Below are 57,671 nucleotides of genomic sequence, written 5' to 3'. Positions count from 1 at the left end.
CTGACAGGCGAGATCATGGGCAGCAGCGAATTCAGTCTCGGTGAACTTTTCCCCGGGGCATTCGCCGAAGGTGCGTCCCGCCGTGTCGGCGGGGTCGCGATGGACAGCCGCAAGGTCAAGCCGGGGGACGTCTTCGTCGCCTATGCCGGCGCCAGGACAGACGGCGCACGCTTCGTTGCAGATGCCGTTGCGCGCGGTGCTGCCGCCATCGTCACGGATCATGCGCGTCCAGCAGAGCTCGACCCCTCGGTGGCCTTCGCGCGTGTCGACGACCCGCGCCGGGCTCTGGCGCTTGCGGCTGCGCGGGTGCATCCGCGCCAGCCCGGTACGATCGTGGCGGTAACCGGGACCAGCGGCAAATCCTCGGTTGCCGACTTCACCCGACAGATCTTCTCGGCATTGGGCCATGAAGCAGCCAGCCTCGGCACGATCGGCGTCGTGACGTCGCGGGGCGCTGATTACGGCTCTCTGACCACGCCGGACCCGATTTCGCTGCACGCCTCGCTCGACAAGCTCGCAGGGGAAGGCATCAGTCATCTCGCGATGGAAGCGTCCTCTCACGGGCTCGACCAGCGCCGCCTGGACGGAGTGAGATTGAAGGCTGGCGCCTTCCTCAATCTCGGGCACGACCATCTCGATTATCATCCGAGCGTGGCGGACTATCTCGCAGCCAAGCTCAGGCTCTGGGAGCTTCTGCCCGAGGGAGCGCCGGTCGTGATCAACCGCGACGAGCCTTACGCCGGCGAGGCAGCCCAGGCCGCGCTCGCCAAGGGGCATCCGATCATCGGCATCGGCAAGGCGGGTGAAACGCTGACCCTGCTCGGCGCAGCGCGCGAAGGCTTTTTGCAACGGCTCAGGATTCGGGTGAAGCAGCGCGAGCTCGAGGTCGTGCTGCCCCTGGTCGGCGACTTCATGGCCGGCAATGCGCTGGTCGCCGCAGGCCTGGCCATCGCAACGGGGGAAAACGAAGACGCTTCACTCCAGGCGATCGCGGGGCTGCGTGGCGTGGCCGGACGGCTCGAGCGTGTCGGAGAGATCAATGGTGGTCTCGTCGTCGTCGATTACGCCCATAAGCCGGATGCGCTGGCGGCGGTGCTCGCGACCTTGCGGCCCTATGCGCCCGGCCGGCTGATCTGCGTTTTCGGCTGCGGCGGCGATCGTGATCGCGGCAAGCGTCCGATCATGGGTCGTATCGCGGCCGAGTGCTCCGATATCGCGATCGTCACCGACGACAACCCACGCAGCGAGAGCCCCGCTGCAATCCGCGCCGAGATCCTCGCGGCTGCTCCGGGGCTGCGCGAGATCGGCGACAGGGCCGAGGCCATTCGCACCGCCGTCGGCCTGATCGCTCCCGGGGATCTCCTCGTGGTGGCGGGAAAAGGCCATGAAACCGGCCAGATCATAGGCGATCGGACCCTGCCTTTTTCCGATCACGACGTGGTGCGGACGGCCATCGCGGAGATCGAAGCATGAGCGGCATGCCTTTGTGGTCGGGAGAGCGCCTGATCGGCGCCATGGGAGCCAGGCTGCGCGGCGAGATGCCGGCCGCTGTGACCGGCGCTTCGATCGATACCCGGACGCTGCAGCCCGGCGACGTCTTCTTCGCGATCAAGGGCGGGGAACGCGACGGACATGAGTTCGTCGAGGCCGCCCTGGCAAAGGGGGCGGCGCTTGCCGTCATCGATGAAGCTCATGCCGCGAGCTTTATCGGGGCAGGGCCCTGCGCCGTTGTCTCCGACGTGCTGCACGCGATGGAATTGGCCGGCATGGCTCGCCGGGCCGAACTCACGGCCGCGGTCATCGCGGTGACCGGCTCGGTCGGCAAGACCGGCACCAAGGAGGCGTTGCGACTTGTCCTGTCCCGTCAGGGCGAGACCCATGCTCCGGTCGCCTCCTACAACAATCACTGGGGTGTGCCGCTGACGCTGACCCGCACGCCGGCTTCCGTGCGCTATGGCGTCTATGAGATCGGCATGAGCAATCCGGGCGAGATCCTGCCACTCGCCAGGATGGTTTCGCCGGACGTCGCGATCGTCACGACGGTCCAGCCCGTCCATCTCGCCGCCTTCGAGTCGGTCGAGGGGATTGCGGAGGAGAAGGCTGCGATCTTCACAGGGCTGAAGCCGGGCGGCACTGCTATCGTCAATGCCGACATCGCTCAGGCCGCGCTGCTGAGGCGCCTGGCCGAAGAGAGCCCTGCCGGGCGGATCATCAGCTTCGGCGAGAGTGCCGATGCCGATGTCAGGCTCCTGTCCTGCTCGCTCAAGCCGGATGTCTCGACGGTGGATGCAGTGGTGCTCGGCAAGCCTGTGACCTACCGGCTCGGCAGCCCGGGCAAGCATATCGTGCTGAATTCGCTCGCGGTTCTCGCTGCGGTCGAGGCTGTCGGCGCTGATCTGGCACTGGCGGTGCTCGCACTCGGCGACCTTACGCCGCCTGCCGGTCGTGGCGCACGCCAGATGCTGAGCACGCCATCGGGCCCGTTCACGCTGATCGACGAGAGCTATAACGGCAACCCGGCTTCGGTCCGGGCCGCAATCGAGAACCTGGGTCGCATTCCCGTGACGGGACGAGGCCGCCGCGTCGCGGTGCTGGGCGACATGCGGGAACTCGGCCCGAGCGCTCCGCAGCTGCACGCGGGGCTCGCGGACCCCATCACCGGAAACGCGATCGACCGGGTTTTTGCCTGTGGGCCGCTGATGCGCGGACTTTACGACATCTTGCCATCGGGCATGCGCGGTGCTTATGCGGCGCAGTCGAGCGAGCTTGCGCCGCTTGTCCTGGACGCCATCCGGGCCGGGGACGTCGTCACCGTCAAGGGGTCGCTCGGCTCCCATATGGGCTTGGTCGTCAAGGCCATCGCCGCCCGGTTTCCTGCCGTGCCTGCCGACGACTGAGACAAGAGGAACATAGCCGATGCTCGTCTGGCTTGCCGACTTCGCCGGGGCCTTCCCGATTCTGAACGTGTTCCGCTACATCACGTTCCGCGCCGGTGGCGCCACCGCGACGGCGCTGCTTTTCGTCTTTTTCTTCGGGCCTGCTGCGATTTCCTGGCTGCGGATCAAGCAGGGCAAGGGCCAGCCGATCCGGACCGACGGTCCGGAGACGCATCTTGCCAAGCGCGGGACGCCGACCATGGGCGGCCTGATGATCCTGTCGGGACTGTTCGCCGCGGTCCTGCTCTGGGGCAATCTGCGCAACTCCTATGTCTGGATCGTGCTTGCGGTGACCGCTGCCTATGGCGCCATCGGCTTCTATGACGACTATCTCAAGGTCACGAAGCAGTCCCATAAGGGCTTCTCCGGCAAGGCGCGGCTTTCGATCGAGGTCGTGATCGCACTCATCGCCTGCTACTTCATCATGCGGCTTGGCCCGCCGGCGATTTCATCCGGCTTCGCGATGCCGTTCCTTAAGGAACTGGTCATTCCGCTCGGCCTGCTCTTCCCCTTCGTGACCGCCTTCGTCGTGGTCGGAGCCGGCAATGCGGTGAATCTCACCGACGGCCTCGACGGGCTCGCGATCGTGCCCGTGATGATCGCCGCCGCGACATTCGGCTTCATCTCCTATCTCGCCGGCAACGCGATCTTCGCCAATTACCTGCAGATCCACCATGTGCCGGGCGCCGGCGAACTTGCCGTGATCTGCGGCGCCGTGATCGGCGCCGGCTTGGGCTTCCTCTGGTTCAACGCGCCGCCGGCCCAGATCTTCATGGGGGATACCGGCTCGCTCGGCCTCGGCGGCCTGCTTGGCGTGATCGCGGTTGCGACCAAGCATGAGATCGTGCTGGCGATCGTCGGCGGCCTCTTCGTGGTCGAGGCGCTCTCGGTCATCATCCAGGTCTTCGTCTTCAAGCGCACGGGCAAGCGGGTCTTCCTGATGGCGCCGATCCATCACCATTTCGAGAAACTGGGCTGGACCGAGCCGCAGGTCGTGATCCGCTTCTGGATCATTTCCGTCGTGTTGGCTCTGGTCGGTCTCGCCACGCTGAAGCTGCGCTGATCATGACGCCGGTGACCGTATTTGCTGGCCGCAAGGTCGCGTTGTTCGGCCTTGGCGGCTCGGGGCTGGCGACGGCGCGCGCCTTGATCGCGGGCGGTGCCGAGGTCGCGGCCTGGGACGACAAGACCGAAAGCCGTGACAAGGCGGCGGGCGAGGGCATCGGCATCGTCGATCTCGCAACGGCCGACTGGGCGGATTTCGCGAGCTTCATCCTCTCGCCGGGCGTGCCTCTGACCCATCCGCAGCCGCATTGGACGGTCGGAAAGGCGCAAGGCGCCGGCGTCGAGATCATCGGCGATATCGAACTCTTCTTCCGTGAGCGGGCGACGATCGCCCCCGATGCGCCTGTGATCTGCATCACCGGCACCAACGGCAAGTCGACCACGACCGCACTGATCAGCCATGTGCTGCACCAGGCCGGCCGGGACGTGCAGATGGGCGGCAATATCGGCACTGCGGTTCTCGCCCTCGAGCCGCCCGCCGCGCGGCGTGTCCATGTCATCGAGTGCTCGACCTTCCAGATCGACCTGACTCCGTCGCTGGCGCCAAGCGTCGGAATCCAGATGAACCTGACGCCGGATCATCTCGACCGGCATGGCACGCTGGAGGCCTACGCCGCGATCAAGGAACGCATGGTCGAAGCCGCCGACATTGCCATCGTCGGCGTCGATGACGAGGCCTCCAAGCAGATGGCGCGCCGGCGCGCCGCTTCCGGGCGCCCGCTGGTCAAGATCAGCGGAGAGCAGCCGCTCGACGAGGGCGTCTTCGCCGGCGTCACCGCCAATGCCGGCAAGCTCGATACCCGCATCGTCGAAGTCCGCGACGGCAAGCCGCGCGTGGTCGCCAATCTCGCCGGCATCGGCTCGTTGCGAGGCTCGCACAATGCGCAGAACGCGGCGGCTGCCTTTGCCGCCTGCGTGGCGGTCGGCCTCTCCGCCGAGGAGGTCGCTGCCGGCTTCAAGACCTATCCCGGGCTCGCACACCGCATGGAGGAGATCGGCCGTGTCGGCCGCGTCGTCTTCATCAACGATTCCAAGGCGACCAATGCGGATTCCACCGAGAAGGCGCTGACCTCGTTCCGCGACATCTTCTGGATCCTCGGCGGCAAGGCCAAGGAGGGCGGTATCGAGAGCCTGAGGCGCTACTTCCCGAACATCGCGAGGGCCTATCTGATCGGCGCGGCAACGGATGCCTTCGCCGCGACCTTCGATGACGATGGCCGAGTGGATTATCTCCGCAGCGGCACGCTCGATGATGCGGTCGCCGCGGCCGCCAGCGACGCGGCGACGCATCCGGGGGAGGCCGAGCTTGCCGTTCTGCTCTCGCCGGCCTGCGCGTCCTACGATCAGTACCCGAATTTCGAGGTGCGGGGCGATGCGTTCCGCGCACTCGTGAAGGCACTGCCGGGCTTCAAGGCAGGTTGAAAACGGGCGTTCGCATCAAGTCGGAATCAATCGGTTAACCAATCGTTGCCAATGTGATTCGCTGAAACGGGCGGCTGAATTTCGCCCGTCTGGTTGATGGAGCCAGAGCATGGTCTCACGCGCGGAACCCAGTCTCAGCGGTCGCTGGTGGTGGTCGATCGACCGCATCATCCTGTCGACCCTGGTGACGCTGATGGTCTCCGGTGTCGTGCTGCTGATGGCGGGCGGGCCGCCGGTGGCCGAGCGGCTCGGTCTTTCGACCTTCCACTTCGTCAACCGACAGGTGTTCTACCTGCTGGCTGCCTTTGCCATCTTCCTCGCGGCCTCGTTCCTGACGCCCCGGCAGGTCCGGCGCGCGGCGCTTTTGATTTATGTGGTCGCGCTCGCGATGGTGGTGGCGACGCTGTATTTCGGCGTGGAGGTGAAGGGCGCGCGTCGCTGGCTGACGCTCGGCCCGCTCGGCTCCGTCCAGCCGTCTGAATTCCTGAAGCCTGCATTCGTCGTGCTCGCTGCCTGGGCCTTTTCGGAGGGCATGCGCCGGCCGGACCTGCCGGGTACGCTGATGGCGTTCGCGCTGTTGCCGCTGACGATCACGCCTCTGGTCCTGCAGCCGGATTTCGGCCAGACGGTGCTGGTCAGCCTCGTCTGGGGCGGGCTGTTCTTCGTTGCCGGCCTGCACTGGTTCTGGGTGGCGGGTCTCGGTGGCGCCGGCATGTTCGGCCTGCTCATCGCCTATCAGCTCGTTCCACATGTGCGCGCCCGCATCGAGCGCTTCATGGACAAAGGCTCTGGCGACACCTTCCAGGTCGATACCGCGCTCGAGAGCTTTGCTCAGGGCGGCTGGCTCGGCAAAGGGCCGGGCGAGGGCACCGTGAAGCGCATCCTGCCCGACGCGCATACCGATTTCATCTTCGCCGTGACGGCGGAGGAGTTCGGCATCGTCGTCTGTATCCTGCTGGTGGCACTCTTCGCCTTGATCGTGCTGCGCGCACTCTTCGTGGCCCAGAAGGCAGAGGATCCCTTCATCCGTCTCGCGGTGACGGGGCTGGCGCTGCTGTTCGGCATCCAGGCTGCGATCAACATGATGGTCAACCTGCACATGATGCCGGCCAAGGGCATGACCTTGCCGTTCATTTCCTATGGTGGCTCCTCGCTGCTCTCGCTCGCGCTGGGTACAGGCTTCCTGCTGGCCCTGACCCGCAAACGCCCGCGTGCCGAGGGCTTTGGTGAATTCGGGCGTTGACGGACATGGCACAGCGTCCGCTCGTCGTTCTCGCCGCAGGTGGCACCGGCGGCCACCTCTTTCCCGCCGAGGCGCTGAGCCACGCGCTGCACCGCCATGACGTGCGCGTCGCGCTCGTCACCGACGCGCGCGCGGTCGAGTATGCCGGTGGCTTCCCGGCCGAGTCCGTTCACCCGGTCCCGGCGGCGACGCCGTCCGGTCGCTCGCCGCTCAAGATGGCGGGCGCGGCGCTCGAGCTGATGAAGGGCGTCCTCGTCGCGCGTCGCGTCATCAAGACGCTGCACCCTGCGGTCGTTGTCGGCTTCGGCGGTTATCCGACAGTTCCGCCGGTGCTCGCCGCCTCATTCGCCGGCGTTAAAACGATGGTGCATGAGCAGAACGCCGTCATCGGCCGCGCCAATCGCTTCCTGTGTGGTCGGGTCGACATCATTGCGACGGGCTTTGCCGAGGTCGGTGGCCTCGATGCCGCTCGCGCCGCAAAATGCAGGCAGGTCGGCAATCCCGTTCGCCCCGCGGTCATTGCCGCCGTCTCTCCCTATGCCGATCCGTCGACAGGGCCGCTGAGGCTGCTCGTTTTCGGGGGCAGCCAGGGCGCCCGGATCATGGCCGATATCGTGCCGCCGGCGATTCAACTGCTGACGCCTGCGGAACGAGGCCGTCTCCACATCGTGCAGCAGGCCCGCGCGGAGGATGGCGAGCGCGTCAGGCGGATCTATTCCGAACTCGGCGTCGCAGCCGAGATCGCGCCCTTCTTCAAGGACCTGCCGACGCGCATGGGTGCAGCGCATCTCGTGATCGGCCGGGCGGGCGCCTCGACCGTCGCCGAGCTCACCGTGATCGGGCGGCCGTCGCTGCTGGTGCCCTTGCCGGGCTCGCTCGATCAGGACCAGGCCGCCAATGCCGCGGTGCTCGAGCGGGCGGGCGGCACCATCCGCATCCTGCAGCCGGAATTCACGCCGCGCCGGCTGGCGGGCGAGCTCTCGGCCCTGATCGCAGACCCGTCGCGCTTGACTGCCATGGCCGACAGCGCCAAGAGCGCGGGAATTCCCGATGCGGCCGACCGGCTTGCCCGCCTGGTTCTGCAGGTCGCAGGGATCACGTTCTGAGGCATGTCTTGACGGAAAGCTCGTTCCCACCTTTTCGCGACATGCCGTAATCCGCAGGAGACACCTGACCCATGAAGCTGCCGCCCAAGCTCGGCTCCATTCATTTCGTCGGCATCGGCGGCATCGGCATGTCCGGTATCGCCGAGGTGCTGCATAATCTCGGCTACAAGGTCCAGGGTTCGGACGCGTCCGACAATGCCAATGTCCGTCGGCTCGCGGACAAGGGCATCAAGACCTTCGTTGGCCATGCCGCCGAGAACATCGAGGGGGCGGAGGTCGTCGTCGTCTCCACGGCGATCAGACGCGACAATCCCGAACTCACGGCCGCGCGCGAGCAGCGCCTGCCCGTGGTGCGCCGCGCCGAAATGCTGGCCGAACTGATGCGGTTGAAATCCTGCGTCGCCGTAGCCGGCACGCATGGCAAGACGACCACGACCTCGCTGGTTGCGACCCTGCTCGAGAAGGGTGGGCTCGACCCGACGGTGATCAATGGCGGCATCATCAACGCCTATGGCACCAATGCGCGCATGGGCGAGAGCGACTGGATGGTGGTCGAGGCCGACGAGTCGGACGGCACCTTCCTGAAGCTCCCTGCCGACGTGGCGATCGTCACCAATATCGATCCCGAGCATCTCGACCACTTCAAGACCTTCGATGCGATCAAGGAGGCCTTCCGCTCCTTCGTCGAGAACCTGCCCTTCTACGGCTTCGCGGTGATGTGCATCGATCATCCCACGGTGCAGGGCCTCGTCGGGCAGATCGAAGACCGGCGCGTCGTGACCTATGGCGAGAACCCGCAGGCGGATTTCCGGTTGATCGACATCGATCTCTCCGGCGGACAGGCCCGGTTCACGCTGCTGATCCGCGACCGCAAGCGTGGGCGCGACGAGGTCGTGCGCGATCTCGTGATGCCGATGCCCGGTCACCACAATGCGCTCAATGCCACCGCCGCGATCGCGGTCGCCTATGACCTTGGCATTCCGGTCGAGAAGATCCGCGAGGCCCTTGCCGGTTTCGGCGGCGTCAAGCGCCGCTTCACCAAGACCGGCGAGTGGAACGGCGCACTGATCTTCGACGATTACGGCCACCATCCCGTGGAGATCGCCGCCGTGCTCAAGGCGGCGCGCGCCTCGACCAGGAGCAAGGTCATCGCCGTGGTGCAGCCGCATCGCTATACGCGGCTTTCCAGCCTGTTCGACGATTTTGCGGCCTGCTTCAACGATGCCGATACGGTGATCGTCGCCGACACCTACGCCGCCGGCGAGGCTCCGATTCCCGGTGCCGACCGGGATAGCCTCGTCTCAGGTATCAAGGCGCGCGGCCACCGCCATGCGCTGGCCCTGGAGGCTCCCGAGAAACTCGCGGGCATGGTGGCGGAGTTCGCGGGGCCGGGCGACTATGTCGTGCTGCTGGGCGCCGGCAACATCACGCAATGGGCCTATGCGTTGCCGGGCGAACTCGCCGGGCTGGGTGGCAAGCAGTGAGCTTCCCCGACATCACCCCCGACCTTCGCGCGGCCGCGCCCGAATTGCGCGGTAGGCTCCTGGCCAACCAGGAGATGGCAGGGCTCACCTGGTTCCGCGTCGGTGGCCCGGCGCAGGTGCTGTTCACGCCGGCTGACGAGCAGGACCTGGCCTATTTGTTGTCCAGGCTTCCGGCCGAGATTCCTGTCACGGTCGTCGGGCTCGGCTCGAACCTGATCGTGCGCGATGGTGGCATTCCCGGCGTCGTCATTCGACTCGGCGGCAAGGCGTTCGGCGAGATCTCGCTCGAAGACGGCAACCGGTTGCGCAGTGGCACGGCGGTGCCGGACGTCAAGGTGGCGCGGGCAGCCGCCGATGCCTCGCTCGACGGCCTCGCCTTCTATCGCGGCATCCCCGGTTGCATCGGCGGCGCGCTGCGAATGAATGCCGGTGCTCACGGCGGCGAGACCACCGATGTGCTCGTCTCGGCGCGTGGCGTGACCCGCAAGGGCGAGATCGTCACGCTCTCCCATGCGGAGATGGGCTTCACCTACCGCAATAGCGCGGCAGCGACGATGGACATAGTCTTCACGTCGGCCCTGTTCCAGGGGCGGCCAGGCGATCAGGCTGCGATCTTTGCGGAGATGGACCGGGTAACGGCGGCTCGCGAGGCCGCTCAACCGATCAAGGAGCGCACCGGTGGCTCGACCTTCAAGAACCCGCCCGGCGGCAAGGCCTGGCAACTGATCGACGCTGCCGGCTGCCGCGGATTGCGGGTCGGCGGTGCCCAGGTCTCCGAGATGCATTGCAACTTCCTGATCAATGCCGGCGGCGCGACGGCCGCCGATATCGAAGGTCTGGGCGAGGAGGTTCGCCGCCGGGTCAAGCAGACCTCGGGCTTCGAGCTGCACTGGGAGATCAAGCGGCTCGGCGTCGCGGTATAGGCCGCTGGGAAACGAATGGTCGCCAGCACCCGGCGTGGTCGCGCGATCAAGACGTCGCCATGGGGCGGCCCCGCGAAACCACTGACCGGTCAGCCATGTGTCGGCCTGCCCGAGTGCGATCGGGGGAGTGTGTAACGCAGTCCGCGCCTTCGCCCGGACTGCGCCTCGCCGCAGGATGTGTCGTGGGAGGCGATGTTTCGATCGCCTCGCCGCCGCTGCGTTAACGCGTCGTTAACCATGCTCCCCCGAGGGTCTCGGGGAAGCGGAGTAGCGATTCAATGACCAAACACGTCGCAGTCTTGATGGGCGGATGGTCCGTCGAGCGGGAGGTCAGCCTCAATACCGGCGACGGCTGCGCGAGGGCCTTGGAGAGCGTCGGCTACCGCGTGACGCGAATCGATGTGCAGCGCGATATTGCCGATGTGCTGGATCGGCTGCGCCCGGACGTCGCCTTCAACGCGCTTCATGGCCGCTTTGGCGAGGACGGCACCATCCAGGGCCTGCTCGAGATTCTGCGCATTCCCTACACCCATTCCGGGGTGCTCGCCTCGGCGCTCGCACTGCGCAAGGACAGGGCGAAGACGGTCGTTGCGGCTGCCGGGGTTCCGGTCGCGCGCGGCGTTACCCTGTCGCGCTTCGAGGCCGCCAAGACGCACCCTCTGCCGCCGCCCTATGTGCTGAAACCCGTCAATGAGGGGTCCTCGGTCGGGGTCATCATCGTGAAAAAGGGGCGCGAACATCCTCCGCAGGAAGTGGCGCGGGAGGACTGGCCGTGCGGGGACATGTTGCTGGCCGAGAGCTTCGTCGCCGGGCGGGAGCTGACCTGCGCGATCATGGGCGACAAATCCCTTGGTGTGACCGAGATCCGGGCCGCGACGGGCGAGTTCTACGACTACGATGCGAAATACACGAAAGGTGGTTCGATCCACATCTGCCCGGCTCAAATTTTACCAAAAATTTACCAGCAGATCGAAGAGTGTGCGTTAACGGCGCATCAAGCAATCGGGTGCCGGGGCGTCAGCCGTTCTGACTTCCGCTACGACGACGAGACCGACACTCTCGTCTGGCTGGAGGTCAATACGCAGCCCGGGATGACCGAAACCAGCCTGGTGCCCGAGTTGGCTGCCCACGCGGGCCTGAACTTCGGTGAGCTCGTCAAATGGATGGTGGAGGACGCCTCCCTCGATCGATGAAAGCGGCGGCGGTGCCCGCCCGACGTTCATCGATGCCGGCCGCAGGGCCGCAACTTCTGGTCGGCGAGCGTTCGCGTCGCTGGTTCCGGTCGTCGCGGCGCAGTGCGGTGGCCCTCCCGCTGTGGCAGCGCCTGCCGCAGCGGATCGGGACCTGGCTGGCTCTTGGGTTTCTTGGATTGAGTATCGGGACAGGCTTCGTGCAGGGCGGACATGTCGAAACGATGCAGGAGAACTACGGCGAGCCGCGCCATATGCTGGCGCGCCTGGTCGGGCTCGGCGTCGACAGGGTGACGATCTCTGGAATCTCGGAGCTGTCCGAGATCGAGGTCCTGATCGCTGCAGGAATCGATTCGAAGACCTCGGTCGCCTTCTTCGATGCCGACGAGGCGCGCCGTCGCCTCGAGGCGACGCCGCTGATTCGCCAGGCAACGGTTCGCAAGCTCTATCCCAGCGAGATCGCGATCACACTGACGGAGCGTGAACCCTTCGCCCTCTGGCAGGTGAAGGGCGACCTTTTTCTGATCGCAGCCGATGGCACGGTCATCGACAAGATGGATGATGGCCGCTTCGCCCATCTGCCGCTCGTCGTCGGCCCCGACGCCAATACCCGCGCCCGCGAGTATGTCGCGCTGCTCGCCGACGCTGGACCATTGGCGCCGCGCATCCGTGCGGCCAGCCTGATTGCCGGCCGGCGCTGGAACCTCAAGCTCGACAACGGCATGGATATTCGCCTGCCGGAGATCGCGCCGGGGGAGGCCGTCAAGCGTCTCGCCGGCCTCGAAACGGATTTCAGGCTGCTGGACAAGGACCTGCTCGCCATCGACCTGCGCCAGCCCGACCGGGTGGTGATGCGGTTGACGGAAGAGGGGGCGGCGACCCGCGCCGAGCAGCTCAAGAGCAAGACCAAGAAGAAGGGAGGCGAGGCGTGAACTTCACCTCTCAGGGCCTGACACCACGGATGCGTCCGCTTTCGTCGCGCAAGAGCGCGACCTTGTCGATTCTGGACGTCGGAACGAGCAAGGTGGTCTGCCTGATCGCCGAGCTGAACCCGGCCGAGGCGAACGAGCGGTTGCGCGGGCGCACCCATGTCGCGCGCATCATCGGCATCGGCCATCAGCGTTCGCTCGGCGTGAAGGGCGGCGCCATCATCGATCTCGAAAACGCCGAACGCGCGATCCGGGCCGCTGTCGATGCGGCCGAGCGCATGGCCAAGGTCGAGGTCCAGTCCGTCATCGTCAACCTGACCGGTGGGCGCATCGGCTCGCAGCATTATGCCGCCAGCGTCGACCTGCGTAGCGGCTCGGTCAGCGATTCCGATGTGAAGCGGGTTCTCGCGGTCGCCGCGACGCATGCGATCAAGCCCGGCAAGGCGGTGATGCACGCATTGCCGACCGGATATGCGCTCGACGGCGTGCCGGGCGTGCTTGATCCGCGCGGCCTCGTCGGCGGCAAGCTCTCCGTCGACATGCATGTCGTCGCCAGCGAGGCGGCTGCTGCCCGCAACGTCATGCTGGCGGTCGAGCGTTGCCATCTCGAGGTCGAGGCGGTCGTCGCGTCTCCCTATGCTTCCGGTCTCTCGGTTCTCGTCGACGACGAGGCCGAAATGGGCGTCGTCGTCGTCGACCTGGGCGGCGGCACCACCAGCCTCGGTGTTTTCTCGGGCGGCCATCTGGTCCATGCCGACGCCATTGCGGTCGGTGGCAATCACATCACCATGGACGTGGCGCGTGGGTTGTCGACCCGTGTCTCGGCCGCCGAGCGGCTGAAGACGCTGCACGGATCGGCGATCTCCAGCGCTTCGGACGAACGCGACATGATCTCGGTGCCGCAGGTCGACGATGACGAGCGCGACACCCCGAACCATCTGGCGAAATCGCATCTGATCCGCATCATCAAGCCGCGGGTCGAGGAAATCCTCGAGCTCGTGCGTGACCGGCTCAACGCTGCCGGCTTTTCGGCCCAGGCCGGCCGCCGCGTCGTGCTGACGGGCGGTGCCTGCCAGTTGACCGGTTTGCCGGAGACGGCGCGCCGGCTGCTCGGCGGCCAGGTCCGCACCGGCCGGCCGCTCGGGATCAAGGGCTTGCCGGAGGCTGGCAAGGGACCAGCTTTTGCGACCGCGGTCGGCCTGCTGGTCTACCCGCAGGTCGCTCATGTCGAACATTTCGAGCCTCGCGCGAGCGGCGCTTACTTCGCGACGGGGACGGACGGGTATTTCTCGCGTGTCGGGCGTTGGCTGAAAGACAGTTTCTAAGGGTATCGGGCCGGGCGGCGCGGCGCCGTTCCGACCCAAGAGTAAAATCGTAGCAATCGGGACGGCTCCCGCCAGGCGCCGGACAAGAAATCGAAAGAGGCAACCATGGCGATGAATCTGCAAGCCCCTGACATCCGGGAGCTAAAGCCCCGGATCACCGTGTTCGGTGTCGGCGGAGCCGGCGGCAACGCGGTCAACAACATGATCGAAGCCGGCCTCGATGGGGTCGATTTCGTCGTTGCAAATACCGATGCGCAGGCTCTGGCGCTCTCGCGTGCTTCGCGCATCGTGCAGATGGGCCTGCAGGTCACCGAAGGCCTCGGCGCCGGCTCGCAGCCGGAAGTCGGGCGTGCGGCGGCGGAAGAGGTGATCGACGAGATCCGTGATCACCTTGCCGGCGCGCACATGGTCTTCATCACCGCCGGCATGGGCGGCGGCACCGGCACCGGTGCGGCCCCTGCGATCGCCCGCGTCGCCCGCGACATGGGTATACTGACTGTCGGCGTCGTCACGAAGCCGTTCCAGTTCGAGGGCCATCGCCGCATGCGCATGGCGGAGGCTGGCATCTCGGAGCTGAACGAGGCGGTCGATACGCTGATCGTCATCCCGAACCAGAACCTGTTCCGCGTCGCCAATGAGACCACCGGCTTCGCCGATGCCTTCGGCATGGCCGACCAGGTGCTCTATTCCGGCGTCGCCTGCATCACCGACCTGATGGTCCGCCCCGGCCTGATCAATCTCGACTTCGCCGACGTTCGCGCCGTGATGCGCGGCATGGGCAAGGCGATGATGGGCACCGGCGAGGCGCAGGGCGAGAAGCGTGCGCTGACCGCGGCCCAGGCTGCGATCAACAATCCGCTGCTCGACGATGTCTCGATGAAGGGCGCGCGTGGCCTGCTGATCTCGATCACCGGCGGGCGCGACATGAAGCTCTATGAGGTCGACGAAGCTGCCACCCGCATCCGCGAAGAGGTTGATTCCGAGGCCAATATCATCGTCGGCGCGACATTCGACGAATCGCTCGAGGGCGTCGTGCGCGTCTCCGTCGTGGCCACCGGCATCGACAAGCCGATCAGCACCCAGGCTGAAATGGATGATACCGAAGCCCGTATCGCCCAGGTTGCCGAGCGTCTGAAGGCCGAAGCGCGTCTGCGCAACACCGCAGCCGCACCGCGCGCCGCGGCTCCGGTTCATGCCGAGCCGATGCTGGAGATGCGCGCGCCTGTGAATGTCGAGACCGTGCGCCAGGCGGCTCTGGTGCAGCCGAGCGTTGCGGAAGACATCCGCATCGAACCGGTGCAGCCGCGTCCGGTGATCGCGGCCGCTCCGGTGAGCCAGCCGATGATGCATGAAGAGCCGATGATGCGTCACGAGGACAGCTTCATCGCCCCGGCCCCGGAGCGTGCGGTCGTCCGCCCGACGCGGATGCCGCGGATCGAGGACCTGCCGATGCCGGCGCAGAACCAGATCGCGGCGAGCCGCGGTGCGCAGTCCGTTCCGCAGCCTCCGGCCCAGGCCGACCAGAAGCGCATGTCGCTGATGCAGCGTCTCGCCTCGGTTGGTTTCGGTCGCAAGGATGAGGACGAGGCCCAGCCGCAGGCGCCGGTGCGCCACGCGCCGCCGCCGATGCAGCCTGCCGCTCCGGCGCCGAGCGCTGCCCATGCCGAATACATGCGCCGGCCGGCTGTGCCGGCCTCGCGCCCGGCGCAAGGCCAGCTCGACCAGCTGGGCCGTGCTGCGCCGAATCGCAGCAGCGAAGAGGATCAGCTGGAGATTCCCGCGTTCCTGCGCCGCCAGGCGAACTGAGCGCTACAGCGCCTGCGACAGTTGTAACAGAGCCCGGAGCGAACCCTCGCTCCGGGCTCTGTTTACGTTTGAAAAACCATATACTTCAATGGGATGGTTATTTTTCTCTGATTGAGTTCGCTTGTTACAGAGCGAAAGAAAGCGTGATTTTGTCGGCATCCACCTAAGGCGTATGTTGCGCTTGCCCCAAAGGGGGATGACGGCACCGGCAACCGCCAGGCGCCGCCCAACTGAAGGACCGCAGACGACCGTCAGGCAGCCCGTAGCGTTGTGCAGCCGAGATCGTTAGCGTTCGAGATTGGATACCGGAATGAATTTTGATCGGCAGACCACACTCCGCGCTCCCGTGTCCTTGAAGGGAATCGGTGTTCATTCCGGAGCCCCCGCCGGAATCTGCCTCAAGCCGTCCAACGCGAACTCCGGCATCGTCTTCCTCCGCAAGGAGTCCGAGGGCGGCCCCTCGCACCTGATCCATGCCCGCTACAACAAGGTGAGCGCCGCTGAGCTCTGCACCGTGATCGGCGATCGCGGTGCCGCCTCCGTCGCGACCATCGAGCACCTGATGTCGGCCTGCGCCGGCCTGGGGCTCGATAATGTCCTGATCGAGATCGACGGCCCCGAAATGCCGATCATGGACGGCAGCGCGGCGGAATTCGTCACGGCGATCGAAGATGTCGGCATCGTCACGCTCGGTGCGAACCGCCGTTATCTCAAGGTCCTGCAGCCGGTCCGCGTCGAGAAGGGGCGCGGCTTTGCCGAGCTCGCGCCGTTCGACAGCGGCTTCCGCCTTGATGTCGAGATCGATTTCGACACCCCGGCGATCGGCCGTCAGCGCAAGATCTTCGACCTCGAGCCGGTCGCCTATGCCCGCGAGATTTCGCGTGCCCGCACCTTCGGTTTCATGCGCGAAGTCGAACAGCTCTGGAAGGCGGGTTTCGCGCTTGGCGCCTCGCTCGACAACACTGTCGCGATCGGCGACGACAAGGTGGTCAACCCCGAAGGCCTGCGCTACGCCGACGAGTTCGTGCGCCACAAGGTGCTGGACGCAGTGGGCGATCTTGCGCTGGCCGGCTATCCGATTCTCGGCGAGTTTCGCTCCTATTGCGGCGGTCACCGCATGAATGTGACCGTTCTGGAAGCCTTGTTCGCGGATCGCGCGAATTACGCGATCGTCGAGGCCGAGCCGGTCTATGCGCACCGTGCCGTGCAGATGGCCGTTGCGGCCCCCGCGGCCTTCGCGCCCGATCTGCACTGAGCAGTCGAACAGTTTCGCGCGCGCCTTGCATTCGCCTGCTTTTTATCGAATGCAGCATGGGCCCCGCATGTTCGTAACCTGCCTTTCCCCGGTAGCGTGAGCGCTGCGTCTGAGGTAAAGGCATCCTTCGCCATCTTGCGGTGACGAGCGAAAGAGGACGGACGACGTGAGCGTCATGCGGCTGAATAACCCGACTTCCCAAAGCGCCCGACCGATGCGGATGGGCGTTGCCCTGACGCTCGGCGCCGCCTTGCTGCTCGGCGGCTGCGACACGATGTCGTCGCTCAATCCGTTCGACAAGCCTGAGGTCTACAAGCCGGAAATCATCGCGGATGTGCCGGCCGACAAGCTCTATAACGAGGGGCTGGCTCGCTCTCAGAATGGCGACAGCGAAGGCGCGGTCAAGAAGTTCGAAGAGATCGACAAGCAGGCGCCGTTCTCGCCCTACGCGAAAAAGGGCTTGATCATGGTTGCCTATACGAATTTCCAGGCGGCCAAGTACGAGGACGCGATCACGGCGTCCAAGCGCTTTCTGGCGCAGAACCCCGCCAGCCCTGATGCTGCCTATGCGCAGTACATCATGGCGATGTCCTATTATAACCAGATCCCGGACGCGACGCGTGACCAGGAGCGCACCGAGCGCGCGCTTGCCGCGATGCAGGAGCTGCTCGATCGCTATCCGAAGTCCGAATATGTGATCGACACCCGCGAGAAGATGCTGGTTGCGCGCGATCAGCTCGCGGGCAAGGAGATGAATGTCGGGCGCTACTATCTCGAGAAGCGCAACTATACCGGTGCCGTGAACCGCTTCCGCGACGTCATCACCAAGTACCAGACCACGCGCCATGTCGAGGAGGCGCTGATGCGCCTGACCGAGGCCTATATGGCGATGGGCATCACCAATGAGGCGCAGACTGCCGCTGCCGTGCTCGGGCATAACTTCCCCGACAGCCCCTGGTACAAGGACGCCTATACCCTGCTTCAGAGTGGCGGCCTCGAGCCCCGCGAGGATCGCGGCTCCTATATCAGCCGGTTGTTCAACGGCTTCACCCGTTCGGTCGTCGGCCTCGTCCGCTGAGGCCGGGCAGGTGCACGGCCGGGTGACGGACCGCATGCCACTCCCTTCAATCACGCGCTGAGCGTCATGCTGGCGCAGCTTTCGATCCGCGACATCGTCCTGATCGACCGGCTCGATCTGGCGTTTGGCGCCGGGCTGAGCGTGCTAACCGGTGAGACCGGTGCAGGCAAGTCGATCCTGCTCGACGGCTTTGCGCTGGCGCTCGGTGGTCGCGGCGACGGCGGGCTCGTGCGCCATGGCGAGGCGCAAGGCCAGGTCAGTGCCGTCTTCGACCTGCCGCTCGCCCATCCGGCTCGCAAGCTGGCGCAGGCCCAGGAGATCGACACAGACGGCGATCTGATCCTGCGACGCGTGCAATATGCGGATGGCCGGACACGCGCCTTCGTCAATGACCAGCCGGTCAGCGTCCAGATCCTGCGGCTGATCGGCAGCGCCATCGTCGAGATCCACGGTCAGCATGATGACCGGGCCCTGACCGATGCGGCCCAGCACCGCGCCATACTTGATGGTTTTGCCGGCCTCGAAGGACAGGCCGAGATCACGGCGACGGCCAGCGATGTGCTGAAGCGCGCGCGACAGGCGCTGCAGACGCAGCGCATCCGTGTCGAGGCTGCGCGCAAGGAGGCCGACTTCCTGCGCCACGCGGTGGCCGAACTTGGCAAGCTTGCGCCGGAGCCGGGCGAGGAAGATGCACTGGCCAGCCGGCGCCAGGGCATGATGCAGGCGGAAAAGGTGGCGCGGGATCTTTCCGATGCCTATGAGGCCGTCGGTGGCCAGGCTTCCCCTGTCCCCTCTCTTGCGGCGGTGCTCCGCCGGCTGGAGCGGCGGGCTGCGCAGGCACCAGAACTCGTCGATCCCTCGATGGCAGCGCTCAACACCGCGATCGTGGCGCTGGAAGAGGCGGGCGAAGCGCTCGCGGCGGCCATGCGTGCGGCGGAGTACGATCCGCGCGAGCAGGAGCGGGTCGAGGAACGGCTGTTCGCCTTGCGGGCAGCGGGCCGAAAGTTCGACGTTCCCGTCGAGGCGCTTGCCGATCTTGCGGCCAGGATGAGTGCCGACCTTGCCGATCTTGACGAGAGCGAGAGCTCCTTGGCCCGGCTCGAAGCGGAGCTCGCTCGGGCGGAAGCAGATTATCTCGCCAGGGCGCGGGAGCTCTCTGCTGCCCGCGGCGAGGCCGCGCTGCGTCTCGACACTGCGGTCAAGGCAGAACTGCCGCCGCTGAAGCTCGAGCGTGCGCGATTTATCACCCATATCGATCGCGACGAGGATGCGCGTGGTCCGGAAGGGTTCGACCGCGTCGAATTCTGGGTCGAAACCAATCCCGGCACGCGGCCCGGCCCGATGATGAAGGTTGCGTCCGGGGGCGAGCTCTCGCGCTTCATGCTTGCCCTGAAGGTCGTGCTTGCCGAGCGCGGGTCGGCGCCGACCCTTGTCTTCGACGAAATCGATAGCGGAGTCGGGGGCGCGGTCGCGGATGCGATCGGAGAGCGTCTGGCGCGTCTGGCGCGACAGGTGCAGGTCATCTCGGTGACGCACGCGCCGCAGGTCGCGGCCAAGGCTGGACGTCATTTCCTGATCGCCAAATCGGCGCTGGACGATGACGCGGCCTCTCGTACGGTGACGCGCGTGACGCCGCTCGAGGACCGGACACGGCGCGAGGAGATCGCTCGCATGCTTGCCGGTGCCAGCATCACCGAGGAGGCGAGGGCTGCCGCCGCCCGTCTGCTCGACGCTGCTGGCCTGCATGGCGCAGCGGCGCGCGCCTGACCGCAGCGATCTGCATTCCCTTTCTGCGAATTCTGCTCTAAGAGCGGCACAGACTGGCTTATGGTGTTATGGCTGCGTTTCACGCGCCGCGATGCCTGCCTCACGATCTCCCGCGCCGCATCACGCCGCGCGCATGAACTCAAGGCCGATTAACGATGGCATTCCTTCCCACGAGCCCGCCGCTCGCGCGTGCGCTCGCCGAACGCAACTACAATGATCCGACGCCCGTCCAGAACGCCGTTCTGGAAGAGGCGGCCGCCGGACGCGACCTTCTGGTCTCGTCACAGACGGGCTCCGGCAAGACCGTCGCCTATGGGCTCGCCATCGGCGAGACCCTGCTGGAGGGCGCCGAGGTCCTGGGCCGTGCCGGGCAGCCCCTGGCGCTGATCATCGCGCCGACCCGCGAACTGGCATTGCAGGTCCAGCGCGAACTCGCCTGGCTCTACAAGCATGCCGGCGCCCGGGTGATCTCCTGTGTCGGCGGCATGGATCCGCGTCGCGAGGCCGCCTTGCTGGACGAGGGCGCACATATCGTCGTCGGCACACCCGGCCGCCTGCGTGATCACATCGAGCGGCACAGGCTCGATGTCTCGGCGCTCCGAGCCGTCGTCCTCGACGAGGCCGACGAGATGCTCGATCTCGGTTTCCGCGACGATCTCGAATTCATTCTGAAGACGACCCCAGCGGAACGCCGCAGCCTGCTCTTCTCCGCGACCTTGCCCAAGGCGATCATCGCGCTGGCGAGGAGCTATCAACGTGATGCCCTGCGCATCGAGGTGGCCGGCTCGGCAACCGGGCATGCCGACATCGAGTATCGCGCGATCCGTGTTTTCCCGAAGGAAGCCGAACTCGCTGTCGTCAACCTGCTGCGCTTCCACGATTCGCCCTGCGCGCTGGTCTTCTGCAACACCCGCAATGCAGTCCGCCATCTCGAGGCGATCCTGCTGGAGCGCGGCTTTTCGGCCGTGGCGCTCTCAGGCGAGCTCAGCCAGAGCGAGCGCAACTCGGCGCTGCAGGCCCTGCGCGACGGGCGCGCCCGCGTCTGCGTCGCGACCGACGTGGCTGCGCGCGGCATCGACCTGCCGGGCCTGACACTGGTCATCCACGCCGAGCTGCCGAACGATCCAGAGGTCATGCAGCACCGCAGCGGCCGGACGGGCCGTGCGGGCAAGAAGGGAACCAGCGTCCTGCTGGTGCCGCCCTCTCGGCGCCGCAAGGCCGACATGCTGCTCTCCGAGGCCAAGGTCGAAGCGGTCTGGGCCGGTGCTCCGACGCAGGAGGAAATCCGCGCGCTCGATCAGGAGCGGCTGCTGCAGGATCCGCTGCTTACCGGCGAGGCCAGCGAGGATGATKCCGGCATGGTCGAAGCCCTGCTTGCCGGTCGCTCGGCGCAGGAGATCGCGGCCGCCCTGGTCAGGGTCTATCGTTCGCGCCTGCCGGCGGCGGAGGAGGTCGGAGATCCCGGTTTCGGGCGCGACGAGCGCAGGCCGGTGCGCAGCACCGAGGATTACGCCCGTCCGCGCGAGCGTGACCGCGAGCAGGGGGAGAGGCCGCACAAGGCCGGGCCGCGTGGCGATACGGTCTGGTTCCGGCTGAATATCGGCCGCCGTGACGGCGCCGATCCCAGGCAGTTGCTGCCGATGCTCTGCCGTCGCGGCAAGATCACCCGTGACGAGGTCGGCGCCATCCGCATCTTCGACACGGAAACCAAGGTCGAGATCGATGCCGATGTCGCGGAACGCTTCGCGTCGCTGGCGAGCGCGACCGACCGGGACAAGATCGTGATCGAGCCCGTGACCGGTGAAGCCGAGCGGCGCCCGGCCAAACCCTTCGCGGAGAAGGCATCCCATACGCGTGCGCCACGGGCCGATGATGAACGGGCGAGCGCGCCATTCCCTGGCAAGAAGAAGCCTTACGAAGGCAAGGGCAAGCCCTTCGGCGCCAAGGCGCATGGCGGCAAGCCTTATGATCCCGTCCGGCGCGATCGCGAGCCCGTCTATGACGAGAACGCGGTGTTGCGCCCCAGCGAGCGGCCCTTCGAAAAGAAGTCGGGCCCCTCGGACAAGCCCTTCGCCAAGGGCAAGCCCTTTGCCGGCGCCAAGCCCTTTTCCGCCAAGCCCAGCCATGGCGGGAAGAGCTTCGGCCATGGCAAGCCGGACGCCGGATTTGCAGGCGGTGAGCGCGGCAAGCCTGCCGGCAAGCCGTTCAAGAGCAAGAAGCCGCGTCGGGACGATCGCTGATCAGGGACGTCGTTCGCCAGCCCTGGCAACAGGGCTTGAGATCATTCAGAAACGCCCCCTCCCAGGCTGGGAGGGGGCGTTTMGCGTTTCGGTGACCCGTCCATCGTGAGCGGTGGGCAGGGAACTCTGTGTCATTCACGCGGCCGAGACCGTACGGGAGCAGCGCTCGCGAACGGAGATGCGACGCCATGGGATGCGGCTGACGCCAGGACGTGGTCGCGTCCCGGTACAAAGCAAGTCGGGATTGTGGTGAGCCGGCGGCGATCAAGCGCTGAGGGTGCTCCCCGGCGGCGAGCGTCGCTGACGTCCGTAATGTTCGCCAACTTGCCGCGATTGGCGCTCCTCGGGCCTGGGGTCAGCGCAAGCCCAGGAAGGACAGGATAGCGAGGACAACGACCACGAGGCCGACGATGTAAATGATGTTGTTCATGTGAAGCCCCCGGCTTTGATCGGGCTGCTGGCGCCCGCGTGATTCAGCGTCACTATTCTGTTGTGACGAGAACTGAACCGGTGCGGCGCGCAAAGGTTCCCAAACGGTGTTGGCGGCTGCAGGCGCGATGGAACCCCGAGGGGCGTGTGGGCTGGGCTGCGGAGCGATGTCGCCGCCGGGCAGCGTTGGGAGGGAGCCGGATCGCTCCGACACCCTCTTCAGGCGAATTCATCTGCGTTCAGCGGCAGATGGTGACCGGGCGAACCACCGGGCCGACGCCCGGAACGAAACCGCGACGGAACACCTTGTAGCAGCCGCCATAATAGGCGCTGGCGTAGACCGGGCGGTATCCCCAGCCTGGGCGGCCCCAGCCCCAGGGGCGGGGATGACGAAAACCGCGGCCGAAATGGCCATGATGGCCAGGGCCGTGCCAGCCAGGCGCGGCTTGCGCGGAGGTGGCGGTGGCCAGCGAGCCGCCGATGAGGGCGCCGGCGCCGAGAATGAAGGCGGTGGCAAGGCCGGTGAGGATCGTGCGGGCGGTCATGAAATCTCTCCCTTGGCTTTGTGCGAGGCCGCGGGATGCAGCCTCATGACCTTTGGTCGCGCGAGACGCGAGACAGGTTCAAAGCTGCGGGAGATTTTCTGAGGAGCCCGGCGCAACCGGGCCGAACCGGCCCGGTTGCGGAAGACGGGCTATTTCTCCACGACCTTGCGGTAGAGATGCCAGGTGGCGTGGCCGAGGATCGGCATGACCAGGACGAGACCGACCAGCACCGGCAGGCAGCCGAGGATAAGCAGGCCGGTGACCATGAGGCCCCAGATCATCATGACGCGCGGGTTGGCTTCGACCGCGGCAACCGAGGTGCGGATCGCCGTTGCCACATCGACATGCTTGTCGAGCACCAGCGGGAAGGAGATCACGGTCATTGAAAAGGCGGCAATCGCGAAGAGCGCGCCGAGCGCGTTACCGACGATGATCATGGTCCAGCCGTTCGGTGTCGTCAGTACGTCGCCGAGGAAGTCGCCGATCGAGGTCACCGGCATGCCGCCAAGAAGCCAGCGATAGATCAGCCAGGCGGAGAGCAGCCAGGTGATGAAGAGCCCGGTCAGTAAGGCTCCGAGTGCAAGGATCGTCCCGATCGAGCGGGATTTCAGGATCGCGAAGGCGTGCGCCCATGAGGAGTTCATGCCGCGTTCCCGGCGTCGGCTGATCTCGTAGAGGCCGATGGCCGCGAAGGGGCCGAGCAGGGCAAAGCCGGACAGCAGAGGGAACAGCAATGGGAAGATGTTGTAGCTCACGGTGAGCTGAGCGATGACGACGCCCGCGATCGGATAGATCAATGCGATGAAGACGAGATGGCTCGGCTGGGCCATGAAGTCCTCGTAACCGCGCCAGAGCGCGTCGCGCAGATCGGCCGTGGTGATGGTGCGCACGCGCGGCTCAATGACGGGCTTGGCAGGCGCATTCGTCTTGCGGTCAGCATTGGAGATCATGCTGTCGAGATTGGCCATTGGCAGTCCTCCCGGTTCTGGCCCGGTGCGCAATGGCGGTCCTGACGCGATCCTTGGGTCAAGTCGCCGAAGGCGTCGAGCATCCAATTCCAGCGCCACCATTATACGCCTGATGACGGAACTTGTCGCAAGCCCGTGCGAACACGATGGTGAGACGCGCGCAGGCGATGGTCTTTCTCGACTCCAGCAACTCGCCTAAGACAACGGTCATGAGCGAAGCCGAACCCGTACCCGTCGAAGACCTGACGCCCCGCCAGGCGCGCGCCGAGCATAAGCTGCTGGCCGCCGAGATCGCCGAGGCCGACCGCGCCTATTTCCAGGAGGATGCGCCCATCCTCGACGATTCCGCCTATGACGCGAAGCGTCGGCGGCTGGTTGCGCTGGAAGAGGTGTTCGCGGAACTGAAGGGCAATGAGGCGCTCAGCGACAAGGTTGGCGCCAGGCCGTCCTCGAAATTCGCCAAGATCCGCCACCGCGTGCCGATGCTCTCGCTCGCCAATGCGTTCTCGGATGAGGACGTCGCGGATTTCGCGATGCGTATCCGCAGCTTCCTCGGGCGCAAGGATGATGCCGGGCTCGCCATCACGGCCGAACCCAAGATCGACGGGCTGTCGCTGTCGCTGCGATACGAGAAGGGCGAACTCGTTTCCGCGGCCACGCGTGGCGACGGAGAGGAGGGTGAGGATGTCACGCTCAATGCCCGCACCATCTCGGAGATCCCGCACAAGCTCGTCGGGGACGATGTGCCGGAGGTCGCGGAAGTCCGCGGCGAGGTCTATCTCGGCCATGCCGATTTTGCGGCCATCAATGATCGCCAGCGCGAGAAGGGCGAGCGCGAATTCGCCAATCCGCGCAATGCTGCAGCCGGATCGCTGCGCCAGCTCGACGTCTCGATAACCGCCGCGCGGCCGCTTCGTTTCTTTGCCTATGCCTGGGGCGAGATGTCGGAACTGCCAGCCGCGACCCAGTTCGGCGTGGTCGAAGCCTTCCGACGCTGGGGCTTCAAGACCAACCCGCTGATGCGCCGCTGCGAGCGTGTCAGCGAGCTCCTGGCGCATTACCGCGCGATCGAGGCCCAGCGCGCGACGCTGGGTTACGATATCGACGGCGTGGTCTACAAGGTCGACGATCTCGCGCTCCAGACCCGGCTCGGCTTCGTCGCGCGTGCGCCGCGTTGGGCGATCGCGCATAAATTCCCGGCGGAACTGGCGACCACCCTTCTCGAGGCGATCGACATCCAGGTCGGGCGCACCGGCGCGCTCAGCCCGGTTGCGCGGCTGCGCCCGGTTACTGTCGGTGGTGTCGTCGTCACCAACGCGACCCTGCATAACGAGGATTACATCCGGGGCTTCGATTCCAAGGGCCAGCCGATCCGCGACGGCGCCGATATCCGAGTCGGCGACACGGTGACGGTGAAGCGGGCCGGCGACGTGATCCCGCGCGTCGAATCCGTTGATCTCGGCAAACGGCCGGGGGATTCGCAGCCCTATGTCTTCCCGACGCTGTGTCCGGTCTGCGGCAGCCATGCGACGCGCGAAATCAACCCGCGCACGGGCAAGGAAGATGCGGTGCGCCGCTGTACCGGGGGGCTCATCTGCTCGGCGCAAGCTGTCGAGCGGCTGAAGCATTTCGTCTCCCGCGACGCGCTCGACATCGACGGGCTCGGCGACAAGCAGATCGAGTTCTTCCATGCCGATCCCGACCTGTCGGTACGGGAACCCGCCGACATCTATACGCTGGCGGCCCGCGACGCTGCCAATCTCAAGAAGCTGAAGGACAAGGAAGGCTTCGGCGCGCAAAGCGTGAAGAAGCTCTTTGATGCGATCGAGGACCGGCGCGCGCCACCGCTCAACCGCTTCGTCTTCGGACTTGGCATCCGCCATGTCGGTGAAACCACGGCACGGTTGCTGGCGCGGCATTACGGATCGTTCGAGGCCCTGCGCGAAGCAGCGACCGCTGCTGACCCGCAATCCCCCGAGCGGCAGGCGCTCGATGCCATCGACGGCATCGGCCCGACCGTCGTCGAGGCACTGGTCGAGTTCTTCGCCGAGGCCCACAATCAGGAAACGCTCGACCGGCTGCTGGCGCAGGTGACGCCGCAGCCGCTGGAGGCGGTCGCTTCGACGAGTCCGGTCGCCGGCAAGATCGTCGTCTTTACCGGCGCGCTGGAGCAGATGACCCGTGACGAGGCCAAGGCCATGGCCGAGCGGCTGGGCGCCAAGGTCGCGGGTTCGGTCTCGTCGAAGACCGACCTGCTGGTCGCCGGACCCGGAGCTGGTTCGAAGCTCAAGGACGCCGCGAAGCACGGGGTCAAGGTGATCGACGAGGCCGGCTGGTTTACCCTCGTGCGCACCTGAAGCTGCTTGCCATCGGCTTGTTTCGTCGCGGCGCTCCCGCCGTGACGAGACTGTCTAAGCGGGACACGAGCTAAGGCGATCAGCGGCGATGTTGGTGGCGATGACTGTTTGGGGTACCGGTGTTCTGCGGAATGCCGACGACGCCCTTTACACCGCCAACCACGCCTCCGGCGACTCCGCCAACGACCGCTCCTGCAACGCCGCCGACCGCTCCGGCCGCTCTGTTGCCGATATCGGCGCCTTGGGCAGCACCACGCGGCACGCCCTGAGCGCTCGCTGTCAGAGGTAAGGCGAAGATCGTGAGAGCCATTGCGCCGGCGAAAGCGAGACATCTGGTTGTCATGATAATGGTGTCCATTCGGATCACAGCGCCGCCCAGCGGGCACTCGGCGGTCGAAGGGAAAACCGCTTCCTCGGCACATAGTTCCGGCCGTCTTGCCGATTCCGTACCCATTTCATCGGGGCGATCTAGAGTGACGGCGAGGCCCGGTGTGCGCCAGGCCCTAACCCAAACTCACAGAGGCTTGCGTTACGTGCCGCCGAACTGCTGCGGCGGCGCCGAGCCCGGCCGCGGACCGCCGTCGAAGGCCGCCAACCCGTCCGTTTCCGCCGCTCGGAAGTGGCTTGGCGGCGCACCGATGACGCGCTTGAAGGCGCGGCTGAAGGCGGCCTCCGATTCATAGCCGAGCCGGCGCGCGACAATGGCGATTTTCATCCGGTCGCGGACGAGCCATTGCCGGGCCTGATGCATCCTGACCTGCACGACATAACGGGCCGGCGTCTCGCCAACGACGCTGGCGAAGCGCTCGGCGAACGCGGAGCGCGACGCGTGCATGACTCCGGCAAGCGCCTCGACGGTCCAGTCCTCGCTGGGATGGAGATGGATCGCGGCCAGGACCCGCCCGATATCGGGATCGCGCGCCGCGGCGACCCAGCCGGTCGAATCACCGCAACCCCGTTCGACCCAGGAGCGGATCAGCGCAGCGGCGACGACGTCGGCCAGGCGGGTGAGGATGCTGCCGGCACCGACCCGGTCCAGCGCGAGCTCGCAGGCCATGGTCGTGAGCAGGGGCGGGATGCCCGGTTCGTTGGCCGCGAGCTCGTGCAGCCGCATCAGTTCCGGCATCATCCGCAACAGCGGGTGCTGGCCATCGACGTTGAAGCTCATGCTGCCGCTGAAGAACATGGTCTGTTCACCGTCGCCACCACCGCGCGCCTCGGCGATGTCGCCGCAGACGGTCTGGAGCTGGCATTGTCCGAGCGGCTTGGTGCAGGCGCCGGGCGCGCTCGCCAAGGCGTGCTCGGCACCGCGCGGCAGCAGTACTGCATCTCCCTGCTCGAGGCGGATCCATTCGTTCTCCGGCGTTCGTAGCCAGCAGCCGCGCTCGGCGGCGAAGTGGAAGCGCGCCGCCTGCTGCGCCGGAAAGAGCAGGCCCCAAGGGGCGGTCATCTGGAAACGAGCATAGTCGACGCCCTCCAGCCGCAGGCCACGGAGCATTTCTGTCAGCGGATCGGTCATGGATTCCTGGACGAATAGTCAAGCATTCCGGATTTCCTAACATGGAAGCTCCAGAGCGTCATCTCTACTTGTCTGGTCCGACGTCCTGGAGACCGCCATGTCCGATTCCCTTTCCGCTACCGCGGACCCGCAATTCATCCCTGCCGAGATCGAGGAACGCACCGAAGCGGCGTGGCCGGCGATCTTCTCGCTCACCATGGGCGTGTTCGGGCTGGTCACGGCCGAGTTCCTGCCGGCAAGCCTGCTGACGCCGATCGCTGCCGACCTGGGCATCAGCGACGGGGCAGCTGGGCAGGCCGTAACGGCGACCGCCGTCATCGGCGCGGTCGCCGGTGTCGCGACTGCGATCATGACGAGAAGTATCGACAGGCGCATCGTGATGTGGGCGCTGACGTCGCTGCTGGTGGTGTCGAGCCTGCTGGCTGCGGTCGCCACGGGGCTGACGACGCTTCTGTTCGCGCGCCTGCTGCTCGGCATCGGCCTCGGCGGCTTCTGGTCGATGGCGGCGGCGACCGCGATGCGGCTCGTCCCGGCAAGGCTGCTGCCGCGGGCGATGTCGATTATCTTCACCGGCGTCTCGGTCGCGACGGTCAGCGCCGCGCCGATCGGCGCCTATCTCGGCGAGGCGATCGGCTGGCGCGCCGTCTTTGTCATTTCGGCCGGCATCGGGGCGGTGACGCTGCTCGCCCAGGTGTTGACGTTGCCGAAGCTGCCGCCGCTGGCGGCGCCAAGCATCGGCACTCTCTTCGAGCTGCTGGGGCGGCCGAGCATCCGGCTCGTCCTGTTCGCGGTGCTGGTGATCATCTCCGGGCACTTCGCCGGATTCACCTATGTCCGTCCCTTCCTGGAGCAGGTACCGCTTCTGAAGGTCGAGGCGATCTCGCTGGTTCTGCTGGCCTATGGCGTCGGCGGTTTCTTCGGCAATTTCGCTGGCGGTGCCGTGGTCGCACGCAGCGTCAAGGCCGCCGTCGTGCTGGGCTCGCTCGCGATTGGCCTGGCGGCGCTCACGCTGCTCCTCTTCGGGGCTTCGACCCTCGTGTCGGGGTTCGCAATTGCGCTCTGGGGCTTCGCCTTCGGCTTCCTGCCGGTCGGCATCCAGACCTGGACGGTGCGCGTCGCTGCCGATCAGGCTGAAGCCGCGGGCGGCCTTCTCGTCGCTGCCTTCCAGGTCGCTATTGCGGGCGGGGCGATCTTCGGCGGATTGCTGGTCGACCATCTCGGCGCGTTGGGCGCCGTCGGCTATCTCGCCACCGCGACGCTGCTCGGTGCTGCCCTCGTCCTCGGTCTGGGCCGCGAGCCACCGGCTGCCAGCGGCGCGGCGTCGGCCATGGCCGGCTGAGATCGGATGGCGACGGTCCGCGTGATCGTCGCCATCACTTTTCTTCAAGACATCAGGGCCGGTATTCGCTGTATCCTGGCGGCATGGAATTGATCAGCCAAGGCGAAGCGCTGCTGGACACTCCGCTGCTGGCGGGGGAGCAAGCCCGCATCTTCACGGCCTCACGTTTCGCGGGGCTGGAATGCCTGTCGGCGAAGTTCCAGACGCATTCCTATGCCCCGCACGCGCACGAGACCTATGCGATCGGCACGATCGAAGCGGGCTGCGAGATCTGGCATGCACGGGGCCAGCGGCTTTATGCCCATGCCGGCGACATGGTTTTCAACCATCCGCTCGATGTCCATGACGGCCTGCCGCATGCCGGCGGCTATCGCTACCGGATGACCTATCCGACCGTCGAACTGATGCAGGAGGTTGCGGCCTCGCTGACCGGATTCGAGGTGCTTGGCACGCCGTTCTTCGCCGAACCCTGCGTTCACGACCCGGAGGCTGCGGCGCTGTTTTCTGCCGCGCACCGTCTGCTGGAGGAAAGCGGCGATGCCCTGGCGGGTGAAGAAGGGCTCTTGCGCGCCTACGCCTTTTGCCTGGCGCGCCATGCCGATCTTTCGGTGCGTCCGCTCGGGCGCGAGCGCGGGCCGATCGCCGAGGCCCGTGCGCTGCTCGAGCAGCGCTATGACGAAGACCTTTCACTGGCTGAAATGGCGCGGCGTTGCGGGTTGCCACGACATCATCTGATCCGTGCCTTCCGCCGCGAGACCGGCCTGACGCCGCATGCCTATCTCGTCGACATCCGTGTCCGCCGCGCGCGGGATCGCCTGCGTCGCGGCGAGATGCCTGGCGACGTTGCGGCGGCGACCGGCTTTTGCGACCAGGCGCATCTGACCCGCGCCTTCAAGGCGCGGCTCGGCGTCACTCCGGGCGCCTTCCGCGCTGCCCATCTGGCCTGAAGGGCTGTTTGCATGTCCATCCTCGACGATGCCCGTCTGGGCTTCAGCGATATCTGGCCGGCCGCCCTGGCTGCGGTCCCGATCGGCCTGCTCTTTGGCGCGCTCGCGGCCGGCAAGGGCCTCTCGCCGCTGGAGGTCTTCGTCATGGGGGCGCTGGTCTTTGCCGGCGGGGCCCAGTTCGCTGCGGTCGAACTCTGGGCGAGCCCGGCGCCTGTCTTCGCCATCATTTTCTCGACCCTGCTGATCAATGCCCGCCACGTGCTGATGAGCGCGTCGATTGCACCAAAGCTTGGGCGTTTCAGCACGGCCCAGAAGCTGACGGGCCTGTACTACATGGCTGACGAGAACTGGGCGCTGGCGGAGAAGCGAGCCCGGCTGCGGCAGCTCACGCCGGCCTACTGGTTCGGCATGATCGTGCCCTTCGTCTCATGCTGGCTGACGACGACGACTGTGGGCGCAACGGTCGGCGGGGCAATGGGCGACCCGCGCAGGCTCGGAGCCGACTTTGCCTTCACCGCGCTGTTCATCGCGCTGGTCGCTTCGTTCTGGAAGGGCAGGGTGACGTTCTGGACGGTGGCGGCTGCCGGTATCGCATCGGCGCTGACCTACAAGTTCGTCGGGCCACCCTGGCATGTCGCGGCGGGGGCGGTGAGCGGTCTGCTGGCCGCCTGGCTGGCTGCGGGGACGGAGCCAGACGTGGTTGCGGAGGGCGTGAAGTCGTGACACTCGACACGCTGAATCTCATCGCCATCCTGGGCATGGCGGCCGTCACCTATCTGACGCGGATCGCCGGACTGGCGCTGGCGGGGCGGCTCGATCTGTCGCCACGCGCGCAGGCAGCCTTCGACGCCATTCCGCCGGCCGTGCTGGTGGCGGTCATCGCGCCGAGTGCGCTGGCGACCGGCTGGCCGGAGACCGGAGCCGCACTCCTCGCCGCACTCGCTGCAACGCGGCTGCCGCTGCTGGCTGTCGTTGCCGTTGGGGTGCTGGCCGTGGTCGGGCTGAGGATGGTGATCTAAGGACATGACCTGAAGCCGCCGTCATGGTCGGGACGAGCCCAGCGATGGCGGCGGTGTCACTGCAGTGGTCGGCGTCTATAGCGGCCTGCAGGCGGCTTCCAGCCAGGCCCTCGCTTCGCCCTCCAATCGCGGGCTGAGCTTGGCCCAGACTTGCGCGTGATAGGCGTCGATCCAGGCGATCTCACCGGCATCGAGCAGCGAGCGCTCGATCAGCGCCCGTTCATAGGGGCACCAGGTGATGGTCTCGAAACCATAGATCGTGCGGTCGCCGCCGGGGATCTTCCGCTCCTCGACTACGATCAGGTTCTCGATGCGGATGCCGTACTCGCCCTGCTTGTAGTAGCCGGGTTCGTTGGAGAGGATCATGCCCGGCTCCAACGGCGTCGTGCCGAGCTTGGAGAGCCGCTGCGGCCCTTCATGCACCGAGAGATAGCTGCCGACGCCGTGGCCGGTGCCGTGATCGAAATCGAGACCGGCCTGCCAGAGCGGCAGGCGGGCCAGTGCGTCGAGCTGCGCGCCCGACGTTCCCTTGACGAAGACCACGCGCGAGATCGCCAGATGGCCCTTGAGCACGCGTGTATAGCGATCGCGCATCTCGGCGGTCGGGGTACCGACTGCAATGGTGCGGGTGATATCGGTGGTGCCGTCCTCGTACTGCGCTCCGGAATCGACCAGGAAGATGCCGGGTTCGAGCCGGCGATTGCTGGATTCCGTGACGCGATAATGGGGCAGGGCGGCGTTGGGGCCGGCGCCGGCGATGGTGGTGAAGGAGACGTCCTTGAGCAGGCCGGTTTTCAGGCGTTCGGATTCCAGTGCGGCGACCGCGTCGATCTCGGTGAGTTTGCCCTTCGGCGCCTCGCGCGCGAGCCATGACAGATAGCGCACCACGGCTGCGCCATCGCGCAGATGCGCGGCGCGGGTCCCGTTGAGCTCGGCTTCGTTCTTCCTTGCCTTCATCAATGCGATCGGGTCGGCGCCGGCATCGGGCGTGCCACCGGCATCGCGGATCAGGGTGGCGAGTGCGGAGGCGGCCGTCGCCTGATCGAGCCGGACCTTGGCCCTGGCCTTGCCTAGCGCCTCGAGTTGCCTTTCGAGTGCCGCCGGCGGGGCGATCTCACCGACCGCACCGATGGCGTCGCCCGCCTCGTTCGTGATCTTCTCGGGTGCAAGGAAGACGGTCGGGCGCCCCTCGCGCGGGACGATGCCATAGCCCAGCGGCAGGGGCGTGTGCTCGACGTCACCGCCGCGGATATTGAAGGTCCAGGCGAGGGCATGCGGGTCGGAAATGACCAATGCGTCCACCTTGGCCTTGGTCAGCGCTTCCTGGATGCGTGCAAGTTTGCTGGCGGTGGTCTCACCGGCATAGTCACCGCGATGGGCCTTGACCGCCGCGGCTGGAGGGGCCGGGCGATCGCTCCAGAGGGCGTCGATCGGGTTCCGCGAAACGGCGGTCAGTGTGCCGCCGGCAGCCGCGACCGCCTTCTCGAGCTTCGCGACGCCATCGACGGTGTGTAGCCAGGGATCGTAGCCCAGCCTCGCCCCTGCAGGCAGGTTCGTTTCGATCCAGCGTTCGAGCGGGGTCTCTTCCATCTTCACTGGCGCAACGACCTGCGTGTCGGTCTGCTCGGCCGATTGGATCGTGTAACGGCCGTCGACGATCAGGACTGCCTTGTCGGTCAGCACGACGGCATTGCCGGCCGAGCCGGTGAAGCCGGTGAGCCAGGCGAGCCGCGCCATATGGGCCGGAACATATTCACCCTGATGCTCGTCCGCGCGCGGCACGATGAACCCGTCCAGGCCTTGTGCAGCGAGCGCCTTGCGCAGGGCCGCGACGCGGGGCGCGACTTCGGCCGGATTGCTCGGTTCGGAAAAGGACTGGAAGCGGCAGGTCGGCAAATTGTGCGCGGGCGATTCGGTCATGGCGGGTCCAAACATGGCGATACCCGCCATCGTCGCGTCAGAACCGGCGGAAGGCCAGCGCAAATGCGACATCCTTGCCTGCTTTGTCGGCAGGCCCTCATAGCCGACGTTTTGGGCGTTTTGCCTCTTCGCTATGCGGTGGGCGTCAAATGTTAATGAAAATTTGGGGTACGCATGCGTCATGCGCATATCTCGCATCTGCGAAATCGTCTTCTCGCAAGTGCGAAGAAGTACCACTTTGGTTGCATAAGAGAACGAGGAAGCGACCGGGACTGTCCTTCGTTTGGAATGAGGAGATGGACCTGTGACCTATGTATTGAATGCGACCGAAGCCCTGCCTGCCGCCAAAGCCATGAACACGGCGGGTCTGAGCTTCTGGCAGCGCCTCTATGTCGCAATGATCGAAAGCCGTCGCCGCTCCGCCATCCGTGAGCTGCGCGCGCGCTCCTACCTCGTCAACGAGGCGGAGATCGTGCTCGGCGGCTTTCCGCAAACGGCGCTGAAGAACGACGCCGCGCTTCCGTTCAACCGCTGATCTTTAGCGCCGCGCCCGAAGAGGCCGCCCGCGCTCCAAAAAGGACCAAGACCATGATCGCCATCGTCAAGCACGTCTTCGAATGGGTCGTCGATACGGCCAAGTTCACCGCCGCCGTCTGGCATGACGCTCGCGCCCTGCAGGCCGAGGCGGAACAGAAGTACGGCCACATCGCCTTCTGAGCCTGAGCTCGGAGCGACAACACCCTCTTTGGGTGGCTGGCCTAGTAGGGGCGGCGCGGTCTTGGGGCCGCGCCGCCCCTTTTCATGACGAGGGTGGCCCAACCCTCGCGCAGGGACTGGCGCGCCAGGAACAGGCCCTGGTGGCGGTAGGTCGAGACGATCCCGGCGACATCCATCGCCAGAAGCCCGGAGAGGATCAGGGTTCCGTCCCGCGCCAGCACGCGCGCGAGCGACGGGGCGAGACGCTTCAGCGGGCCGGCCAGAATATTGGCGAAGACCAGATCGAAATGGTCGGGCCGGTTTGCCTTGGCGTGGAGCAGGCCGGGCGCGACATAGAGATCGAGCGCCCCTGGCGCGTGGTTGACGCGAGCATTGCGCGCTGCGACTTCGACTGCGACGGCATCGATATCGCCGGCGACGACGCGGCGCTTCGTTTGCATCGCCAGTGCGAGCCCCAGAATCCCGGTGCCGGTGCCGACATCCAGGCCGCGCAGCGGGCGGCGCTTCTTGAGTTCGGCATCAAGCGCCAGCAGGCAGCCGGCGGTGGTGCCGTGATGGCCGGTGCCGAAGGCGAGCGCCGCCTCGATCTCGATCGCGACATCATTCACCCGCACCGTGCCGCGGTCATGCGCGCCATGGACGAGCACGCGCCCGGCCCGCACGGGCTTGAGCCCGTCGAGGCTGGTGGCGACCCAATCCTTCTGGTTGACGGTGGTGAAGGGGGTTGAATCGATGCTGTCGCCGACGATCGGGCGCAGCATGTCACGCACCGCGTCTTCATCGGGATGGGTCGCGAAATAAATCTCGACCTTCCACGGCGCGCTGAGCGAGAGCGTGGTGACGCCGTCCTCGATCTCAAAGGAGGAAATAGCCGTCTCGGTCGGATCGAAGATCTCGCCGAGCAGTTCCGTCAGCGCGCGCGCCTTGTCGCCGCTGGTTGAGAGTTCGAGCACGGTCGCGACCGTGGCTGGGAGAAGACCTTCACGCATGCGGGCGGGATAGCAGGGGCGGGGGCGGATGTCATGCGCCGTCGGCAGGGGCGGCGAGGTCCTTGGTCATGAAATAGCGGGTCGCTCCGGGCGGTTCGAGCGCGATCTCACCGAAGACGCACCAGCCAAAGCGCTTGTAGAAGTCCGGCGCCTGGAAGCTGAGTGTGTACAGCACCGCCTTGCGGCAACCTCGGCGAAAACCCTCGGCCTCTGCCATCTGCAGAATGCGGGTGCCGAGGCCCGACCCGCGCTGGGTCTTGGGCACATAGAACAGGTCGATGAACAGCAGGCCGAGCGAGGTGCGACCGAGCAGGCCGCCAATCAGTTCATCACTCCTGCTGTCCTTGATGGTGATCGTCAGTGGCCTGTGGTCGCTGACGCCGCCCATCTCGACATTGTAGTCCCGCAGGCCCTGCGAGATCACCGCGTGGAGATCGGGATTGGCGGTGTCGGTCAGATTGACCGCGACGTCGGGCATCGTGCTGATCCTGCTGGCTTGGAGCCGGCATTCCTGCGGAACCGGCCTGGGGCAATCCGGGCCTGCATAACCGCTTCGGCGATGCTCTGCATCGGCGCGCCGGACATGACGGCTGCGCTTGCTCAGCCCGCCTTCTGCACGAACGAGTCCAGCACCATCTTCCGGCCCGCCTTGTCGAAATCGACGGTCAGCTTGTTACCGTCGACGCTCGCGACGGAGCCCGGGCCGAACTTGATATGGAAGACACGGGCGCCGGCATCGAAAGCGGAGCTGCCGGTCGATTTCGCCGTCAACTCGCCCTCGATCAGCACCGGGCCGCGCTGGCGGCCCGAGCCCGAGCCACCCTGGCCGAAACCGCGGCCGCTGTTGTCCGAGAAGCCTGAGCCGCCGCCGTTCCGCGCACGATTCTCCTGAGCGCGCTGCCAGCCTGGTGTCTGGTATGAGGAGCCGAAGCTTTCCATGCGGTCGAAGCGCGAGGCGCCGTAGCCGCCCTGGCTATAGGTACACGGCGCCTGCACGACCTCGACATGCTCCTCCGGCAACTCGTCGATGAAGCGGCTCGGCAGGCTCGATTGCCAGAGGCCGTGAATCCGACGGTTCGAGGCGAAGAGGAGCTTCAGGCGCTTGCGGGCCCGGGTCAGGCCGACATGGGCGAGGCGGCGCTCTTCTTCCAGCCCGGCGCGGCCGCTTTCGTCGAGCGCGCGCTGGTTCGGGAACAGGCCTTCCTCCCAGCCGGGCAGGAAGACAGTATCGAATTCGAGCCCCTTGGCCGCGTGCAGTGTCATGATGCTGACGCGCGCCCCGGCCTCGCCACCATCGGCATCCATCACCAGCGAGACGTGCTCAAGGAAGGCCGGCAGGTCTGGGAACTCGTCCAGAGAGCGCACCAGTTCCTTGAGGTTCTCGAGGCGGCCGGCGGCATCGGCCGAGCGATCCTTCTGCCACATCTCGGTATAGCCGGATTCCTCCAGCACCTGCTCGGCAAGCTCGCCCTGCTTCATGTGTTCGGCCTTGGTCGACCAGCGGGCAAAGGCCTCGACCAGTTCGCGCAGCGCGGTGCGGGCCTTCGGCTTCAGTTCCTCGGTCTCGACCACGGCACGGGCCGATTGCAGCAGCGACAGGCCGGTTGCCCGGGCGTGGTTGTGCAGAAGCTGGACCGTCGCGTCGCCCAGCCCGCGCTTCGGCACATTGACGATGCGCTCGAAGGCGAGATCATCGGTCTGGCTCACCACGCAGCGCAGATAGGCCATGGCGTCGCGGATTTCGGCCCGCTCATAGAAGCGTGGGCCGCCGATGACGCGATAGGGCACGCCGACATGGACGAAGCGCTCCTCGATCTCGCGCATCTGGGCGGAGATGCGGACGAGGATGGCGACCTCGGCAAGGTTTTCGCCCTTGCTCTGCATCGCCTCGATCTCGTCGCTGATCAGGCGGGCTTCCTCCTGGCTGTCCCAGGCGCCGGTGATCGTGACCTTCTCCCCGGCTTCGTCCTCGGTGCGCAATGTCTTGCCGAGCCGGCCTTCGTTGCGGGCAATCAGTTTTGAGGCGGTGGCGAGGATATGCCCGGTCGAGCGGTAGTTCCGTTCCAGCCTGACCACGACCGCGCCGGGAAAATCGTGCTCGAAGCGCAGGATGTTGTCGACCTCGGCGCCGCGCCAGCCATAGATCGACTGGTCGTCGTCGCCGACGCAGGCGATGTTGCGCCGGCCCTGCGCCAGCAGGCGCAGCCAGAGATACTGGGCGGTGTTGGTGTCCTGATATTCGTCGACCAGGATGTAGCGGAAGCGCTCATGATAGGTCGCGAGCACATCGGCATGCTCCCGGAACAGCGTCAGGCAGTGCAGCAGCAGATCGCCGAAATCGACTGCGTTCAGCGTCTTCAGCCGCTCCTGATAGGCGGCATAAAGGGCGCCGCCCTTGCCTCCGGCGAAGACGCCGGCTTCACCCGGCGGCACGTCCTTGGGGGCAAGCCCGCGGTTCTTCCAGCTGTCGATGAAGCCCGCCAGCATGCGGCCGGGCCAGCGCTTCTCGTCGATCCCGGCGGCCGTGATGACCTGCTTCATAAGGCGAATCTGGTCGTCGGTATCGAGAATGGTGAAGTCCGAGCGCAGATCGAGGAGCTCGGCATGGCGGCGCAGGATCTTGGCCGAGATCGAGTGGAAGGTGCCGAGCCAGGGCATGCCTTCGGCCACGGGGCCGACGAGGCTTGCGATGCGCTCCTTCATCTCGCGCGCTGCCTTGTTGGTGAAGGTCACCGAGAGGATCTGGGACGGATAGGCGCGGTTGGTGGCGATCAGATGGGCGATGCGCGTGGTCAGCACACGGGTCTTGCCGGTGCCGGCGCCTGCCAGGACCAGAACAGGGCCATCCGTGGCCTCGACCGCTTGCCGCTGCTCCGGGTTGAGGCCTGCCAGATAGCCTGCCGCCGGCTGTGCGGCGGCGCGGGCGGCGAGGCCGCCGGGGCGGGGCAGAGGGGCGGACGTGGTGTGATCGGACAAGGCTTCAGGTCGCTTTGATCGTGATTCGTTCCAGAGGCAATATAGGCTGTCGCGCCGCAGATTGCTGGATAAGGCTGTTGGGCGTTGAATGCTCGCCCGATCGTCAGGACGCGCCGCGATGAATGTGGATATCGCCTCCCGCCATTCCACCCATGAAGTGACGAACCAGGTTCCCATACTGTGCGATTACGACGCCTTCGCGGCTGATCCCGTGTTGCAGGCGGCGGCCACCGCCTTCGATGCAGGCTGGGCCTCGGAGCGCCTGCACGCGGCAGGGCGCATTGTCGGCTCGGCGCAGGTGCAGGACCTGGCGCGACTGGCGAACAGGTTCCCGCCCGAACTCAGGACGCATGACCGGTTCGGCAACCGCATCGACCAGATCGAGTTCCATCCGGCCTGGCACGAATTGATGGGGCTTGCGATCGAGCAGGAGACCCATTCGCTCGCATGGAACAGGCCGGGCCCGGGCGCACAGGTGGCGCGTGCTGCGCTCTCCTATCTCTGGAGTCAGGGCGAAAGCGGCATCTGCTGCCCGATCAGCATGACCTATGCCGCGATCCCGGTCCTGAGGCAGGAACCCGACCTCTGGAGCAAGTGGGGCGCCCTGGTCAGCTCCAACCGCTATGACCGCCGCCAGACGACCGCCTCCGCCAAGACAGGGGCGACCGTCGGCACGGCAATGACCGAGAAGCAGGGAGGCTCTGACCTGCGCCAGACCCAGACCATCGCCGAGGACAATGGCGACGGGACATGGTCCCTGACCGGGCACAAGTGGTTCTTCTCGGTGCCGCATTCCGACCTGTTCCTGACCTTGGCCCGAACCGCCGAGGGCATTTCCTGCTTCGTCGTGCCGGGCTGGCTGCCGGACGGCTCGCGCAACGGCGTGGCGATCCAGCGGCTCAAGGACAAATGCGGCAATCGCTCGAATGCCTCGTCCGAGGTCGAATTCCGCGGTGCGATCGGCCAGATGATCGGCGAGCCAGGCCGGGGCCTGCGCACCGGCCTGGCGATGAACCAGGGCTCCCGGCTGGACATTGCGGCGGCGTCGGCCGGGCAGATGCGGCTCGCCGTTTCGCTGGCGGCGCATCACGCGGCCCATCGGCGCGCCTTCCAGCGCGGGCTGATCGATCAGCCGATCATGCAGAACGTGCTGGCCGATCTTGCGATCGAGGCCGAGGCTGCAGCCTGGCTCGCCTTTCGGCTGTTTGCGGCGCTCGACCGTCAGGAAACGAGCGAGAGCGACCGGTTGCTGGCGCGGATCGGCGCGCCGATTGCGAAATACTGGGTCTCGAAGCGCGCGCCGGCGGTGGTGGTCGAGGCGCTGGAATGCCATGGCGGCAACGGCTTTATCGAGGAAAACCCCATGGCCCGGCTCTATCGGGAGGCGCCGCTCAACAGCGTCTGGGAGGGCTCGGGCAACGTCATTTGTCTCGATGTGCTGCGCTCGCTGGAGCGAGAGCCGGGCTCTCTCGTGGCGCTGATCGAGGAGATGCGACGCGCGGCCGGCGCCGACAATCGCTTTGATGCGCATTTGAGCGCGCTGGAGTCGGAGATACCCACTTTGGTGCGAAGCGAAGGACAGGCGCGGCGGCTGGTCGAGCGGCTGGCGCTGGCGCTGCAGGCCTCGTTGCTGCTGCGCCACGCACCTCACATGGTCGCAGACGCCTTCATCGCGACGCGGCTCGAGGGGCGCTGGTCGGGCCATTTCGGCGATCTGCCGGCGTCCGTGGATGCTGCCGCGCTGGCGCATCGGGCCGTCCCGGCGGTGGAATAGCACTCACGCGTTTGCGCGGCCGCCCTCCCGAAGGGGAGCGCGGCCGGCCGACTGGCTCAGGCCTCGGCCGGAGCGAAATCCATCGCCACGCCATTGATGCAGTAGCGCAGTCCGGTCGGTGGCGGGCCGTCAGGGAAGACATGGCCGAGATGGCCGCCGCAGCGGGCGCAATGCACCTCGGTGCGCTGCATCATGTAGCTATTGTCCTCGCTGATACCGACCGCACCCTCCAGTGGCTGGTCGAAGCTCGGCCAGCCCGTGCCGCTCTCGAATTTCTTGCCGGACTGGAACAAGGGGTTGCCGCAACCGGCGCAGGTGAACCGCCCGGCGCGCTTCTCGAAATTCAAGGCGCAGGAGCCGGCGCGCTCGGTGCCATGCCCGCGCAGCACGTGGTACTGCTCCGGGGTCAGGCGGCGGCGCCACTCCTCGTCGGTCAACTGGAATTCGAACTCACCGGCTTCCCTGACCTTGCCGCCGAACAGTCCGGACAGTCCCATCGTCATTCTCCCGTTCAAAGGTTTCGGGCGGAATATGGGGATGATTGCGCTCCACGTCAGCCCGCCCTCACGGATAGCTGATCCGCAAGGCGCGTCACCCAACCGTCACGCGACTCCTCTAGTCGGCTCGCCATCACAACGGACCGCGCGAGGAACGAAGAATGCAGACGGCGCGTACGGTTCGGCGGGAAACCACAATGGGCCTGACCACGGCGGTGCATCGCAGCAAGCCGCTGTCGCGGGCGGGGATGTTGGAGCGCCTGTTCACCCTGGCCTTTTCCGGGCTCGTCTATCCGCAGATCTGGGAAGACCCGGTCGTCGACATGGAGGCACTGGACCTGCGCCCCGATGATCATGTCGTGGCAATCGCGTCCGGCTCCTGCAACATCCTGTCCTATCTCACCGCCAACCCGGCGAAGATCAGCGCTGTCGATCTGAATGGCGCCCATATCGCGCTCGGCAAGCTCAAGCTCGCCGCACTCGACAGCCTGGCAGGCCATGAGCAGTTCCTGCGCTTTTTCGGCGAGGCGCAATCGCAGGCGAATATCGCGCTCTATGACGCCGAGATCGCGCCACGCCTCGATGCCGTCTCTCGCAGCTACTGGGAAGGCCGCAGCCTGAGCGGGCGCCGGCGCATCCAGGTCTTTGCCCGCAATTTCTACCGGTACGGCCTGCTCGGCCGTTTCATCGGGGCTGGACATCTCCTTGGCCGTACGCTCGGCTGCGATCCGCGCGTGATGCTGCAGGCTCGCGACATGGCCGAGCAGCGCGCCCTGTTCGACAGGCATATCGCTCCCGTCTTCGACAAGCCCCTGGTGCGTTGGCTGGTGCGCCAGCCGGCCTCGCTCTATGGGCTGGGCATCCCGCCGGCCCAGTACAAGGCCCTCGCGGCTGACGGCGACGCCGGGATACGCGGCGTGCTCCGGCGCCGGCTTGAAAGGCTGGCCTGCGGCTTCGACCTGAAGTCGAACTATTTTGCCCGGCAGGCCTTTGGACGGGGCTATGCGACGGACGAGAACGCATCCTTGCCGCCCTATCTTGAAAGCCGGAATTTCGCGGCCGTTCGAGAGCGGGCGGGCCACGTCGCCTATCACCAGAGCGCGATCACGGCCTTTCTCGAGAGCCAGCCTGCGAAGAGCTGCGATGCCTATGTGCTGCTCGATGCTCAGGACTGGATGAATGATGCGGATCTCACGGCGCTCTGGACGCAGATCACGCGCACGGCGCGACCCGGCGCCCGCGTAATCTTCCGGACGGCTGCCGATGAGCGGCTGCTGCCGGGCCGGGTGCCGGCCTCGATTCTCGCGCAATGGCGCTATGAGGAAGCACGCAGCCGCGAGCTTGGAGCGCGCGATCGCTCGTCGATCTATGGCGCCTTCCATCTCCATGTGCTGCAGGGGGCGGTGGCATGAGCGCTGGCCGCGCCACGACCGAGGCCGCCGGCCTGATGGACCGGATGTATCGCCACCAGCGCCATATCTATGACGCCAGCCGCAAATTCTATCTGCTTGGCCGGGACCGGCTCATCGCCGAGCTCGATCCTGCGCCGGGCAGCGCGATCCTGGAAATCGGCTGCGGCACAGGGCGCAACCTGATCAAGCTCGCCCGGACCTATCCGGGCACGCAGTGCTACGGTCTCGACGTCTCGGCCGAGATGCTCGCGACGGCGGAGAGAAGCGTGGCACGATCGGGGCTCTCGGAGCGCATCCATCTGGCACAGGCAGACGCGACCTGCTTCGACGCGGCGGCCCTGTTCGGGCGCGATGGATTTGATCGCATCGTCATCTCCTATGCGCTCTCGATGATTCCCCCCTGGCGGGGCGTGATCGCTCAGGCGCTGCGGACGCTGACGGCAACCGGTTCACTGCATATCGTCGATTTCGGCGACCAGACCGGCTTGCCTGCGTCGTTCAGGGCCGTGCTGAATCGCTGGCTGACATTGTTTCACGTCACGCCAAGGCATGATCTGCCCGAGGCAATCGCCGAATTGTCGCGGATCGAGGGCGTCGAGAGCCGCACGACCCGGCTCCTTCGCGGCTACGCCATCCATGCCGTGGCAACGCGGCGGGCCGCCTGAGCAGCGGGTGCTGGACGCGCCATCCTTTGGCCTGTAACGCCATGGAATGGCCGAGGATACGACGTCTGTTCGCAGGGAAGGGCAGGTCGAAAGACTGCGGGACGGCCTGCGCCAGCTCTACCATGGCCGCTCTCCCGGGGCGATGCGCTTTCAGCTTGCGACAGCGGTCGTCGACCTGCTGATCATCGCCTTCTTCATCGCGACACCGCTGATCCGCGAACGGCCGCTCTTCTATTGGCTCGATTACTCCGTCGCCGTGATCATGGTCATCGAGATCGGCGCGCGAATGCTGGCCTCCTCGAAGATTCCGCGCTTGCTGCGCCGGCCGAGCATGCTGCTCGATCTCTTCATCCTGGCAACACTGCTCGCGCCGCAATGGCTGGAGAATTTCGGCTTCCTGCGCATCCTGCGGCTCTGGTCGCTGTCACAGCGTGGGCTGATCTGGGAACGGCTGCGCGCTGCGGGCTACCCCGAGTGGGAAAGCGCAGCACGGGCGGTGGTCAATATCGTGACCTTCCTGTTCGTGGTGACGGGCTTCATCTACACCTTCTTCTTTCGCGAGACGGCGGGCTTCGCGGGTTATGTCGACGCTTTCTATTTCACGGTCGCGACCGTGACGACGACGGGCTTCGGCGACATCACCTTGCCCGGCACCGCCGGCAAGCTGACCTCGATCGTGGTGATGATCGTCGGGATCTCGCTGTTCGTGCGTCTGGCGCAAGCGATCTTCCGGCCCAACAAGGTCACCTTTCCCTGCCCGCAATGCGCACTGCAGCGGCACGAGCCGGACGCCGTGCATTGCAAGGCCTGCGGGCATGTCCTGAAGATCCCCGATCACAACGACTGATCAGGAAATCTCCACACCCTTCCAGAAGGCGACGCGGTCCTTGATCTCGGCGGCAGCGGCCTTGGGCTCGGCATAATACCAGGCGGCGTCCCTGTTCTCAGCGCCTGCGACGACGATCGAATGGTAGTTGGCCGTGCCCTTCCACGGACAGATCGACGTCGTCTCGCTTGGTTTGAAGAATTCAGAGCGGATCGCGCTGCGTGGAAAGTAGTGGTTGCCTTCGACCACGACCGTGTTGTCGGATTTTGCCAGAACGGCGCCGTTCCAGGTTGCCTTGACCATCTCCGCCCCTTTCGGCCGTCGCTGATCGCCCAAGATGGGGCTGCGTCGGGCCCAGTGACAGGGGCAGGCAGCCTGCGCCGGCTCTGCCGCTCTCAGTGGCGCGTTTCGAGCTCGCGCTCGTCGTGCTGATCCTCGACCGTGATCGTCGTCTTCTTCGGCATGCCGATGATGCGCCCGATCGTGGCCGGCAGCGGCATGCGACAATGCGCCGCTTTCATCAGGGCGAGATTGGCCAGGATATCGGGCGGAAACGGCGAAACCTTGCGGGTCGCCATGTCGACATGCAGCGAGAGGTTTTCACTCGTCGCCGCGAGCCAGCCTTCGCTCGCATGCCGCATTTCGAGATAGTAGTGCAGGCGCTTTTCGTCGAAGGCGATCAGTTGTGCGGTGACCCGCACGAGGTCGTCCTCGGTCAATTCGCGCTTGTAGAGGATATGGCATTCGGCCGCGAAATAGGACGCGTTGCGCGTGTCGACATAGTCCTGGTTCAGGCCGACGAGCGAGAAGACCTCGTCGACGGCCCGATCGAACAGCACGTGATAATAGGCCATGTTGAGATGGCCGTTATAGTCGATCCAGGGCGTTTCGACCCGCATTGCGGACGATACGAAGGGGGAGAAGAACAGCGCCGGAGCGCGGATCTCGTCTTTCATGGCCGCCTCCCGCAGAGTTGTTGCGTGCGGCGGAACGGAACTCCACTGACACGCTACCATCGTCTTGAAGACGCCGCCGGACGAGCTATGCCCTGCCTGATGCACCGCCTCCCATGCGCCCGGCGATCTTGCCGCCGGCGGCGACACGCAGGACAAACCCGCCTGCTATCGCTACGGTCTGCCTCGTCAGATTCAACCGCTTCCGAAGCCGACCAGTTCCAAGTTAAGCGCCAAGCCCGGAAAAAGACAATGAGCCTTTTTGCAACTGCTTCTTATGCCGCCTCTGCCGCAACCCTGCCGCCGTCGCCGGCTGCGATCGAGGCGGTGACGCGGGCGCTCGCCGCCCGATTCGGCAACAGGCTGGTGACGAGCCTGGCGGTACGGGAGCAGCACGGCCACACGCTGACCTGGATTCCGAACCAGCCGCCGGATGCGGTCGTCTATCCGCAGAGCACCGAAGAGGTGTCGGAGATCGTCAAGCTCTGTGCGAGCCACGGCGTCCCCGTGATCGCATTCGGCACGGGCACCTCGCTCGAAGGCCATGTCAACGCGCCGTTCGGTGGCGTCTGCGTCGATCTCAGCCAGATGAAGCGCATCATTGCCGTTCATGCCGAGGATCTCGATTGCGTCGTCGAAGCCGGCGTGACCCGCAAGGAACTCAACGAGCATCTGCGCGACCAGGGGCTGTTTTTCCCGATCGACCCCGGCGCGGATGCGTCCATCGGCGGCATGGCGGCGACACGCGCCTCGGGCACGAATGCGGTGCGCTACGGCACGATGAAGGACAATGTCCTTTCTCTGACCGCGGTGATGGCCGACGGCTCGGTCGTGAAGACGTCCAGCCGCGCGCGGAAGACCTCCGCCGGCTATGATCTGACCCGCCTGCTCGTCGGCTCGGAGGGCACGCTCGGGATTATCACCGAGGTCACGCTCAAGCTGCACGGCATCCCGGAGGCGATTTCGGCCGGCGTCTGCCCGTTTCCTTCGGTGAAGGCAGCCTGCGACGCGACCATCGTGACGATCCAGTCCGGTCTGCCGGTCGCGCGCATCGAACTGCTCGATGATGTGATGATCCGTGGCGTGAACCTGCATTCCAAGCTCGGCTTGCCGGAGACGACGATGCTCTTCGTCGAGTTCCACGGCACGGAGGCCGGCGTGAAGGAGCAGGCGGAGCGCTTCGGCGAGATTGCCGCCGATTTCGGCGGTGGACCCTTCGACTGGGCGACCAAGGCCGAGGACCGGTCGAAGCTTTGGCAGGCTCGCCACGACGCTTATTGGGCTGCTCGCGCCTTGCGGCCGGGCGTTGAATCGGTCGCGACCGATGTCTGCGTGCCGATCTCCCAGCTTGCCGAATGCGTCGAGGAAACCAAGCGTGACATCGAGGCCAGCGGTCTGATCGCCCCGATCGCCGGCCATGTCGGAGACGGCAATTTCCATACCCAGCCACTCGTCGACCTCGCCGATGAGGACGAGATGGAGCGCTGCCGCGGTTTCATCGACCGGCTGGTGAAGCGCGCCCTCGCCATGGGCGGCACCTGCACAGGCGAGCATGGCGTTGGTCAGAAGAAGATCAAGTATCTCGAGATCGAGCACGGCCCGGCGACACTGGATGTGATGCGCCTGCTCAAGCGCTCGCTCGACCCGCAGAACATCCTCAATCCAGGCAAAATCCTGGTCTTGTGACATCCAGACAGCTTGCGCGGCGGTATCGGGAACTGGAATGTCGTGATCTCGCCGCGAGTTGGCGGCAAGATCGCATAACCGCCGACAAGAGGGATGATGCTAAAAGGTGCGTGAGACCCTGACCGTTCTGGCCGGTCTCCTGGTGCTGGCATTGCTGGCCGCGTTGATCGGACCGGGCTTTGTCGATTGGCGACTGTATCGACCGCAGATCGAGGAGCGCCTCAGCGCTACGCTCGGCGCGGAGACGCGCGTTGCCGGCGGCATCGGCCTGAGATTGCTGCCGTCGCCGCGGCTGACCCTGGCCGATGTCCGCATCGGCGATCAAGGTGGACAGGCGAGCCACGCGACGATCGAGCATCTCACCGTCGAGCTTGCATTGACCGAGCTTGCGCGTGGTGAGTTCCGTTTCTCCGACGCTGATGTCGAAGGCGCGACGCTCTCGCTTGTTGCCAATGATGCAGGCGCGGTGCTGCTGCCGCATCCGATTGGTGCGGGCCTGCCTGTGCAGACCAGCCTCGACCATTTCAGCGTGCGCCGCTCGGCGCTAATCTGGCGGGAGGCGGGCAAGGACCCCGTCACAGTGTCGCCGATCGCTGCGGAACTCACCGCGGTCAGCCTTGCCGGCCCATGGCGCATGGAGGGCGAGGTCGGCGGCTCCTCGTTGCGCCTCGCGACAGGAACGATCGAGCCGGATGGTCGCCTGCGCGCCAAGGCCACCGTGACGGGGGAGGAGGGCCAGCTCAGCTTTGACGGCGCCTTCCTGTTGCCGACCGAGAAGGGCGGCGTCACACCAGGACTGGACGGTCTGTTCACGGCTGCGCCGGGTGGAGCCGTCAGCCTTTCGGGGCGGGTGAGCGGCGGCAGTCACCTGTTCGAGTTGAGCGGGCTTACGGTCGATCTTGCCGGCGGCGTTGCCCGGCTGGAGGGCGAGGGGCAGTTCCTGCCCATGCAAGGCACAGGCTCGGTTGCCTTGCGGGCGCGGCGCGTGGATGGCGACGCGCTGGCCACGGCACTTGGCGAACGCGTTGGCTTTGCGCGGGCCCTGCGCGGGCTTCCCGGCGCGCTCGATCTCAGCCTCGATCTCGATCAATTCGCGTGGCGCGGCGAGGATTTTTCGGCTGTCGCCCTGCGTGGGCGGCTGAACGAGGTCGGGTTGGCCAATGCATCGGCCTCGCTGCGCGTCGCAGGCGCCCTGGTCGGTGCAACGGGCGCAGTCGACGCCACAGGATTTCGTGGCAAGCTCAACCTCAAGGCGGATGACGCGCGCCGCGTCGGGCTGGCGCTGGCGCGGGCCGGGCTCGATCCAGCCCTCTCCGACCTGATTGCAGATCTGAGGCAGATCGATGCGGAAGCGGTTGGCGATTGGAGCTCGGAACAGCTGCGCTTCGAGCACCTGACCATCGCCGGGGCTTCCGGCGTCAGGCTGGACGGATCCGGAGAGATTGCCGCGGATCGGCTGGCGGCAAAGCTCGCGGTGCAGGGGCTCGATCTCAATACCCTGCCAGCGGGCGGGAGTTTCGCCGGGTTGATCGGGACGCGCGACCTGGCGCTCGACCTGTCGCTGAGCGGAGCCCGTTTTCGCAATGCGCCGCCCGGTTCCGCCCAGCTTGCTCTCGCACGCGAGGGCAGCAACTGGCGGCTCAGCCGGCTTGCCGTCGACGGGTTCGGCGGAGTTTCAGTCAACGGCGCCGGTGCGCTGCTGCCGGAAGGGGGCGAAATCTCCGGTCGCATTCGTGCGCCACGCTTCGAGGCGCTTGCAGCCCTTGCCGGGCCGCTTCTGCCGGAGGCGCTCCGTCAAGCGCTCGGGCGCGCCGGGGACGGGCTCTCACGGCTGGATTCAAGCTACCGCCTGACGCGCACGGTGGCCGGCGACACGGCCCTGCTGCTGGAAGGCGGCGCGCAAGCCGGAACGCTGGCCCTGAATGCGCGGTTGGACCGGAGCGGGACATGGACCGGAGCCAATCTGCGCTTTGATCTTGCCGATCGTCGACAGCTCTTCGCCGCTCTCGGCCTGCCGGTACCGATGCAGGGTGGACCTGGCAGGCTCGTTCTCGACCGTCAGCAAGGGCGCCTCAGTGGCTCGCTGGCGGGGCCTGGATTGTCGATCGTGGTCGACGGCGAGGCGGGCGCCGATGTGCCGCGACTGACCGTGCAAGCGGATCGTCCCGGCCAGATCCTGCCGGAGGGGCTCGCGCGCGCCCTGCCCGATGCGGTGCTGGACGCGCATGGCATGGTTCGCTTCGCCAGCGACCAGATCGCGCTTGATGGTCTTGTCGCCAATCTTGGCGGAAGCAGTGCACGGGGGACGCTGGCCTTGCCGAGAGAGGGGCCAATCTCCGGCAAGCTCGCGCTGCCATATGTTGATCTGAGGAGCGTGATCGGCTCGTCCCTGGGAACCGCGGCGGCATCTCCGGGCAGCAACTGGTCGGCGGTCCGTTTCGGCATGGCCTCGGGCCTTGGCGAGATCAGCCTGTCGGTCGAAGCCAAATCCCTGCTCTTCAGTGATGATATCGCCCTGAACGATGCGGCTTTCTCCCTGCATGCCAGCCCCGGCGAAATCCAGATCGAGGCGCTCTCGGGAAGCTATGCCGGTGGTAAGGTCTCCGGGCGGCTTACGGCACGGCGTGAAGGCGGGCTTGCGCAGCTTTCCGGCCGGATCGCGCTGGCGCAGCTCGATCTCGCGATGCTCACCGGCAACGCACTTGCCGGGAAGCTGTCAGGTCAAGTGGAGGGCGGTGGTTCCGGAGAGAGCCCCGCGCGGCTGGTTGCGGGGTTGGGGGGAGCCGGTAGTTTCACCATCGCAGGCGCGAGTCTCACCCGGTTCGATCCCGGTGGCTATGCCCGCGTCATTGCCGGGACCGGAGAGGATGCATCCGAGAGCGAGACCAGCCGTTTGCAGACCCGGCTGGCGGATGCTCTTGACCGCGGCTCATGGCTTTTGGGTGATATTACGCTGCCCTTCACGCTCGCCGGTGGCCTCGTGCGGCTCGCCCCGTTGACGATCGAGCGCGGGGATCTCCAGGCCGAGGCAAGTGGAGTGATCGACCTCAGGGCGCTGACCGCCGATCTGAGGCTGGGGCTGCGCCCACTCGGCCCGTTGCCCAAGGGCTGGCCGATGGCGGCGCCGGCACTTGGCGTGGCGTGGCGCGGGCCGCTATCGGGACTGCGGCGCGAGACCGATGTCGGAGCTTTCGCGAATGCCGTGGCGGCGCGAGCGCTGGCCCGCGAGATGGAGCGGGTCGAAGCCTTCGAGGCGGATGCACGCGAGCGCGCAATGCATGCGCGCCGCCTGCGCGCCGAGCGTGAGATGCGTGAGAACGAACGCAAGCTTGCAGACTTCCTGAAAGCGGAGGAAGAACGCCGCCTTGCCGAGGAGAAGCGCGCCGAAGACGAGCGCCGTGCCGCGGAAGCGCGCGCCCTGGAAGAAGCCAGGCGCGCCCAGGAGGCGCAACGTCTCGAGGAGCAGCGCCGGGTGGAAGAGGCCAGGCGAGCAGACGAGGCGCGGCGCAGAGCGGAGATCGAGGCGCGCGCTGCGGCAACGCGTGCAGCTCAACCTCAGCATCCTGGCGGCCCGCTGATCCTGCCTGGCGCACCCCGCGAGAATTTTCCCGAGCAGATTTTGCGACCGGTGACACCGGCTCCATCGCTGGGACCGCCCCTGCAGATAGAGCCCGTGCCGCGTCCGCTCTCGCGGACTCCGTAGCCGGACTGACCGACGAGCTTCACGCCGTGATTCCAGTATTTTCCGGTTTGAAGCGGCGTGTCCATCAGCCTCGAAACTGAGCGGATCTGGCTCCTCAGGCGAGGCGATGCCCGTCAGCCGCGTCCCGCCAGGCGCTGGTAATGCGCCAGCACGTGCAGGCGCAGCGCGGAGGAGAGATTGGCCTCGCCGCGGCGGGAATCAACATCGGCGACGAGTGCGGCAAGCGTGCGGCGCTCCTGCCCGGCAATCTCCTTGAGTGCCGCCCAGAACGGCTCCTCGAGCGATACGCTGGTGCGGTGCCCGGCAATGGCGAGAGAATGTTTGCGCTCGCGGCTCACCCCGGGGTCTCGCCCTTGTCATCGGGTGAAAGCGCAAGCTTGTGACCGTCGAGTTCGTGGATGGCCTTATCGCGCCGCGCTTCAGTCAGGCTGCGCTCGGCTTTGCTCCGTCCGAAGTCGATACGGTTCTGGTCGGCCTTGGCTTCGGCCGCTACGCGCTGGCGCTGTTTGCGGGCGCGCCGGAGATTGATGATCTCTGCCATTCCGCCCGGCCTTGTTCAGGACGGGCCGAGCATGCGCTCGGGCCGCACCGTGCTGTCGAACAACTCGGCGTCGACACCGGCCCTCAAGGCTTCCTCGCGCAGGGTCGTGCCATTGTGATGGGCGGCCTTGGCGATGTTGGCAGCCTTGTCGTAGCCGATGGCCGGTGCAAGTGCTGTGACCAGCATCAGCGAGCGGGACAGCAACTCGGCGAGCCGGTCCTCATTGGCGACGATCCCTTCAATGCAGTGCACGCGGAAGCTGTCTGCGGCATCGGCGAGCAGCCTGACCGATTGCAGGAAGGCGGCAGCGATCACCGGCTTGAAGACGTTCAGTTCGAGATGGCCCTGGCTCGCGGCGAAGCCGATTGTCGCCTGGTTGCCGTGAACCTGTGTGGCCACCATGGTCAAGGCTTCGGCCTGGGTCGGATTGACCTTGCCGGGCATGATCGAGGAACCGGGCTCGTTCTCGGGCAGGCTGATCTCGCCGAGACCCGAGCGTGGGCCCGAGCCCATCAGGCGGATGTCATTGGCGATCTTGAACAGATCCATGGCAAGCGCGGCGAGCGCGCCATGGGCGGCGGTGAGCGCGCCATGGCTCGCCAACGCCTCGAACGCATTGGCGGCGGGGCGGAAGGGCAGGCCGGTGAGCCCCGCCATTTCCTTGGCAAAGAAGGCGGCGAAGTCGCGATGGGTGTTCAGGCCGGTGCCGACCGCCGTGCCGCCTTGGGCCAGCGCATGCAGCCCGCCGAGCGAGGCCTCGATCCGCCCGATGCCAAGATGGATCTGCGTGGCGTAGCCCGAGAATTCCTGGCCGAGCGTGACGGGCGTCGCGTCCTGGAGATGCGTCCGGCCGATCTTGATCAGCGAAGCGAAGCGCTGTGCCTTGTCCTGCAGTGCCTGTTCGAGCTTGCGCAGGGACGGAAGCAGCAGGCGCGAAATCTCGAGCGCCGCGGCAATATGCATCGCGGTCGGGAAGCTGTCATTCGACGACTGGCCACGGTTGACCTGATCGTTGGGATGAACCGGGCTCTTCGCGCCGAGGCCGGCGCCGAGGATCTCGTTGGCGCGGTTGGAGAGGACCTCGTTGACGTTCATGTTGGTCTGGGTGCCGGAGCCGGTCTGCCAGACGACAAGCGGGAAGTGGTCGTCGAAGCGACCGCCCAATGCTTCATCCGCCGCCTGGCCGATGGCGCCGGCGACACGCTGGTCGATCAACCCCAGCCGCGCATTGACGTGCGCGGCAGCCTTCTTGACCAGCACGAGAGCATGGATCAGCGGGAGCGGCATGCGTTCGCTCGGTCCGCCAATGCGGAAATTCTCGAGCGAGCGCTGGGTCTGAGCACCCCAGTAGCGATCTGCAGGAACGGCGATGGGGCCGAAGGAGTCAGTCTCTGTGCGGGTGTCCGGCATAGGCTCTGATCAGGTCTTCTTGCGGAAGGAATCGAGACTGACGACCTGCGCGCCGCCGCCTTCGTCACCATCCGCGACCGCGTCGGCCTTCGCCGGGTCCGCTTCGTCGTCGGTGGCTGCCTTGTTCTTCGCAGTGGCACTTGCGGATTGTGGCTTTACCGGGAGCGCAAGCGGCGTTGGGGCGGCTACGCTGGGCTCGGACCCGGCTCCGCGTGGTGCCTTTCCGGCTCCCGCGGTCTGATCACTCGCCGAGGCTTCTTCAGGAGCCTCCTGGGTTTCGAACTTCAGGCCGAACTGGACCGAGGGATCGAAGAAGGTGGTGATCGAATCGAAGGGCACCAGCAGCCTTTCGGGCACGCCGGAGAACGAGAGACCGACCTCGAAGGCGTGGTCGCTGACGTTGAGGTCCCAGAACTGATGCTGGAGCACGACCGTCATCTCGTCCGGGTGCTTTTCGCGCAGTCGCTGCGAGAGGCGCACGCCAGGGGCCGTCGTGCGGAACGTGATGTAGAAATGGTGCTCACCCGGCAGGCCATCGCGGCTCGCCTCGGCCAGGATCTTCCGTACGACACCCTTCAGCGCGTCCTGCACCATGAGATCGTAGCGAAGAATATCCTGTACCATCGTATCGACTATCCGTGTCCGCTTCCGAGCAAGGCAGAAAGTCGCCGGCCCTCGCATAAAAAAGTGGAGGCTTCTGTTGCCAGGCGCCTCCGAGCCCCGCCTTACGCGGCTAAGCGCAAGGGCTTTGGTTTGGGAACCAGCACCGCTTACGCGGCGACAGCAACCCGAGCATTGTTGTCGTTGGCAACTATGCAATGGCCCGATAACGGCGGAACCATGCCGAGCAAAAGAACGACCTTTACACCCTCGTCGATCCTATTTCGCCCCCGCCGGAGCCCGTCTCGCGAATCGCGCACGGGCTCTGGTGGAGGCGCCGGGTACCGCCCCCGGGTCCGAAAGGCTTATTTCGACGTTCGTTTATCGCCATAGCCGCTCTTGCGAGTGGCAAACCGAATATAGGGACTCGGAGCGCGCGGGGAAAGAGAGCATCGTCACTCCATCCGAAGCAATTTCGCCGGCTCTCACCGGGACGGAATATCGAGATTTGGCTCATCCCGGATGATCCTGAGGACCTTGCCGTTACTGACGCTGACATCGATCGCGATCTCGGCGCCGTTACTGTCGACCCCGCCGAGCTCCCAGCGACCGCCATGGCGCTCGATATCCTCGATCCAGACCATGCCGTGATCGATAGCGATCTCGCGGGCTTCCGTAATCGAGATTTCACGGGTGCTCGGAGCGGGGGACGGCATGGTGTTGGCGGCCACGGCAGGGAAGGAGAGCAGGACGGCGACCGGCAGGAGCCACATTGCGCTGCGAATCGACATTTTGGTTCTCCCTAGCCTGAACAGAGGCAGGGAGCGGCTCAATCATGGCTTTGTTTCGGCTGGTCTGAGGCGCTTCCTTGCGGCTTATCGCATTGCCGTGAGCGCATGTGTGCACTGCAATGCGATGGCTCCAGACGATGCGATACCGTCTCCAGGATGTGCGATGCCGGAGAAGGCCCAGTGGGGAGGTTCGCACCACCGTTTGGAGGCGGCGGTGCATTGGAACGGGGCCGGCGAGTGAGGCCGCTGCCTGTGTATGCTGCACGGCGGCAAACCTGCCGATGCCTGGTGACCTCGAAGCCTGTCAGTATATATGTTGCACGCACGGATCGTGCCGCTAACACACATGTTCAGGGCCAACGAGCCTGGGAGTGGCAAGAGCTCCCGGACTCTTCGCGGAGGCGGCTAGTGATCAGAAGGCATCCAGAATTCCAGTATCTCGACCTGCTTTCCGACGTCCTGGAGCGCGGAGACGAGCGGTTGGACCGTACTGGTGTAGGCACTCGCTCGCTTTTTGGCGCCATGGTGCGATTCGATTTGTCGGATGGCAGTGCGCCTATCCTCACGACGAAACGCGTCTATTGGAAAACCGCGGTCAAGGAGATGCTCTGGTTCTTGACCGGGGGCACCAATATCCAACCTCTGCTTCGCGAGAACGTCCGAATCTGGACCGACTGGCCGCTTGCGCATTATCGCCGTGAGACAGGCGAGACCATCTCGCAGGACGCGTTCGAGCAGCGTGTTGTCGAGGACGACGCCTTTGCTGCTCGCTGGGGCGAACTTGGCCCTGTCTATGGCAAGCAATGGCGCCGCTGGCTGGGCGCCGACGGCCGCGAGCATGATCAGATCGCGGCACTGGTCGAGGCGCTGCGGACGAATCCAACGAGCCGCCGAATGCTCTTCCATGGATGGAACGTGCCGGAACTCGGTGCGATGGCGCTTCCGCCTTGCCACATGGTGTATCAGTACCACGTGACCTCGGATGGGCGGCTGAACTGCCTCTTGTTCCAGAGGTCGGTTGATCTGCTCCTCGGAGCTCCGTTCAACTTTGTCGGCGCCGCTGCACTGCAACTCATGCTGGCCCAGCAGGCGGACCTCCGTCCTGGCGAACTGATCTGGGTGGGTGGGGACGTCCATCTCTACCTTAATCACCTGGGGCAGGCCCGGGAGCAGGTTTCGCGTGAGCCCCGGCCATTTCCCACGATGCGGCTCACCCGACGGGCGGCGACGATAGACGAGTACCGCATCGACGATTTTGACGTCGAAAGCTACGCGCCTCACGCGGCGATCAAGGCCGACGTGGCGGTCTGAGCTCGATCGTTCTAGCCCAGCTGAGTTTTTCAGGAGCAGTGACCGCGACCTCTCCGGGGAGTTCGGGCCGCGCCGTCGACGTCGGTCGAGCGCTGAAATGAGGTTGTCCGACGAGAATTGATGCGGGTTGCGCATCAGGCGCAGGATATTCTTGCGTTAGATCAATTGGGCTGGCGTCAGCATCTGCAAGACTGCGCTCTCAATGGCATCCAAGAGGCACGGATATGCTTCGAAGGAACCGACGCATCCTTGGTCGCAATCGTCTCACTTCTAGCAAGTGCGAGATAGGCGGCAGCCCCCGGCTTTGCCTGCTGGAGCATTCCAGGAGACGCCTCGTAGGCTCGATCCATTCCAACTGCGCTGCAGTGCTGGCTAGCATGGATCCCCCCAATTCATCGGCGCGGGAGCCTGCCCCAGGCCAAGATACGATCTGCAGGAGATAGCCGCATGTCACCGGCAAGGGCGAAACCCAGCAGCATTAGCTATGTCAGCATCATGGCTCTGGTTTATCCCGGCCCAGACGCAGAAGGGCTCATTGGGCTCGCCGCATCGCTCGCCCACCGGTTTTCGAGCCGATTGATCGGCATCGCCGCTGAAGATTTTGTCCTCCCGTACTATGGCGACGGGGCGGTCGCAATGGACCCCATACTGGTCGAGAATGCCAAGAGGGCGGCAGCGGAGAACCTTATCGAGGCCGAGAAGGTTTTTCGCCGGGCCGCGGGGACGACGAGCAGGATCGAATGGCGTTCGACGGTCTGCCAGCCTCGTGGCTTCATCCTGGCGCAGTCACGTGCCGCCGACCTCGTGGTGCTGGGCCGACGTGCTCCCGGCGACGTGAGCGATAGCGGCATGGCGGTTGGGCCTGAAGAACTCATCATGGATCTTGGGCGCCCCGTTCTTCTCGTGCCACCCCGGTTCGAGTTTCTTTCAGCCAAGCGGATTGTGGTCGCCTGGAAGGGCACAAGGGAAGCCCGGCGCGCCATCTGGGACGCCCTGCCGCTCCTCAGGCAGGCCGAGGCGGTGAAAGTCGTTTCCGTTGGCGCGGACGCTGGCGAGCAGGGGGTGGAGGACGTCTGCCACTACCTGTCCGAGCACCATGTCTCGGCGCGTCCCGTGCTGCGGCAGGACGGTCTCGGCGATCCAGTCGACCAGATCACCGAACTCGCCCGGCAAGAAGGGGCCGATCTCATCGTTTCCGGGGCATATGGGCATAGCCGCATGCGCGAATGGATTTTGGGCGGTGTGACAAACGATCTGCTCAAGGCCGCGCCGACATGTTGCATGATGTCCCATTGAGGCCGGGAACTCCGGCGCAGGGATGCGTCGCGATGTCCCGCGGGCCACTTGGACTGGCTGCGCCCGCAGATTGCAGCACGCGACCGAGGTGTTTCAACTTGGGGTTCGTTCAGGAGCGGCAGCGATGCCCATACGACTCAGCTTCTTCGGTGCTGCGCAGTCCGTGACCGGCTCATGTTTCCTGCTGGAGACACTGGGAGCGCGCGTGCTGGTCGACTGCGGTATGTTCCAGGGGGCAAAGACCGAAAAGGAACTGAACTACCGCGCATTTCCATTCCGGGAGTCAGCGATCGATGCTGTTCTGTTGACTCATGCACATATCGACCACAGCGGGCTCATCCCGAAGCTCGTCAAGGGTGGCTTCGCAGGGCCTATCCTTGCCACCGCGGCGAGCATCGACCTCTGCGCCATCATGCTGCGGGATTCCGGTCACATTCAGGAAAATGAGGTCAGGCAGCTCAATCGGCGCAATGCGCGTCGGGGCCGTGATCGCGAGGTAGACCCCATTTACACCGCGGAGGATGCTGAGCGCAGTCTCATACAGTTCAAGGCTGTGACGTATCACGAGTGGGCGCTGGTTGCGCCCGGAGTGCGCGCGCGGTTTTGGAATGCGGGCCACCTGCTTGGTTCCGCGTCAGTCGAGGTCGAGCTCGAGGAGCTGGGGGGCGATACCCGCATGCGCATCCTGTTTTCAGGCGACATCGGCCCCCAGAACAAGCTGTTGCAGCCCAATCCGGAGGCGCCGCGGGATTTCGATTACCTCGTCTGCGAGTCAACCTATGGCGACCGCGACCGCATCGAGACGAACTCGGGCGGTCGACGCCTGCTGTTGCGAGATGAGGTGAGAGCAGCCGCGCGTCGCAATGGCGTACTTCTCGTTCCGTCCTTTGCGGTCGAGCGGACGCAGGAGCTTCTCGTCGATCTGGTCGGCCTGATGAAGGATGGCGAGATCCCGCCTACTCCCATCTATGTCGACTCTCCTCTCGCCACCAAGGCGAGCGGCGCCTTTCAACAGCACGCAAGCGAATTGGAGCACGGTGACGAGCTTGTTGCCGCACTTCAGGGCGGCAACGTACGGTTCACCGAGACCGTTGAGCAGAGCAAGGCTCTTGACCTGCGGCAAGGGTTTCATGTCATCATTGCAGCCAGCGGCATGTGCGAGGCTGGGCGGATTCGCCACCGGCTGAAGAACTGGCTCTGGCGCGAAGACGCAACCGTCCTGTTCGTCGGGTTTCAGGCACAAGGCACGCTCGGGCGGATCCTTCAGGATGGAGCGAGGCGCGTTCGCATTCAGGGCGAGGATATCGACGTGCGGGCGCGCATCCGCTCGCTCGACATGTATTCCGGCCATGCCGACGGTTCGGAACTGGAGGCCTGGGTTCGCGAACGTTTGCCGCTCCGACTGAACCTTTTTCTGGTTCATGGGGAGGAACCGGCCATAGCTGCCATGCGGATGCGGTTGAGCAGGTCGCTCCGGCCCGAGCAGATTTTGTCACCCCTGCTCGATGATACCTACGAACTGACTGCTAACGGCGCAGAACCTGTTGCGATCGGCCTCCCGCGGCGCATCTCTCCGGATCAAATTGGTCGGCTTGACTGGCACAACGAGCGCTCGCGCCTCCTGCTCGATATCGACGAGGCTATGGACAAGGCCGCAGACGAGCGTTCGCGCGGCGTGATGATCCGGCGTTTGCGAAGAGCACTTGCAGGCGAAGAATAGGTGTCGCCAAATGCCGCGACGGTCGATCTCAGGGACGCCTTGAAAGGACACGGCGAAGGGCCTTTTCTCCCCGCAGCGGTGAAACACACCCAGCGCCATGGGGGCTTTGCGCCGAACGGCTCTTGATTCGGATCAAGGCGGGACGGCAGGCCATGTTTCATACTGAACTTCGATGGCCAATCATTTTATAGATTGGATCGTGGTCGCGGTCGCGCGCGACAACGGTCTCGGGGCGCTTGGTCAACAGCCTGGAAGCGGCGCTCGACAGGAGATTCCCATGTTCGTCGAAGCGGTGATGACAACGCCGGTTATCAGCATCCGGCCCTCGACATCGGTCGCTGAGGCTGCCCGGCTCATGTTGGCTCACAGGATCAGTGGCCTGCCCGTCGTCGAGGGCGACGGGACGCTGGTCGGGATAGTGAGCGAAGGCGATTTCCTGCGCCGGAGTGAACTCGGGACCGAGCGCAAACGATCCTGGTGGCTCGAATTTCTCGTCAGCCCCGGAAAGGTGTCCGATGAATACGTCCATGCCCATGGCCGGAAGGTCGAAGAGGTCATGACGAATGGAGCCGTCACCATATCCAAGGGGGCTACGCTCGACGAGGTCGTCGAGATGATGAGTCGACGCAGCATCAAGCGCCTTCCCGTCGTGGACAACGGCAAGATCGTGGGTATCGTCGCTCGATCGGATCTCTTGCGCCCGATGGCCCGCGCGCTGTCGCCAGGCGATACGCAGGCGACGGACGACGAGCAGATCCGAGCTGCCATCCAGGCGGAGCTTTCCGGGCAGAGTTGGGGTGGGGGCGGGCTCATCCGCGTCCATGTCGATAAGGGCGCTGTCGAACTGACCGGGACGATCTTCGACGAACGCGAGCGACGCGCAGCGCACGTCGCTGCTGAAAACGTCGCCGGCGTCAAATCGGTGTCAGATCAACTCGCCTGGGTCGAGCCGATGTCAGGGGTCGTGGTCCTGCCAGAGGAGATCTCGCCAA

49 protein-coding genes and 1 other RNA gene (1 of these 50 only partly in view) are annotated in these 57,671 nt (G+C 65.8%); 33 read left to right on the top strand and 17 right to left on the bottom strand.

The window, feature by feature from the left end:
- Positions 1-15 precede the first annotated feature (15 nt).
- The 16 genes from AC1DGP_RS04755 to AC1DGP_RS04680 all read left to right on the top strand — a co-directional run bounded on the left by AC1DGP_RS04755 (position 16) and on the right by AC1DGP_RS04680 (position 21,769).
- Positions 16-1,473, top strand: a complete 1,458-nt coding sequence (locus tag AC1DGP_RS04755) for a UDP-N-acetylmuramoyl-L-alanyl-D-glutamate--2,6-diaminopimelate ligase (RefSeq protein ID WP_441505331.1) — start codon at positions 16-18, stop codon at positions 1,471-1,473.
- Positions 1,470-2,897: a UDP-N-acetylmuramoylalanyl-D-glutamyl-2,6-diaminopimelate--D-alanyl-D-alanine ligase gene (locus AC1DGP_RS04750; protein ID WP_441505332.1), complete on the top strand. Its 1,428-nt coding sequence runs from the start codon at positions 1,470-1,472 to the stop codon at positions 2,895-2,897. The genes AC1DGP_RS04755 and AC1DGP_RS04750 overlap by 4 nt, the downstream gene beginning before the upstream one ends.
- 19 nt (positions 2,898-2,916) lie before the next feature.
- Complete coding sequence (mraY, locus tag AC1DGP_RS04745; RefSeq protein WP_069879816.1) at positions 2,917-3,999, top strand: phospho-N-acetylmuramoyl-pentapeptide-transferase; 1,083 nt, start codon at positions 2,917-2,919, stop codon at positions 3,997-3,999.
- 2 nt (positions 4,000-4,001) lie between these two features.
- Complete coding sequence (gene murD, locus AC1DGP_RS04740) at positions 4,002-5,423, top strand: UDP-N-acetylmuramoyl-L-alanine--D-glutamate ligase (RefSeq protein ID WP_441505333.1); 1,422 nt, start codon at positions 4,002-4,004, stop codon at positions 5,421-5,423.
- A gap of 109 nt (positions 5,424-5,532) precedes the next feature.
- Complete coding sequence (locus AC1DGP_RS04735) at positions 5,533-6,666, top strand: FtsW/RodA/SpoVE family cell cycle protein (protein ID WP_441489315.1); 1,134 nt, start codon at positions 5,533-5,535, stop codon at positions 6,664-6,666.
- A gap of 5 nt (positions 6,667-6,671) precedes the next feature.
- The gene (murG, locus tag AC1DGP_RS04730; protein ID WP_476831781.1) at positions 6,672-7,772 is read left to right on the top strand and encodes an undecaprenyldiphospho-muramoylpentapeptide beta-N-acetylglucosaminyltransferase; all 1,101 of its coding nucleotides are present in this window, start codon (positions 6,672-6,674) and stop codon (positions 7,770-7,772) included.
- A gap of 71 nt (positions 7,773-7,843) precedes the next feature.
- Positions 7,844-9,256 (top strand): UDP-N-acetylmuramate--L-alanine ligase, encoded by a 1,413-nt coding sequence (murC, locus tag AC1DGP_RS04725; protein ID WP_441505335.1) that lies wholly within the window; start codon positions 7,844-7,846, stop codon positions 9,254-9,256.
- Positions 9,253-10,179, top strand: a complete 927-nt coding sequence (murB, locus tag AC1DGP_RS04720) for a UDP-N-acetylmuramate dehydrogenase (protein WP_441505336.1) — start codon at positions 9,253-9,255, stop codon at positions 10,177-10,179. Before murC ends, murB begins: the two co-directional genes overlap by 4 nt.
- 278 nt (positions 10,180-10,457) lie before the next feature.
- Positions 10,458-11,372, top strand: a complete 915-nt coding sequence (locus tag AC1DGP_RS04715; RefSeq protein WP_441505337.1) for a D-alanine--D-alanine ligase — start codon at positions 10,458-10,460, stop codon at positions 11,370-11,372.
- Positions 11,339-12,301, top strand: coding sequence for a cell division protein FtsQ/DivIB (locus AC1DGP_RS04710; protein WP_441489311.1), 963 nt, complete (start codon positions 11,339-11,341; stop codon positions 12,299-12,301). The genes AC1DGP_RS04715 and AC1DGP_RS04710 overlap by 34 nt, the downstream gene beginning before the upstream one ends.
- Before the next feature lie 29 nt (positions 12,302-12,330).
- On the top strand, positions 12,331-13,623 hold the full coding sequence (gene ftsA, locus AC1DGP_RS04705; RefSeq protein ID WP_069879824.1) for a cell division protein FtsA: 1,293 nt from the start codon (positions 12,331-12,333) through the stop codon (positions 13,621-13,623).
- Positions 13,624-13,728: 105 nt separating this feature from the next.
- On the top strand, positions 13,729-15,429 hold the full coding sequence (ftsZ, locus tag AC1DGP_RS04700) for a cell division protein FtsZ (RefSeq protein ID WP_476831780.1): 1,701 nt from the start codon (positions 13,729-13,731) through the stop codon (positions 15,427-15,429).
- A gap of 310 nt (positions 15,430-15,739) precedes the next feature.
- Positions 15,740-16,684 carry a UDP-3-O-acyl-N-acetylglucosamine deacetylase gene (lpxC, locus tag AC1DGP_RS04695; protein WP_441489309.1) on the top strand — a complete coding sequence of 315 codons (945 nt, stop codon included), beginning with the start codon at positions 15,740-15,742 and terminating at the stop codon, positions 16,682-16,684.
- Positions 16,685-16,859: 175 nt separating this feature from the next.
- Complete coding sequence (locus AC1DGP_RS04690) at positions 16,860-17,762, top strand: outer membrane protein assembly factor BamD (protein WP_441505373.1); 903 nt, start codon at positions 16,860-16,862, stop codon at positions 17,760-17,762.
- Positions 17,763-17,828: 66 nt separating this feature from the next.
- Positions 17,829-19,529 carry a DNA repair protein RecN gene (gene recN / locus AC1DGP_RS04685; protein ID WP_476770637.1) on the top strand — a complete coding sequence of 567 codons (1,701 nt, stop codon included), beginning with the start codon at positions 17,829-17,831 and terminating at the stop codon, positions 19,527-19,529.
- Between the two features lie 155 nt (positions 19,530-19,684).
- On the top strand, positions 19,685-21,769 hold the full coding sequence (locus AC1DGP_RS04680) for a DEAD/DEAH box helicase (protein WP_476831779.1): 2,085 nt from the start codon (positions 19,685-19,687) through the stop codon (positions 21,767-21,769).
- 668 nt (positions 21,770-22,437) lie between these two features.
- Here AC1DGP_RS04680 and AC1DGP_RS04675 read toward each other — a convergent pair.
- Positions 22,438-22,743, bottom strand: coding sequence for a hypothetical protein (locus AC1DGP_RS04675; protein ID WP_441505340.1), 306 nt, complete (start codon positions 22,741-22,743; stop codon positions 22,438-22,440).
- 149 nt (positions 22,744-22,892) lie between these two features.
- Positions 22,893-23,693 (bottom strand): DUF2189 domain-containing protein, encoded by an 801-nt coding sequence (locus AC1DGP_RS04670; protein ID WP_441489646.1) that lies wholly within the window; start codon positions 23,691-23,693, stop codon positions 22,893-22,895.
- A gap of 227 nt (positions 23,694-23,920) precedes the next feature.
- Between AC1DGP_RS04670 and ligA the strand changes: the two genes are divergently transcribed.
- On the top strand, positions 23,921-26,068 hold the full coding sequence (gene ligA / locus AC1DGP_RS04665) for an NAD-dependent DNA ligase LigA (RefSeq protein WP_476831778.1): 2,148 nt from the start codon (positions 23,921-23,923) through the stop codon (positions 26,066-26,068).
- Positions 26,069-26,147: 79 nt separating this feature from the next.
- On the opposite strand, the gene AC1DGP_RS04660 is transcribed toward ligA, so the two are convergent.
- Together AC1DGP_RS04660 and AC1DGP_RS04655 are read right to left on the bottom strand one after the other, a co-directional pair.
- Positions 26,148-26,411, bottom strand: a complete 264-nt coding sequence (locus AC1DGP_RS04660; RefSeq protein ID WP_441489303.1) for a hypothetical protein — start codon at positions 26,409-26,411, stop codon at positions 26,148-26,150.
- Between the two features lie 186 nt (positions 26,412-26,597).
- Positions 26,598-27,587, bottom strand: coding sequence for an AraC family transcriptional regulator (locus tag AC1DGP_RS04655; RefSeq protein ID WP_441505342.1), 990 nt, complete (start codon positions 27,585-27,587; stop codon positions 26,598-26,600).
- Between the two features lie 97 nt (positions 27,588-27,684).
- Between AC1DGP_RS04655 and AC1DGP_RS04650 the strand changes: the two genes are divergently transcribed.
- From AC1DGP_RS04650 to AC1DGP_RS04635, 4 genes are all read left to right on the top strand, one after another.
- Positions 27,685-28,926 (top strand): MFS transporter, encoded by a 1,242-nt coding sequence (locus AC1DGP_RS04650; protein WP_441489301.1) that lies wholly within the window; start codon positions 27,685-27,687, stop codon positions 28,924-28,926.
- Positions 28,927-29,009: 83 nt separating this feature from the next.
- Positions 29,010-29,873 (top strand): AraC family ligand binding domain-containing protein, encoded by an 864-nt coding sequence (locus AC1DGP_RS04645; RefSeq protein WP_476770913.1) that lies wholly within the window; start codon positions 29,010-29,012, stop codon positions 29,871-29,873.
- 12 nt (positions 29,874-29,885) lie between these two features.
- The gene (locus AC1DGP_RS04640; protein ID WP_476831777.1) at positions 29,886-30,596 is read left to right on the top strand and encodes an AzlC family ABC transporter permease; all 711 of its coding nucleotides are present in this window, start codon (positions 29,886-29,888) and stop codon (positions 30,594-30,596) included.
- Positions 30,593-30,892 carry an AzlD family protein gene (locus AC1DGP_RS04635; protein WP_441489298.1) on the top strand — a complete coding sequence of 100 codons (300 nt, stop codon included), beginning with the start codon at positions 30,593-30,595 and terminating at the stop codon, positions 30,890-30,892. The genes AC1DGP_RS04640 and AC1DGP_RS04635 overlap by 4 nt, the downstream gene beginning before the upstream one ends.
- 75 nt (positions 30,893-30,967) lie before the next feature.
- On the opposite strand, the gene AC1DGP_RS04630 is transcribed toward AC1DGP_RS04635, so the two are convergent.
- Entirely contained in the window at positions 30,968-32,812 is a 1,845-nt protein-coding gene (locus AC1DGP_RS04630; RefSeq protein ID WP_441505343.1) for an aminopeptidase P family protein, read from the bottom strand.
- Between the two features lie 304 nt (positions 32,813-33,116).
- Here AC1DGP_RS04630 and AC1DGP_RS04625 point away from each other — a divergent pair, with 304 nt between their 5' ends.
- Positions 33,117-33,347, top strand: a complete 231-nt coding sequence (locus AC1DGP_RS04625) for a hypothetical protein (RefSeq protein ID WP_441489296.1) — start codon at positions 33,117-33,119, stop codon at positions 33,345-33,347.
- A gap of 53 nt (positions 33,348-33,400) precedes the next feature.
- A complete protein-coding gene (locus AC1DGP_RS04620) occupies positions 33,401-33,529 on the top strand; it encodes a hypothetical protein (RefSeq protein ID WP_441476779.1) in 129 nt (42 codons plus the stop codon).
- A 41-nt stretch (positions 33,530-33,570) separates the two neighbouring features.
- On the opposite strand, the gene AC1DGP_RS04615 is transcribed toward AC1DGP_RS04620, so the two are convergent.
- The 3 genes from AC1DGP_RS04615 to AC1DGP_RS04605 form a co-directional block, all read right to left on the bottom strand.
- On the bottom strand, positions 33,571-34,518 hold the full coding sequence (locus AC1DGP_RS04615; protein WP_441505344.1) for a 50S ribosomal protein L11 methyltransferase: 948 nt from the start codon (positions 34,516-34,518) through the stop codon (positions 33,571-33,573).
- Positions 34,519-34,549: 31 nt separating this feature from the next.
- The gene (locus AC1DGP_RS04610; RefSeq protein WP_476769523.1) at positions 34,550-34,996 is read right to left on the bottom strand and encodes a GNAT family N-acetyltransferase; all 447 of its coding nucleotides are present in this window, start codon (positions 34,994-34,996) and stop codon (positions 34,550-34,552) included.
- A 122-nt stretch (positions 34,997-35,118) separates the two neighbouring features.
- Positions 35,119-37,494, bottom strand: a complete 2,376-nt coding sequence (locus tag AC1DGP_RS04605; RefSeq protein ID WP_476831776.1) for an ATP-dependent helicase — start codon at positions 37,492-37,494, stop codon at positions 35,119-35,121.
- 118 nt (positions 37,495-37,612) lie between these two features.
- Between AC1DGP_RS04605 and AC1DGP_RS04600 the strand changes: the two genes are divergently transcribed.
- Entirely contained in the window at positions 37,613-39,268 is a 1,656-nt protein-coding gene (locus AC1DGP_RS04600; RefSeq protein ID WP_441505347.1) for an acyl-CoA dehydrogenase family protein, read from the top strand.
- A 56-nt stretch (positions 39,269-39,324) separates the two neighbouring features.
- Here AC1DGP_RS04600 and msrB read toward each other — a convergent pair whose 3' ends face one another.
- On the bottom strand, positions 39,325-39,765 hold the full coding sequence (msrB, locus tag AC1DGP_RS04595; protein ID WP_441489291.1) for a peptide-methionine (R)-S-oxide reductase MsrB: 441 nt from the start codon (positions 39,763-39,765) through the stop codon (positions 39,325-39,327).
- Between the two features lie 161 nt (positions 39,766-39,926).
- Between msrB and AC1DGP_RS04590 the strand changes: the two genes are divergently transcribed.
- From AC1DGP_RS04590 to AC1DGP_RS04580, 3 genes are read left to right on the top strand one after another with little or no spacing between them, the layout of a single operon-like run.
- Positions 39,927-41,177: a BtaA family protein gene (locus tag AC1DGP_RS04590; RefSeq protein WP_441489290.1), complete on the top strand. Its 1,251-nt coding sequence runs from the start codon at positions 39,927-39,929 to the stop codon at positions 41,175-41,177.
- Positions 41,174-41,842, top strand: coding sequence for a class I SAM-dependent methyltransferase (locus tag AC1DGP_RS04585; RefSeq protein ID WP_476831775.1), 669 nt, complete (start codon positions 41,174-41,176; stop codon positions 41,840-41,842). The genes AC1DGP_RS04590 and AC1DGP_RS04585 overlap by 4 nt, the downstream gene beginning before the upstream one ends.
- A 46-nt stretch (positions 41,843-41,888) precedes the next feature.
- Positions 41,889-42,689: a potassium channel family protein gene (locus AC1DGP_RS04580; RefSeq protein ID WP_441489288.1), complete on the top strand. Its 801-nt coding sequence runs from the start codon at positions 41,889-41,891 to the stop codon at positions 42,687-42,689.
- On the opposite strand, the gene AC1DGP_RS04575 is transcribed toward AC1DGP_RS04580, so the two are convergent.
- Positions 42,690-42,971, bottom strand: a complete 282-nt coding sequence (locus AC1DGP_RS04575) for a DUF427 domain-containing protein (protein WP_441505349.1) — start codon at positions 42,969-42,971, stop codon at positions 42,690-42,692.
- Between the two features lie 92 nt (positions 42,972-43,063).
- Complete coding sequence (locus AC1DGP_RS04570; RefSeq protein ID WP_441489286.1) at positions 43,064-43,624, bottom strand: thioesterase family protein; 561 nt, start codon at positions 43,622-43,624, stop codon at positions 43,064-43,066.
- Positions 43,625-43,873: 249 nt separating this feature from the next.
- Here AC1DGP_RS04570 and AC1DGP_RS04565 point away from each other — a divergent pair, with 249 nt between their 5' ends.
- Both AC1DGP_RS04565 and AC1DGP_RS04560 read left to right on the top strand, forming a co-directional pair.
- Positions 43,874-45,307 (top strand): FAD-binding oxidoreductase, encoded by a 1,434-nt coding sequence (locus AC1DGP_RS04565; RefSeq protein ID WP_441505350.1) that lies wholly within the window; start codon positions 43,874-43,876, stop codon positions 45,305-45,307.
- Positions 45,308-45,413: 106 nt separating this feature from the next.
- A complete protein-coding gene (locus tag AC1DGP_RS04560; RefSeq protein ID WP_476831774.1) occupies positions 45,414-49,010 on the top strand; it encodes an AsmA family protein in 3,597 nt (1,198 codons plus the stop codon).
- A gap of 113 nt (positions 49,011-49,123) precedes the next feature.
- Here the strand turns inward: AC1DGP_RS04560 and AC1DGP_RS04555 are convergent, their stop codons facing one another.
- The 6 genes from AC1DGP_RS04555 to AC1DGP_RS04530 all read right to left on the bottom strand — a co-directional run bounded on the left by AC1DGP_RS04555 (position 49,124) and on the right by AC1DGP_RS04530 (position 52,352).
- On the bottom strand, positions 49,124-49,348 hold the full coding sequence (locus tag AC1DGP_RS04555; protein ID WP_069879848.1) for a ribbon-helix-helix domain-containing protein: 225 nt from the start codon (positions 49,346-49,348) through the stop codon (positions 49,124-49,126).
- Positions 49,345-49,551, bottom strand: coding sequence for a DUF4169 family protein (locus AC1DGP_RS04550; protein WP_441505352.1), 207 nt, complete (start codon positions 49,549-49,551; stop codon positions 49,345-49,347). The genes AC1DGP_RS04555 and AC1DGP_RS04550 overlap by 4 nt, the downstream gene beginning before the upstream one ends.
- 15 nt (positions 49,552-49,566) lie before the next feature.
- A complete protein-coding gene (gene fumC, locus AC1DGP_RS04545; RefSeq protein WP_476831773.1) occupies positions 49,567-50,961 on the bottom strand; it encodes a class II fumarate hydratase in 1,395 nt (464 codons plus the stop codon).
- Between the two features lie 9 nt (positions 50,962-50,970).
- A complete protein-coding gene (locus tag AC1DGP_RS04540) occupies positions 50,971-51,585 on the bottom strand; it encodes an SspB family protein (RefSeq protein ID WP_476831772.1) in 615 nt (204 codons plus the stop codon).
- A gap of 62 nt (positions 51,586-51,647) precedes the next feature.
- Positions 51,648-52,010, bottom strand: a transfer-messenger RNA (tmRNA) gene (ssrA, locus tag AC1DGP_RS04535).
- Between the two features lie 36 nt (positions 52,011-52,046).
- Positions 52,047-52,352, bottom strand: coding sequence for a PepSY domain-containing protein (locus AC1DGP_RS04530; protein ID WP_441505354.1), 306 nt, complete (start codon positions 52,350-52,352; stop codon positions 52,047-52,049).
- A gap of 411 nt (positions 52,353-52,763) precedes the next feature.
- On the opposite strand from AC1DGP_RS04530, the gene thyA reads away from it, so the two are divergent.
- The 4 genes from thyA to AC1DGP_RS04510 all read left to right on the top strand — a co-directional run.
- Positions 52,764-53,663, top strand: coding sequence for a thymidylate synthase (gene thyA, locus AC1DGP_RS04525; RefSeq protein ID WP_441505375.1), 900 nt, complete (start codon positions 52,764-52,766; stop codon positions 53,661-53,663).
- 576 nt (positions 53,664-54,239) lie between these two features.
- Positions 54,240-54,959 (top strand): universal stress protein, encoded by a 720-nt coding sequence (locus tag AC1DGP_RS04520; RefSeq protein ID WP_476831771.1) that lies wholly within the window; start codon positions 54,240-54,242, stop codon positions 54,957-54,959.
- Between the two features lie 124 nt (positions 54,960-55,083).
- Positions 55,084-56,679, top strand: a complete 1,596-nt coding sequence (locus AC1DGP_RS04515) for an MBL fold metallo-hydrolase RNA specificity domain-containing protein (RefSeq protein WP_441505356.1) — start codon at positions 55,084-55,086, stop codon at positions 56,677-56,679.
- 277 nt (positions 56,680-56,956) lie between these two features.
- Positions 56,957-57,671: the 5' portion of a CBS domain-containing protein gene (locus AC1DGP_RS04510; RefSeq protein ID WP_476831770.1), read on the top strand. Its footprint extends 23 nt past the window's final position; only the first 715 of its 738 coding nucleotides appear in the window; its start codon is at positions 56,957-56,959; the stop codon falls past the right edge of the window.

This window comes from Allobosea sp. 05T433 (genome assembly GCF_056396065.1).
Note: the sequence above shows the minus strand (reverse complement) of the source record. Positions and strands in the feature narration are given on the sequence as shown.

Coding starts and splice junctions, on each gene's coding strand:
- AC1DGP_RS04735 (WP_441489315.1), top strand. CDS start 5,533: ATGGTCTCACGCGCGGAACCCAGTCTCAGCGGTCGCTGGTGGTGGTCG.
- lpxC (WP_441489309.1), top strand. CDS start 15,740: ATGAATTTTGATCGGCAGACCACACTCCGCGCTCCCGTGTCCTTGAAG.
- murG (WP_476831781.1), top strand. CDS start 6,672: ATGGCACAGCGTCCGCTCGTCGTTCTCGCCGCAGGTGGCACCGGCGGC.
- AC1DGP_RS04575 (WP_441505349.1), bottom strand. CDS start 42,971: ATGGTCAAGGCAACCTGGAACGGCGCCGTTCTGGCAAAATCCGACAAC.
- AC1DGP_RS04660 (WP_441489303.1), bottom strand. CDS start 26,411: ATGACAACCAGATGTCTCGCTTTCGCCGGCGCAATGGCTCTCACGATC.
- AC1DGP_RS04640 (WP_476831777.1), top strand. CDS start 29,886: ATGTCCATCCTCGACGATGCCCGTCTGGGCTTCAGCGATATCTGGCCG.
- AC1DGP_RS04630 (WP_441505343.1), bottom strand. CDS start 32,812: ATGACCGAATCGCCCGCGCACAATTTGCCGACCTGCCGCTTCCAGTCC.
- recN (WP_476770637.1), top strand. CDS start 17,829: ATGCTGGCGCAGCTTTCGATCCGCGACATCGTCCTGATCGACCGGCTC.
- AC1DGP_RS04515 (WP_441505356.1), top strand. CDS start 55,084: ATGCCCATACGACTCAGCTTCTTCGGTGCTGCGCAGTCCGTGACCGGC.
- AC1DGP_RS04550 (WP_441505352.1), bottom strand. CDS start 49,551: ATGGCAGAGATCATCAATCTCCGGCGCGCCCGCAAACAGCGCCAGCGC.
- AC1DGP_RS04690 (WP_441505373.1), top strand. CDS start 16,860: ATGCGGCTGAATAACCCGACTTCCCAAAGCGCCCGACCGATGCGGATG.
- ftsA (WP_069879824.1), top strand. CDS start 12,331: ATGCGTCCGCTTTCGTCGCGCAAGAGCGCGACCTTGTCGATTCTGGAC.
- AC1DGP_RS04540 (WP_476831772.1), bottom strand. CDS start 51,585: ATGGTACAGGATATTCTTCGCTACGATCTCATGGTGCAGGACGCGCTG.
- AC1DGP_RS04620 (WP_441476779.1), top strand. CDS start 33,401: ATGATCGCCATCGTCAAGCACGTCTTCGAATGGGTCGTCGATACGGCC.
- mraY (WP_069879816.1), top strand. CDS start 2,917: ATGCTCGTCTGGCTTGCCGACTTCGCCGGGGCCTTCCCGATTCTGAAC.
- AC1DGP_RS04600 (WP_441505347.1), top strand. CDS start 37,613: ATGAATGTGGATATCGCCTCCCGCCATTCCACCCATGAAGTGACGAAC.
- fumC (WP_476831773.1), bottom strand. CDS start 50,961: ATGCCGGACACCCGCACAGAGACTGACTCCTTCGGCCCCATCGCCGTT.
- AC1DGP_RS04610 (WP_476769523.1), bottom strand. CDS start 34,996: ATGCCCGACGTCGCGGTCAATCTGACCGACACCGCCAATCCCGATCTC.
- AC1DGP_RS04710 (WP_441489311.1), top strand. CDS start 11,339: ATGGATGGTGGAGGACGCCTCCCTCGATCGATGAAAGCGGCGGCGGTG.
- AC1DGP_RS04585 (WP_476831775.1), top strand. CDS start 41,174: ATGAGCGCTGGCCGCGCCACGACCGAGGCCGCCGGCCTGATGGACCGG.
- AC1DGP_RS04670 (WP_441489646.1), bottom strand. CDS start 23,693: ATGATCTCCAATGCTGACCGCAAGACGAATGCGCCTGCCAAGCCCGTC.
- AC1DGP_RS04755 (WP_441505331.1), top strand. CDS start 16: ATGGGCAGCAGCGAATTCAGTCTCGGTGAACTTTTCCCCGGGGCATTC.
- ftsZ (WP_476831780.1), top strand. CDS start 13,729: ATGGCGATGAATCTGCAAGCCCCTGACATCCGGGAGCTAAAGCCCCGG.
- AC1DGP_RS04715 (WP_441505337.1), top strand. CDS start 10,458: ATGACCAAACACGTCGCAGTCTTGATGGGCGGATGGTCCGTCGAGCGG.
- AC1DGP_RS04580 (WP_441489288.1), top strand. CDS start 41,889: ATGGCCGAGGATACGACGTCTGTTCGCAGGGAAGGGCAGGTCGAAAGA.
- murC (WP_441505335.1), top strand. CDS start 7,844: ATGAAGCTGCCGCCCAAGCTCGGCTCCATTCATTTCGTCGGCATCGGC.
- AC1DGP_RS04675 (WP_441505340.1), bottom strand. CDS start 22,743: ATGACCGCCCGCACGATCCTCACCGGCCTTGCCACCGCCTTCATTCTC.
- AC1DGP_RS04570 (WP_441489286.1), bottom strand. CDS start 43,624: ATGAAAGACGAGATCCGCGCTCCGGCGCTGTTCTTCTCCCCCTTCGTA.
- AC1DGP_RS04530 (WP_441505354.1), bottom strand. CDS start 52,352: ATGTCGATTCGCAGCGCAATGTGGCTCCTGCCGGTCGCCGTCCTGCTC.
- AC1DGP_RS04655 (WP_441505342.1), bottom strand. CDS start 27,587: ATGACCGATCCGCTGACAGAAATGCTCCGTGGCCTGCGGCTGGAGGGC.
- murD (WP_441505333.1), top strand. CDS start 4,002: ATGACGCCGGTGACCGTATTTGCTGGCCGCAAGGTCGCGTTGTTCGGC.
- AC1DGP_RS04590 (WP_441489290.1), top strand. CDS start 39,927: ATGCAGACGGCGCGTACGGTTCGGCGGGAAACCACAATGGGCCTGACC.
- AC1DGP_RS04645 (WP_476770913.1), top strand. CDS start 29,010: ATGGAATTGATCAGCCAAGGCGAAGCGCTGCTGGACACTCCGCTGCTG.
- msrB (WP_441489291.1), bottom strand. CDS start 39,765: ATGGGACTGTCCGGACTGTTCGGCGGCAAGGTCAGGGAAGCCGGTGAG.
- AC1DGP_RS04750 (WP_441505332.1), top strand. CDS start 1,470: ATGAGCGGCATGCCTTTGTGGTCGGGAGAGCGCCTGATCGGCGCCATG.
- AC1DGP_RS04565 (WP_441505350.1), top strand. CDS start 43,874: ATGAGCCTTTTTGCAACTGCTTCTTATGCCGCCTCTGCCGCAACCCTG.
- ligA (WP_476831778.1), top strand. CDS start 23,921: ATGAGCGAAGCCGAACCCGTACCCGTCGAAGACCTGACGCCCCGCCAG.
- AC1DGP_RS04615 (WP_441505344.1), bottom strand. CDS start 34,518: ATGCGTGAAGGTCTTCTCCCAGCCACGGTCGCGACCGTGCTCGAACTC.
- AC1DGP_RS04650 (WP_441489301.1), top strand. CDS start 27,685: ATGTCCGATTCCCTTTCCGCTACCGCGGACCCGCAATTCATCCCTGCC.